We start from the raw sequence: 54481 nt of genomic DNA, 5'->3' as shown, positions 1-54481 counted from the left end.
GATCCCCAGTACGGGGACCAGATCCTGTCGAAGTTCATGAACAACCTCATGCTCGACGGGAAGAAGGCCGTTGCCGAGAAGATCGTCTACGGTGCGCTCGCCACGGTCGAGGCCAAGGCCAAGGCCGATCCGATCCAGCTGTTCCACGATGCGCTCAACAACGTGAAGCCGCAGGTCGAAGTGCGCAGCCGCCGCGTCGGCGGTGCGACCTACCAGGTGCCCGTCGAGGTGCGTCCCGAGCGCGCCCAGGCGCTCGCGATCCGCTGGCTGATCACCGCCGCGCGCGGTCGTCCGGAAACCACCATGGCCGCGCGCCTGTCGGGCGAGCTGCTCGATGCCGCGAACAACCGCGGCAACGCGGTGAAGAAGCGCGAGGACACGCACCGCATGGCGGACGCGAACCGCGCCTTCTCGCACTACCGCTGGTAATCTCGCGGATTGCGGGCAGCCGGGAGGAGGGTCTTCCGGCTGTCACAATCTTCCCTATATGGGGGCCTGACCGCGACCCGGCGGCCCCCCTCAATCCAAGGAACCTGATATGGCCCGCGAGTATCCGCTGGAGCGCTATCGCAATATCGGCATCATGGCGCACATCGATGCCGGCAAGACCACCACGACCGAGCGCATTCTCTATTACACCGGCAAGTCCTACAAGATCGGCGAAGTGCACGATGGTGCCGCGACGATGGACTGGATGGAGCAGGAGCAGGAGCGCGGGATCACCATCACCTCGGCCGCGACCACGACCTTCTGGACCGCGGAAGATTCGTCGATGGACCCGATGAGCGATCCCGACGCGCTGCGCGAAAATCAGCCGAAGCACCGCATCAACATCATCGACACCCCCGGCCACGTCGACTTCACCATCGAAGTCGAGCGCTCGCTGCGCGTGTTGGACGGTGCGGTTGCAGTATTCGACGGCGTTGCCGGGGTTGAACCGCAGTCCGAGACTGTGTGGCGTCAGGCCGACAAGTACGGCGTGCCGCGCATGTGCTTCATCAATAAATTGGACCGCACCGGCGCCGATTTCTATTACTGCGTCCAGTCGATCATTGATCGTCTCGGTGCCAAGCCGCTCGTGCTCTATCTCCCCATCGGGGCCGAGAGCCAACTCCAGGGCGTCGTCGACCTCGTCAACAACCGCGGCATCGTCTGGAAGGACGAGAGCCTCGGCGCGAAGTACGAGTTCATCGAAATCCCCGCTGATCTCGCCGACAAGGCTGCCGAATACCGCGAGCGCCTGATCGAGCTCGTCGTCGAGCAGGACGACGAGATCATGGAAGCCTATCTCGAAGGCAACGAGCCCGATGTCCCGACGATCAAGAAGCTGATCCGTCAGGGCACCATCGCGCGCGCCTTCGTGCCGGTGACCTGCGGCTCGGCGTTCAAGAACAAGGGCGTCCAGCCCCTGCTCGACGCCGTCGTCGACTACATGCCTTCGCCGCTCGACATTCCGCCGATCAAGGGCGTGCTGCCCGACAGCGACCAGGAAGACGAGCGTCCCTCGAGCGACGATGCGCCCTTCGCCGCGCTCGCGTTCAAGATCATGAACGACCCCTTCGTCGGCTCGCTCACCTTCACCCGCATCTATTCGGGCAAGCTCACCAAGGGCCAGGTCCTGAACTCGGTGAAGGACAAGAAGGAAAAGATCGGCCGCATGCTGCTGATGCACTCGAACAACCGCGAGGACATCGATGAGGCGTTTGCGGGCGACATCGTTGCGCTGGCCGGCATGAAGGACACCACCACCGGAGACACCCTGTGCGACGCGTCCAAGCCGATCATCCTCGAGCGCATGGAATTCCCCGAGCCGGTCATCGAGCTCTCGGTGGAACCCAAGACCAAGGCCGACCAGGAGAAGATGGGCATCGCGCTCAATCGTCTGGCGCAGGAAGACCCCTCGTTCCGAGTGTCGACCGACCACGAAAGCGGTCAGACGATCATCAAGGGCATGGGCGAACTGCACCTCGACATCATCGTCGACCGCATGCGCCGCGAGTTCAAGGTCGAGGCCAACGTCGGCGCGCCGCAGGTGGCCTACCGCGAATATCTCGCCCGCGAGGTCGAGGTCGATTACACCCACAAGAAGCAGTCGGGCGGCTCGGGCCAGTTCGGCCGCGTGAAGGTCGTCGTCACCCCGGGTGAGCGTGGCCAGGGCGTGATCTTCGAAGACCAGATCAAGGGCGGGAACATTCCGCGCGAATACATCCCGGCGATCGAGAAGGGCTTCCGCGAGCAGGCCGAGAGCGGCCACCTCGTTGGCTTCCCGATCATCGACTTCTCGATCAAGCTCGTGGACGGTGCCTACCACGACGTCGACTCGAGCGCGATCGCGTTCGAAATCGCCGCCCGCGGTGCCATGCGCGAAGTGGCGAGCAAGTCGGGCATCAAGCTGCTCGAGCCGATCATGAAGGTTGAAGTCGTCACCCCCGATGACTACCTCGGCGACGTCATCGGCGACCTCAACAGCCGCCGCGGCCAGATCCAGGGCACCGACACGCGCGGCAATGCCCAGGCGGTCGAGGCCTTCGTCCCGCTCGCCAACATGTTCGGCTACGTCAACGAGCTGCGTTCGTTCACCCAGGGGCGTGCGCAGTACACCATGCAGTTCTCGCACTACGACGAGGTTCCGGCGAACGTCGCAGCCGAGGTCAAGGAGAAACTTGCCTAAGCTGCCCCGGCAGTCTAGGGGCGGCGCCTGATTCTGCGGGCGCAGCCTTTCTCCCGCGAACACACCATCACATCCAAGAAGGTAACTCAGAGAAATGGCCAAGGAAAAGTTCCAGCGGAATAAGCCGCACTGCAACATCGGCACCATCGGTCACGTCGACCATGGCAAGACCACCCTGACCGCGGCGATCACCAAGGTGATGGCTGAAACCTACGGCGGCAACGCCGTCGACTTCGCCAACATCGACAAGGCCCCCGAAGAGCGCGAGCGCGGCATCACCATCTCGACCGCGCACGTCGAGTACGAGTCGGCTGCCCGTCACTACGCGCACGTCGACTGCCCGGGTCACGCCGACTACGTGAAGAACATGATCACCGGTGCCGCCCAGATGGACGGCGCGATCCTGGTCGTGAACGCCGCCGACGGCCCGATGCCGCAGACCCGCGAGCACATCCTGCTCGCCCGTCAGGTCGGCGTGCCGGCGCTGGTCGTGTACATGAACAAGGTCGACCAGGTCGACGACGAGGAAATCCTCGAGCTCGTCGAGCTGGAAGTTCGCGAGCTGCTCTCCTCGTACGACTTCGACGGCGACAACATTCCGATCGTCAAGGGTTCGGCTCTGGCCGCTCTCGAAGGCCGTGACGACAACATCGGCAAGGACTCGGTCATCGCGCTCATCGAAGCCGTCGACCAGTACATCCCGCAGCCCGATCGTCCGATCGACAAGAACTTCCTCATGCCGATCGAAGACGTGTTCTCGATCTCGGGTCGCGGCACCGTGGTGACCGGCCGTATCGAGACCGGCATCGTCAACGTGGGCGACGAAGTCGAGATCGTCGGCATCAAGGACACCCGCAAGACCACCGTCACCGGCGTGGAAATGTTCCGCAAGCTGCTCGATCGCGGTGAAGCCGGCGACAACATCGGCGCCCTGATCCGCGGCGTCGCCCGTGAAGAGGTCGAGCGCGGCCAGGTTCTCGCCAAGCCGGGTTCGGTCACTCCGCACACCGAGTTCAGCGCCGAAGTCTACGTGCTGTCGAAGGACGAAGGCGGCCGTCACACGCCGTTCTTCGCCAACTACCGCCCGCAGTTCTACTTCCGCACCACCGACGTGACCGGCGAAGTGATCCTTCCCGAGGGCACCGAAATGGTGATGCCGGGCGACAACGTGACCATCGGCGTCAAGCTGATCGCTCCGATCGCCATGGACGAAGGCCTGCGCTTCGCGATCCGCGAAGGTGGCCGCACCGTGGGTTCGGGCGTCGTCGCCAAGATCACCAAGTAAGGTGTTGCTCCGCTAAGGGGCGAAACCGAACGAAACGAGGCCCGGAGCTCATACGAGCTGCCGGGCCTCTTTTTTGTCGGACAGGGCGCTTTTTCGCCAAGAAAGATGGTCGTTTCACGGTCATGTAATTTTCGGTCCGAGGGCCCTTGCCAGAATCCAACTCGGCCCGTATAGGCGCGCATCCCCGACGGAGATTCGTCTCCCGACGGCACGAGTTTTGAGGAAGGCCGCCCGCTCACGGGAAACCGAAGCAAGCGGGGCGGTCTTTGTTTTTGGGAACTGCCGGGGCTCCCCGGTTGCTCCTTGGCTCTTTCGCATCGGTAGTAGGACATGGAAGCTCAGAATATCCGTATTCGCCTCAAGGCGTTCGACCACCGCGTTCTCGACCAGGCCACTGGCGAGATCGCAGATACGGCCCGCCGCACCGGCGCTCTTATTCGTGGCCCCATTCCCCTGCCGACGCGTATCGAGAAGTTCACCGTGAACCGCGGCCCGCACGTCGACAAGAAGTCGCGCGAGCAGTTCGAGGTGCGCACCTACAAGCGGCTGCTCGATATCGTGCAGCCCAACGCCCAGACCGTCGATGCGCTGATGAAGCTCGACCTGGCTGCCGGCGTGAACGTCGAGATCAAGCTGGCGTAAGCCGGCCGAAATGCCCCCGCTTCGGTGGGGGCCTCTATCGTTGAGGCCTTGAGCGCCTCGCCTGACGATAGGGTGGATACCGCCGGAGCCATTCTCCGGGCTGCGTCCCCCGTCTCGCTTCCAGCGGCCCTCGGGCGAGCGGAAGCACTCAGCCCGGACGGGGCGATGCATCAAATCATGGGCTGAACGGGGCCGCGACGCTGTTTTGGCGTCGCGGTCTCACACGCACCTGGCGGATGGTCCGTCAGGTGCCTCTGTCGAGGAGTGAACTGACGATGCGCACCGGCGTTATCGCAAAGAAAGTCGGGATGACCCGCCTCTTCCAGGAGGACGGTCGGCACGTGCCCGTGACCGTTCTGTCGCTGGAAGAATGCCAGGTGGTCTCGCACCGCACCGAAGACCGCGATGGCTACTACGCCGTCCAGCTCGGCGCGGGCGAAGCCAAGCACAAGAACGTTGCCAAGCCGCAGCGTGAACAATTCGCCAAGGCCGATGTCGGCCTGAAGAAGCAGGTCGCCGAATTCCGTGTCGACAGCGCCGATGCGCTCGTCCCGGTTGGCGCGACCATTTCGGCCGAGCACTTCGTCGCCGGCCAGATGGTCGACATCACCGGCCACACGCAGGGCAAGGGCTTCGCGGGCGCCATGAAGCGCTGGGGCTTCGGCGGTATGCGTGCCACCCACGGCGTCTCGATCTCGCACCGTGCCCACGGTTCGACCGGTAACCGCCAGGATCCGGGCCGCGTGTTCAAGGGCAAGAAGATGGCCGGCCACATGGGCGACCGTCAGCGCACCCAGCAGAACCTCGAGATCGTCCGCACCGACGCCGAGCGCGGCCTGCTCTTCGTCAAGGGTTCGGTCCCGGGCGCGAAGAACGGCTGGCTGCTCGTGCGCGACGCGGTGAAGCTGAAGGCCCCCGCGGACCTTCCGTTCCCGGGCGCCGTGCTCGACAAGAACAAGGCTCCCGTCGCCGACGAGACCCCCGTGGCTGTCGAGGCTGTCGAGATCGACACCGCGGCCACCGAAGAAAACAAGGAAGGCTGAGCCATGAAGATCAAGGTTCAGAACATCGAGGGCGCCGCCGCTGGCGATATCGAGCTGTCGGATGACGTGTTCGGCATCGAGCCGCGCGCCGACATTCTCCACCGCGTGGTGACCTGGCAGCTCGAGAACCGCCGCGGCACCGCTCGCCCGACGCGCGAGCGTTCGGACGTGGCCCGCACCGGCAAGAAGTTCGGCCGCCAGAAGGGTGGTGGTACCGCCCGTCACGGCGACCGCAAGGCGCCCGTCTTCATCGGCGGCGGCAAGGCTCACGGTGCGCGCAAGCGTGACTTCGAGCAGTCGCTCAACAAGAAGATCCGCGCGCTCGGCCTCAAGATGGCGCTCTCGACCAAGGCCAAGAGCGGCCTTGTCGTGGTCGACAGCCTCGAGCTCGCCGATGCCAAGACCAAGGCGCTCAAGGGCCACCTCACCAAGGCCGGCCTGACCGGCAAGGTGCTGGTGATCGACGGCGAGCAGGTCGACGCGGGCTTCAAGAAGGCCGCCGGCAACCTCCCGGGCATCAACGTGCTCCCGGCGATCGGTGCCAATGTCTACGACATCCTCAACCACGACACGCTGGTCCTCACCAAGGCCGCCGTCGAAAAGCTGGAGGCGCGCTTCAATGGCTAAGAAGCAGACCGTCGATGCGCGTCACTACGATGTGATCATCGCGCCGCACATCACCGAAAAGTCGACCCTCGCGTCCGAGCAGAACGCCGTGGTCTTCAAGGTCGCCGGCAATGCGACCAAGCCGCAGATCAAGGAAGCGATCGAGGCGATCTACGACAAGAAGGTCGTCGCCGTGAACACCCTGATCCAGAAGGGCAAGACCAAGCGCTGGAAGGGCAAGACCTATCAGCGCAGCGACGTGAAGAAGGCGATCGTCACCCTCGCCGAGGGTGAAATGATCGACATCACGAGCGGTATCTGAGGCCAAGGGACAGGACACGAACAATGGCACTCAAGAACTACAAGCCGACCAGTCCGGCCCGCCGCGGCCTGATCCTGGTCGACAAGTCGGCGCTCTATAAGGGCAAGCCGGTCAAGGCGCTCACCGAAGGCAAGCGCAAGACCGGTGGCCGCAACAACAAGGGCCATGTCACCTCGCGTGGCATCGCCGGTGGTCACAAGCAGAAGTACCGCTTCATCGACTTCAAGCGTCGCAAGTGGGACATGCCGGCGACCGTCGAGCGGCTCGAGTACGACCCGAACCGCACCGCCTTCATCGCGCTGGTGAAGTACGAAGACGGCGAGCAGGCCTACATCCTCGCCCCGCAGCGTCTCGCTGTCGGTGACCAGGTCGTGGCCGGCGAGAAGGTCGACACCAAGCCGGGCAACGCGATGCTGCTGGGTCAGATGCCGGTCGGCACGATCTGCCACAACGTCGAGATGAAGCCGGGCAAGGGCGGGCAGATCGCCCGTTCGGCCGGCACCTATGTGCAGGTCGTCGGTCGTGACCGCGCCTTCGTGATCGTCCGCCTGAACTCGGGCGAGCAGCGTTACCTGCGCGCCGATTGCATGGGCACGGTGGGTGCCGTGTCGAACCCCGACAACGCCAACCAGAACTTTGCCAAGGCCGGCCGCTCGCGCTGGATGGGCAAGCGTCCGCTGACCCGCGGCGTCGCCAAGAACCCGGTCGACCACCCGCACGGCGGTGGTGAAGGCCGCACCTCGGGTGGCCGTCATCCGGTGACCCCGTGGGGCAAGCCGACCAAGGGTGCCCGCACGCGCCACAACAAGCAGACGGACAAGATGATCATCCGTTCGCGTCACGCGAAGAAGAAGAGGTAAGAGACGATGGCACGTTCCGTCTGGAAAGGTCCGTTTGTCGAGCTGAGCCTGCTGAAGAAGGCTGAGAGCGCGCAGGAAGCGAGCAACGCCAAGCCGATCAAGACCTGGTCGCGGCGTTCGACGATCCTGCCGCAGTTCGTCGGGCTCACCTTCAACGTCTACAACGGGCACAAGTTCATCCCCGTTTCGGTTTCGGAAGAAATGGTCGGCCACAAGCTCGGCGAATTCGCGCCCACGCGCACGTTCCCCGGCCACGCTGCCGACAAGAAGGGCAAGCGCTAATGGGCAAGGCAAAGGCACCCCGCCGCGTGGGCGACAACGAGGCGCTGGCCGTCGGCACCACGATCCGTGGTTCGGCGCAGAAGCTCAACCTCGTCGCGGCCCTGATCCGTGGCAAGAAGGCCGAAGAGGCGATGAACATCCTCGCCTTTTCGAAGCGGGCGATGGCGCGCGACGCGAGCAAGGTGCTCGCGAGCGCGATCGCCAATGCCGAGAACAACCACAACCTCGACGTCGACGCGCTGATCGTGGCCGAAGCCTCGGTCGGCAAGTCGGTGACGATGAAGCGGTTCCACACCCGCGGTCGCGGCAAGTCGACGCGCATCCTCAAGCCGTTCTCGCGGCTCCGGATCGTGGTTCGCGAAGCAGAAGAGGCGTAAGATGGGCCAGAAGAGCAATCCGATCGGTCTGCGCCTGCAGATCAACCGCACCTGGGACAGCCGCTGGTACGCCGAAGGGCGCGACTATGCGGGCCTGCTCAAGGAAGACATCGCGATCCGCAAGTACATCATGAAGAACCTGCCGCAGGCGGCGGTTTCGAAGGTGGTGATCGAGCGTCCGGCCAAGCTGTGCCGCGTCTCGATCTACGCGGCGCGTCCCGGCGTCATCATCGGCAAGAAGGGCGCGGACATCGAGAAGCTGCGCTCGAAGCTCGCCACCATGACCGCGAGCGACGTGAAGCTGAACATCGTCGAGATCCGCAAGCCGGAGATCGATGCCAAGCTCGTCGCGCAGGGCATCGCCGATCAGCTGGTGCGCCGCGTGGCGTTCCGCCGGGCGATGAAGCGCGCGGTGCAGTCGGCGCTGCGTCTGGGTGCCGAGGGCATCAAGATCGTGTGCGGCGGCCGTCTCGGCGGGGCGGAAATCGCCCGCGTCGAATGGTACCGCGAAGGCCGCGTTCCGCTCCACACGCTGCGTGCGAATATCGATTACGCCGAGACCGAGGCGCTCACCGCCTACGGGATCATCGGGATCAAGGTGTGGATCTTCAAGGGCGAGATCCTCGCCCATGATCCGACCGCGCAGGACCGCCTGATGATGGAAGCCCAGACTTCCGGCGTCCGCCCGGCTCGTTGAGGTAACAGACCATGTTGCAACCGAAAAAGACCAAGTTCCGCAAGGCCTTCAAGGGCCGGATCAAGGGCGACGCCAAGGGTGGCACCACCCTCAACTTCGGCTCCTACGGCCTCAAGGCCCTCGAGCCGGAGCGGGTCACCGCCCGCCAGATCGAAGCGGCGCGTCGTGCCATCACCCGTCACATCAAGCGCCAGGGGCGTCTGTGGATCCGCGTGTTCCCCGATGTGCCCGTGTCGAAGAAGCCTGCCGAAGTCCGTCAGGGTAAGGGCAAGGGTTCGGTCGAATACTGGGCGGCGCGCGTGAAGCCGGGCCGCATCCTGTTCGAACTCGACGGCGTCGCCGGCCCGCTCGCGGCCGAAGCCTTCGAGCGCGCGGCGATGAAGCTGCCGATCAAGACCAAGGTCGTCGCCCGTCTCGGCGACACCAGCCACCTGGGAGGCGAATAATGGCCGATATCGCGGACCTTCGCACCAAGACCGATGACCAGCTGACCGCCGAGCTCACCGAGCTCAAGCGCGAGCAGTACAACCTGCGGTTCCAGGCTGCGACCAACCAGCTCGAGGCCCCCTCGCGCATCCGCCAGGTGCGCCGGACCATCGCGCAGATCAAGACGCTGCAGAGCGAGCGCGCGGCCAAGGCCGCGGCTGCGAAGGCGTAAGGAGTAAGCACAATGCCCAAGCGCATCCTCGTCGGGACTGTGACCTCCGACAAGACCGACAAGACCGTGACCGTGAAGGTCGAACGCAAGGTGCGTCACCCGCTTTACGGGAAGATCATCCGTCGTTCGAAGAAGTATCACGCGCACGACGAGAACAATGAATACACCGTGGGCGACGTGGTGCGGATCGAGGAGACCCGCCCGATGTCGAAGACCAAGACCTGGATCGTCAAGGACCGGGTCGTGGCGGGCGGCGTGCAGGCGGTGGAAGCCGACCTCGACGTCGCGGCTGCGGGCAACTGAAACTGAGACGGAACTCCCGGGCCCCGGTCGGATCGGGCGTCCCGGAAAGCCAATGAGAAGGAAGACGGATCGATGATCCAGATGCAATCCAATCTCGACGTCGCGGACAACAGCGGCGCCAAGCGCGTCCAGTGCATCAAGGTGCTGGGCGGGTCGAAGCGTCGGACCGCGGGCGTCGGCGACGTGATCGTCGTCTCCATCAAGGAGGCGCAGCCGCGCGCGAAGGTCAAGAAGGGCGACGTTCACCGCGCCGTGATCGTGCGCACCCGCAAGGACGTGCGTCGTCCGGATGGCACCGTCATCCGCTTCGACACCAACGCCGCGGTGCTCGTCAACAAGAACGAGGAGCCGATCGGCACCCGTATCTTCGGCCCCGTGGTGCGCGAACTGCGTGGCAAGGGCTTCATGAAGATCATCTCGCTCGCTCCGGAGGTTCTGTGATGGCTGCCGCGAAGATCAAGAAGGGTGACAGCGTCGTCGTGCTGTCGGGCAAGGACAAGGGCCGCACCGGTACGGTCGCCCAGGTTCTGCCGAAGGACGGCAAGGTCGTTGTCGAGGGCGTGAACATCGTCGCCCGTCACCGCAAGCCCAGCCAGCAGAACCCGCAGGGTGGCATCGACCGTTACGCGGCCCCGATGCACGTCTCGAAGGTCGCGCTCGCTGATCCCAAGACCGGCAAGCCCACCCGCGTCCGCTTCGAAGTGAAGGACGGCAGGAAGGTGCGCGTCGCCGTCAAGAGTGGGGAGACCATCGATGGCTGATTACACCGCTCGCCTGAAGGCCAAGTACGACAACGAGATCGTCAAGGCGATGACCGAGAAGTTCGGTTACAAGAACCGGATGGAAGTGCCCAAGCTCGAGAAGATCACGCTCAACATGGGCGTTGGCGAGGCGAGCCAGGACAAGAAGAAGGTCCAGACCGCCGCCGAGGAAATGGCGCTGATCGCCGGCCAGAAGCCGGTTATCACCATCGCCAAGAAGTCGATCGCGCAGTTCAAGCTGCGTGAGGGCATGCCGATCGGCTGCAAGGTCACCCTGCGCCGCGAACGCATGTACGAATTCCTCGACCGTCTCGTCACCGTGGCGATGCCGCGCATCCGCGACTTCCGCGGGCTCAACGCCAAGTCGTTCGACGGCCGTGGCAACTACGCCATGGGGCTGAAGGAACAGATCGTGTTCCCGGAAATCAGCTACGACAAGATCGAGAAGGTGCGGGGGATGGACATTATCGTCACCACCACCGCCAAGACCGACGAAGAGGCGCGCGAGCTGCTGCGCCTGTTCGGCTTCCCCTTCGCGGGCGAGGCCAAGACCGAACAGAAGGAGGCGGCGTGAGCCGCCTCCCGTTAGAGACACGAAAGCAGAGAGCTTAAGTCCATGGCGAAACTGAGTTCCATCAACAAGAATGAGCGTCGCAAGAAGCTCGTGAAGCAGTACGCTGCGAAGTACGAGAAGCTGAAGGCGATCGCCGACGATGAATCGCTTGACGAGACCGAGCGCCTGGTGGCGCGTCTCAAGATGGCGGAGCTTCCGCGCAACGCGAACCCGACCCGGGTGCGCAACCGTTGCGCCACCACCGGCCGCCCCCGCGGCTATTACCGCAAGTTCGGCATCAACCGCATCGAGCTGCGCGACCTCGGCAACAAGGGCCTGATTCCGGGCCTGACCAAGTCGAGCTGGTGAGGACTGAACAATGGCTATGACCGATCCTCTGGGTGACATGCTCACCCGCATCCGCAACGGCCAGCGCGCGAAGAAGGACTCTGTCCTGACGCCCGCCAGCAACCTGCGTGCCAGCGTGCTCGAGGTTCTCCAGCGCGAGGGCTACATCCGTGGCTACTCCGAGGACAACTCGGGCAAGCACAAGGCGCTGCGGATCGAACTGAAGTATTTCGAAGGCGAGCCCGCGATCAAGCACGTGGCCCGCGTCTCGAAGCCCGGCCGCCGCGTCTACTCGGGTTCCAAGGAACTCCCGACGATCCGCAACGGCCTCGGCATCACCATCGTCTCGACCCCGCGCGGCGTGCTCTCGGATGCCGAAGCCCGCGCGAACAACGTCGGCGGCGAAGTGTTGGCGGAGGTGTTCTGATGAGCCGCATCGGCAAGAAGCCCGTGGCGATCCCCGGTGGGGTGACGGCCACGATCGAGAATGGCACGCTCAGTGTGAAGGGCCCCAAGGGGACCCTCACCATGGGCCTGTCGGACCTCATCAGCTACACGCTCGACGAGGGCGCGATCCTGGTGAAGCCCGCCAATGACAGCAAGCAGGCGCGGGCCTTCTGGGGCATGCAGCGCACGCTGGTGTCGAACCTGGTGGAAGGCGTCAGCGCCGGCTTCACCAAGGTGCTGGTGATCAAGGGCGTCGGCTACCGTGCCAACGCCCAGGGGACCACCCTGAAGCTGCAGCTTGGTTACAGCCATGATGTCGACCTTCCGGTCCCTGCTGGCCTCGAAGTGAAGACCCCGGACCAGACCACGATCGAGATTTCCGGCACCGACAAGCAGGCCGTCGGCCAGTTTGCCGCCGAGATCCGCCGCTGGCGCAAGCCCGAGCCCTACAAGGGTAAGGGGATCGCCTATCGCGGCGAGTTCATCTTCCGCAAGGAAGGGAAGAAGAGGTAACATGGCAAAGCTTTCCCTGTTCGAACGGCGCCGTCGCCGGGTCCGCACCGCGCTGCGCGCGCGTGCCGGTGGCAAGCCCCGTCTCTCGGTGCACCGCACCGGTCGTCACATCTACGCGCAGATCATCGATGACGCGGCCGGCCGCACGGTCGCCGCGGCCTCGACCCTCGGCGCGAAGACCAGCGGCGCGAATGTCGATGCCGCTGCCGAAGTCGGCAAGGCGATCGCCGAGGCCGCCAAGAAGGCGGGCGTGACCACTGTCGTGTTCGACCGCGGCGGGTTTCTGTTCCATGGCCGCGTCAAGGCGCTGGCCGATGCCGCCCGCGAAGGCGGGCTGGAGTTCTGATTATGGCTGACGAGAACACCATCGAAACCCCGGACGTGGCCGGCGATATCGGCGGCGACGCCGGTGAGACGCAGGGCCGTCGTGGGCGCGGCCGTGGCGGCAACCGCGAGGGCGGCGAAGGCCGTGGTCGCGGTCGCGGCAACCGTGACGATCGTCGCGGCGGCAAGCAGGAAGAAGACGACGGCATCATCGAGAAGCTGGTGCACATCAACCGCGTTTCGAAGACCGTGAAGGGCGGCAAGCGCTTCGGCTTTGCGGCGCTCGTCGTGGTCGGCGACGGCCAGGGCCGCGTCGGCTTCGGCCACGGCAAGGCCCGCGAAGTGCCCGAGGCGATCACCAAGGCGACCGCCTCGGCGCGCAAGAAGATGATCCGCGTTCCGCTCAAGGAAGGCCGCACCCTGCACCATGACGGCAACGGCCGTTTCGGCGCCGGCAAGGTCACCCTGCGCACCGCGCCGGCCGGGACCGGGATCATCGCGGGCGGCCCGATGCGTGCCGTCTTCGAGAGCCTCGGCGTCGCCGACGTGGTGACCAAGTCGGTCGGCACCTCGAACCCCTACAACATGATCCGCGCCACCTTCGACGCGCTCGCCGACCAGACTTCGCCGAAGTCGGTCGCGCAGCGTCGTGGCAAGAAGGTTGCCGACCTCCTCGGTCGCGGCGGGGCCAGTGCAGCCGAGGCGGAAGCCGACGCTGCCGCGATTGTGGAGTAACACCCGATGGCTACCATCAAGATCAAGCAGATCGGCTCGCCGATCCGTCGCCCCGCCAGCCAGCGCCAGATCCTCATCGGTCTGGGGCTGAACAAGATGCACAAGGTCGTCGAGCGCCAGGACACCCCCGAGGTGCGCGGCGCGATCGCCAAGATCCCGCATCTGGTGCAGGTGATCGACTAATCATCCGGCAAGCCCCGCTCCGGCGGGGCTTTCCATCTCTCAGCGCGACAAAAGCGAAAGCGAGTGCACACACATGAAACTGAATGACATCCGCGACAATGCCGGTGCCCGCAAGGGCCGCGTCCGCGTCGGCCGTGGTATCGGCTCGGGCAAGGGCAAGACCTCGGCGCGCGGCCAGAAGGGCCAGAAGGCCCGTTCGGGCGTCGCCATCAAGGGCTTCGAGGGCGGCCAGATGCCGCTCCACATGCGCCTGCCGAAGCGCGGCTTCAACAACCCCTTCGCCAAGGACTACGCCGAGGTGAACATCGGCATGGTCCAGAAGTTCATCGACGCGGGCAAGCTCGACACCGGTGCCACCATCACCGAGGAAGCCCTGCGCAACGCGGGCCTGGTGCGCGGCGGCAAGGACGGCGTGCGCCTGCTCGGCAAGGGTGAGCTCACCGCCAAGGCGACCTTCGCCGTGACCGGCGCCACCAAGGGCGCGATCGCCGCGGTCGAGAAGGCCGGCGGCAGCGTCGAAGTCGCACCGCCCGCGACCCCCGAGCACGAGAAGAAGCTCGCCCGCCGCGACGCCAACAAGGCGGCCAAGGCCAAGTAATCGACAAAAGGAGGCGCGCGGGGGTTCGACAAGAGCCCCCGCGCTCCCTATTTACGCTCTCGCGCGGCGCAGGGCCCTCGTCATCGGGGGCCGTTCCGTCTCCGGCGGGGCCGCGCGAGGGATGGTTCGAAGGGGGCCGCAAGCGGTCTCCGCCGCCGGATCAAGAGCTAGGATCGACTGAACGACATGGCATCACGCGCCGACAATATCGCGAGCAACCTCAACCTCGGCAATTTCGCCAAGGCGACCGAGCTCAAGCAGCGCATCTGGTTCACGATCGGCGCGCTGATTGTCTTCCGCTTCCTGAGCTTCGTGCCGCTGCCGGGCGTCAACCCGCTGATCCTGAGCGAACTCTACGACCAGACCCGCGGCGGGATCCTCGATCTGTTCAACGCCTTCTCGGGCGGCAGCCTCGAGCGCATGAGCCTCATCGCATTGGGCGTCATGCCCTACATCACCGCCTCGATCGTGGTGCAGATGGCCTCGGCGCTGCACCCGGCACTCGCCGCGCTGAAGAAGGAAGGTGCGAGCGGGCGGCAGAAGCTGAACCAGTACACCCGCTACGGGGCGGTGCTGCTCTGCGCGATCCAGGGTTACTTCCTCGCCGTCGGGCTCGAGACCTTCTCGGCGCAGAACGGCCTTCAGGCGGTGGTCGACCCGGGCATCATGTTCCGCATCGTCGCGGTCATCAATCTCGTCGGCGGCACGATGTTCCTGCTGTGGCTCGGCGAGCAGATCACCAGCCGCGGCATCGGCAACGGCATCTCGCTGATCATCATGGCGGGCATCGTCGCGCAGTTTCCGAAATTCGCGAGCAACCTCTTCGAGGGCGGCCGGACGGGCTCGATCGCGCCGTGGATCATCGTCTTCTTCCTCGTCATGGTGGTCGGCCTGATCCTGCTGATCTCCTTCATGGAGCGCGCCCAGCGCCGCCTGACGATCCAGTATCCCAAGCGCGCGACGCAGCGCGGCATGATGCAGGCCGAGCGGTCCTACCTGCCGCTCAAGATCAACACCGCGGGCGTGATCCCGCCGATCTTCGCCAGTTCGCTGCTGCTGCTGCCGCTGACGATCACCCAGTTTGCGGGCAACTCGGTCGATACCGACAGCCAGTTCTACACCGTGCTCCAGGCGCTGAACCAGTACCTCGCCCACGGGCAGCCGCTGTATATGACGCTCTATGCGCTCGGCATCGTGTTCTTCTGCTTCTTCTACACCGCGGTGGTCTTCAACCCCGAGGAGACCGCGGACAACCTCAAGAAGAACGGCGGCTCGATCCCCGGCATCCGCCCCGGCAAGCGCACCGCGGACTATCTCGAATACGTCCTCACCCGCATCACCGTCATCGGCGCCGCGTATCTCGCGGTGGTCTGCGTGCTGCCCGAATACATGATCGCGCAGACCGGCATCCCGCTGTTCCTCGGCGGCACCAGCCTGCTGATCGTCGTCAACGTGACGGTCGACACGATCAGCCAGATCCAGTCGCACCTGCTCGCGCTGCAATATGGCGACCTCATCAAGAAGGCCAAGCTCAAGGGCCGGATGCGCTGACGTCCGACATTAGTCGGCTTGACGCGCTTGCCCGCTTGGTTGAACCCGTAAGTCTGAAAGAACGCACCGGGCAGTGACCCGCGGCGATATTGGGGGACGGTTCGTGAACATCATTCTTCTTGGCCCTCCCGGCGCCGGCAAGGGGACCCAGAGCGCGGGCCTCGTCGAGCGTCACGGGATGCGCCAGCTCTCGACCGGCGACATGCTGCGCGCCGCGGTCAAGGCCGGCACCCCCGTCGGCCTGCGCGCCAAGGAAGTGATGGAGCGCGGCGAGCTCGTCTCGGACGAAATCGTCTCCGATCTCATCGACGCCGAGCTCGCCGCGATGGCGCCCGAGACCGGTGCGATCTTCGACGGCTATCCGCGCACCGCCGCCCAGGCCGACGCGCTCGACGCGATCCTCGCCCGGAACGGCCGCGTGCTCGACCACGTGATCGAGCTCGAGGTCGACGAGGACGCCTTGGTAGAGCGGATCACCGGCCGCTTCTCCTGCGGCAATTGCGGCGCGCTCTACCACGACACCGCGAACCCGCCCAAGGTCGCGGGCGTGTGCGACAACTGCGGCAGCACCGAGTTCAAGCGCCGTCCCGACGACAACGAGGAAACGGTGCGGATGCGCATGCAGGAATACCGCGCCAAGACCGCGCCGATCCTGCCGGGTTACGAGGCGCGCGGGATCGTCACGCGGGTCGACGGCATGGCCGCAATCGACACGGTCGCGGACCAGATCGACGCGATTCTCGGCGGGTAAGCCTTCCGCCGGGGCTTGCGGGTCTCGCGCTTTTGTCGCAGCTTCGCCGCGACGGAACGGGAGGGGTGTGCGGTGATGGCGAGGCTCAGGGCAGGGTTGGCCGCGATCGGCCTCGCGGCGCTGGTTTGCGGCGCCCCGGCGGCGGCCGAGGTCGTCCGCCAGACCGAGAACAGCTTCGTCTCCCGCCACGAGGTGGTGGTGAAGGCGAGCCCCAAGGAGGTGTGGCTGGCGCTCATCTCGCCTTCGGGCTGGTGGCAATCCGCGCACACCTGGTCTGGCGATGCCAAGAACCTGCGGCTGACCCCCCAGGCCGGCGGCTGCTTCTGCGAGACCATTCCCGAGGTCGACGAGCCTGGCCGCTTCACGCTCGAGGGCAGCGTCGAGCACATGCGGGTCGTCCAGGCCTATCCCGAACAGGCCTTGCGCATGGTCGGCAGCCTCGGCCCGCTCCAGAGCGAGCCGGTGACGGGGGTGCTCACCATCGCGATCAGCAAGGTCGAGAAGGGCACCCGGATCGTCTGGGAATACAATGTCGGCGGGCCGATGCGCTACGAGGTCCCGGTGATTTCCAAGGCGGTCGACGGGGTGATGGGCGCGCAGCTCGCCTCGCTCGGCAAGCTGCTGGGGGTGGTGCCGATGCCGCCGCCGCCCGCGCCGACGCCCACGCCCGCGCCCGCTCCGGCGCAGCCGTCGGCTCCGGCGACCGCGCCGGCCGCCAAGCCTGCCGCGGCCCCGGCGCCCGCGGCTGCGAAGCCCGCAGCGGCCACTTCCGCGCCTTCGGCTGCGAAGCCCGCTGCGCCCAAGCCTGCGGCAACGCCGGCACCGAAACCGGCTCCCGCTCCGGCATCGACCAAGCCTGCCGCGGCTCCTTCGCCTGCGCCGACCAAGGCTGCCGCCGCTCCGAGCCCGGCGCCGATCGCCAAGCCTTCGCCCAAGCCGGCGGCGAAGGCGCTCTCGGTGGAGGATGCTTTCGGCGATCTCAAGGACAAGCCGAAGCCCTAGCGCCTCGGCCTATCGTCCTGACGGTGCGCCCGAATCCGGTGCGGGCGCGGGTTCCATCGCGGGCGGTTGACGGCCCGTCCGAATCGGCCTATGCGCGCGGCTCATTCGACATGTTCGAAGTCAGTTCGGCAGGCATCGCCCTTGCGCGTGCCGACCGGACTTTTTGCCGTTTGTGGTCCGGCCCGGCGCCCAGGATCATCCCCGGCAGGCGGACACGAGGATGAATGAGCGTTGAGATAGGGGTGGCCCGAAAGGCCGCAGAGCCCCTGTGGAGCATGGAGAAATAAGTGGCTCGTATTGCCGGGGTCAATATCCCCACCAACAAGCGCGTGATCATCGCGCTCACCTACATTCACGGGATCGGTCGCACGACCGCCGTCCAGATCGCTGACAAGCTCGGCATCGCGCACACCGCGCGCGTGCAGGACCTCTCGGACGAGGAAATCCTCCGCATCCGCGAGACGATCGACGCCGACTTCACCGTGGAAGGCGACCTGCGTCGCCAGACCGCGATGAACATCAAGCGCCTGATGGACCTGCGCGCCTATCGCGGCCTGCGTCACCGTTCGGGTCTCCCCGTCCGCGGCCAGCGCACCCACACCAACGCCCGGACCCGCAAGGGCAAGGCCAAGCCCATCGCGGGCAAGAAGAAGTAAGCCGGCGGCCTTCGGGCACCTGCTTTTTCCTTCTGACGAGCTAGAGGAATTCAGACAATGGCACGCGAACCAGGCCGTATCCGGCGCCGTGACAAGAAGAACATCACCAGCGGCGTTGCGCACATCAACGCCAGCTTCAACAACACCATGATCACCATCACCGATGCGCAGGGCAATGCGATCAGCTGGTCCAGCGCGGGCATGATGGGCTTCAAGGGCAGCCGCAAGTCGACCCCCTACGCCGCGCAGGTCGCCGCCGACGATGCCGGCAAGAAGGCCGCCGAGCACGGCGTGCGCACCCTCGAAGTCGAGGTCAAGGGCCCGGGTTCCGGCCGCGAGAGCGCGCTGCGCGGTCTTGCAGCTGTCGGTTTCAACATTACCTCCATCCGCGACGTGACCCCGATCCCGCACAATGGGGTCCGTCCCTCCAAGCGTCGCCGCGTCTGATCCGCCGGGATGGCGGAGGCGCGTGTCGTCTCCGCCACCCGATCGGGTCTGATGCCGCGCCGCCGCGCCCCCGCATCCGGCCCGCCCAAGTTTGAACCGCCCGAAACGGCGAATTAGGGGAAATCCATGTCCGTCAACACCAAGAACTGGCAGGAACTCAAGAAACCCAACTCCCTCGAAATCAAGGATGGCGGCGATCGTCAGCGCAAGGCGACCTTCGTGGCCGAACCGCTCGAGCGGGGCTTCGGCCTGACGCTCGGCAACGCGCTGCGCCGGGTGCTGCTCTCGAGCCTTCAGGGCGCCGCGATCACCTCGATCAAGATCGAGAACGTGCTCCACGAATTCTCGTCGCTCGCGGGCGTTCGCGAGGATGTCACCGACATCGTGCTCAACGTGAAGCAGATCGCGCTCAAGATGGAAGGCGAGGGCCCCAAGCGGCTCCAGCTTTCGGCGACCGGCCCGGGCGAAGTCCGCGCCGGCGACATCGCGGTGACCGGCGACATCGAGGTGATGAACAAGGATCTCGTGATCTGCCACCTCGACGAAGGCGCGACGCTCAACATGGAGCTCACCGCCGACACCGGCAAGGGGTACTCGCCCGCTGTCGCCAACCGTCCGGCCGACGCGCCGATCGGGCTGATCCCGGTCGACTCGCTCTACTCGCCGGTGCGCCAGGTGAGCTACAAGGTCGAGAACGCCCGCGTCGGGCAGGAGCTTGACTACGACAAGCTCTCGCTGACCGTCGAGACCGACGGCACCGTCACCCCGGAAGACGCCGTGGCCTATGCCGCGCGCATCCTCCAGGACCAGCTGACGCTGTTCGTCCACTTCGAGGACGGCATCCCGCAGCCGGTCGGCCAGATGATCGGCCACGCGGTGCAGCCGGAAGAGAGCGACGCCAACCAGCTCAACCGCTACCTTCTCAAGAAGGTCGATGAGCTCGAGCTGTCGGTGCGTTCGGCCAACTGCCTCAAGAACGACAACATCATCTACATCGGCGACCTCGTCCAGAAGACCGAAGCCGAGATGCTGCGCACGCCGAACTTCGGCCGCAAGTCGCTCAATGAGATCAAGGAAGTGCTCTCGAGCATGGGCCTGCGCCTCGGGATGGACATCCCGGGCTGGCCGCCCGAGAACATCGAGGAAATGGCCAAGAAGCTCGAGCAGGAGCTGCTGGGCTAAACCGACAAGGCTTGGCACACGAGCACGGGGCCGTCCGCAAGGGCGGCCCCGTTTGCATTGGCGGGCGCCCGCGTTATGACGGCCACCGCGAATTCATGGGGCGGGGGACGAGACGTGCGCAAGGGTCGGATGGCAAGGCTTGCAGCGCTGCTCATGGCCGCGATCGCGCTGTCGCCTCTGCTCGGGTGTGCGAATGAGCTGCCAAACGCCCCGGCACCACCGCCACCGCCGCCTCCGCCGCCTCCGCCACCGCCGCCTCCTCCGCCACCGCCGCCCCCTCCGCCCCTGCCTCCACCGCCGCCACCGCCTTCTCCGACGGACAGCGGCGGGTATTCCCGACCCGCGGCAACGGGCGCCTCAGGCGCTGCCTCGACGCCGCGTTCCGGCACCGCAGCGGCGACAGGCGGCGCCGCTGAAGCCGTGCCCCCTCAGCCGCTGGCCCCTCAGGACGAGCAGATTGCGCGCGAAGTGCAGGCTTTCCGTCCCTTCGACGTCATGTTCAACCAGCCCGCGGTCCTGCCGTACAACAAGCAGACGCTGATCCGCTTCGTGATCGCCTCCAAGGATCTGGAGGAGGCCAAGGCGGAGTTTGCCGATACCGAGGGGACGGTCGTCACCGGCCGGGCGGCACTCGGGCGGCAGGTGCGCGCTCAGCTCAGCGGCCCGGAGGGCGAGGTGCAGATCCAGTTGGTCGGCACGGATCAGCGCGATGTCAGCAGCGCCGCGAACACCACCTTCGAGTGGTACGTGACCCCGAAAACCACGGAGCCGTTCAAGCTCACCCTGCGGCTCTACAACCGGGTCTACGACGGAACCCGCTGGGTCGAGTTGCAGCAGCCGCCCTACGTGCGTGAGTTCGTGGTGCGCGTCTCGATCGCTCAGAGGCTCAAACTGCTGATTGCCGAGATCAACGGGTGGCTCGCGCTGGCCGGGAGTTCGTTGGTTGCCCTCGTGGGCCTCGGGTACAAGAAGTTGCGGGCGCGGATGGTTGCCGACAACCTCGGCAAGACCCAGACAACCTCCTGATCGGCACGCGCCTTTGCAATCCTCGCTTGACATCGGCGCCGCGTTCGGCTTTGCGCGCGGCTCGGCAGCGGGCAACCGCCGCTGCCTGGTATGGGCTACCTGACACGGGCCCCTGACGAACGAAGGAAATTACAATGCGTCATGGTATTTCGGGCCGCAAGCTGGGCCGCCGCACGGGTCACCGCAACGCCCTGTTCCGCAACATGGCCGCCGCGCTGATCAAGCACGAGCAGATCACGACCACGCTGCCCAAGGCCAAGGAACTGCGCCCCTATGTCGAGAAGCTGATCACGCTCGCCAAGCGTGGCGGCCTCTCCAACCGTCGTCTGGCGATGAGCCGTCTGGGTGACGAAGCGCAGCTCAAGAAGCTCTTCGAGGTGCTCGCCGAGCGCTATGCCGACCGTGACGGCGGCTACACCCGCGTGCTGCGCGCCGGGGTGCGTGCGGGCGACGCGGTGCAGATGGCGATCATCGAGCTCGTCGACCGCGACGAGGCTGCCAAGGGCCAGGACTCGGGCCCGGTGCTCTCGGAAGACGAATACGAGGACGCCTAAGCCGCGTCCCGACAGGACATGAGGAGGGCCGGGGGCAGAGGCTTTCCGGCCCTTTTCTTTTGTCCGCCGCGCGATAGGGTGCGGCCCATGATCCGCACCGCCTTTGCCGCCGCCACGCTGCTGCTCGCCGCCGCTCCCGCCATCGCCCAGACCGAGCAGGAGGCGCTCGAGACGCGCCACGACCGCGCCCTCGCGGCGGGCTACAAGGCGCTGATGCTGTGCGGCGCGATCGCCAATGCCGAGGCGAACGGCGCGACCCGCACCCCCGAGAGCGTCGCGCAGTGGGAACTGACCGGCATCCAGGCGCCGATGAGCGCCCACATCGCCGACCTTCCCTATACGATCGTGCGCCGCCCGACCGGTCAGATCGCCCATGTTGCGGTGCGCTGGGCCGAGGACATGCCGGCGCGGATCGCCGCCTACTACGGCCCGCAGACCGGGTGCGCGATCCTCCCCATCGGCGCGCCCGAGGATGCGAGCGATCCGGAGCAGGCCGTCGCTGTGGCACCGCCGGCCGTCGCTGCAACGCCGGCGCGCCCCGCCGCGGCCACGACCCGCCGCGGCAAGGCGCTCGATGCCGTGCTCGCTGCCGCGCTCGGCGAGACCTATGGCAAGGGACGCACGACCGCGGTCCTCGTCGACCGCTACGACACCAAGGGAGCGCCCGGCGAACGGCGGGAGCGCTATGCCCCCGGCTTCGACGGCAGGACCCCGCAGCGCACCTTCTCGGTCGCCAAGAGCATCGCCGCGACGCTGGTCGGCGCCGCGGTGCTCTCGGGCGAGTTCAGCGTCGAGGATCCCGTTGCGCTCGGCTACTGGGCGCGCAGCGGGTCGGTCGACATGAGGAACGCGATCACCATCGACCATGCCCTGCGGATGGCCACCGGGCGCTACTCCGACACCCCGGGCAACCGCACCGATGCGCTCTACTACGGCGGCTCGAGCGTCGACGAGACCGCGACCGCCTGGCCGGTGCTCCACAAGCCGGGCACCGTGTTCCGCTATGCCAACAACGACACGCTGCTGGCGGTGAAGGCGATCCAGAAGTGGATCGATTTCTACCCGCCGCACGAATTCTTCGCCAAGCTCGGCATGACGGGCACGGTGGCCGAGACCGACTACAAGGGCACCTACGTCCTCTCCTCGCAGGTGTGGAGCACTGCGCCCGACCTCGCGAAGCTCGGCCAGCTCTACCTCAACGACGGCGTGCTCCCCTCGGGCGAGCGGGTGCTGCCGGAGGAGTGGGTCAAATATGTCACCACCCCCAGCGGCCCGCAGCCCCCGACCGGGACCTTCGGCTACGGCGCGGGGTTCTGGCTGCTCAACAAGGAGGGGGGCGTGCCCTCGGACACCTTCGCGGCGGTCGGCAACCGCGGGCAATACGTGGTGATCGTGCCCTCGCGGAAGGTCGTGATCGTCCGGCGGGGCGAGGACCCGGTCGGAACCGGCTTCGACGTCGCCGCCTTCACCCGCGACGTGCTGGCGGCGCTGGCGGCGGAGTAAGTTGACGATAGGCATCCGGGAATCGCGCGCGAGCGGCTTCAACTTGCGACGAACCGTTCATAAAACGCTCCCTTAAAATTAACAACACCTGTCACTCCGATTCAGCGAGGCCTCACCGCGAATCGGCCACAAGGTTCCTCGACACCGCCGGCACTCCCGCCCGCGGTATTTGACGAGGAATGCTTCGATGACGACCAAGACCATCTCGGCCCGGCTTGTCCTCGGCGCTGTCGCCGCGACCGCGCTGACCGCTGCCTCGGTCAGCCCCGCAATGGCCCGCGATGACCGCGACCGCGACGGCATCAGTGCAGGCGAGGTCATCGCCGGCGCGGTGGTGATCGGCGGCATAGCGGCGCTCGCCGGCGCCTTCGACGATGATCGCGGCGACCGCTGGGACCGCGGCGACCGTTGGGACCGCGGCGGGCGCTGGGCCATCTCCCCGCGCTATGCCATCGACCGCTGCGTGCGCGCCGCGGAGAACCAGGCCCGGCGCGGCGGCTATCGCTATGCCGACGTGATCGACGTGCGCGATGTCGACCGGACCCGCGACGGCTACCGGGTGCGCGGCCGCATCGACGTCGGCGGCGGCTGGGGCCGGCGCGCGAACGACCGCGGCAGCTTCTCCTGCCGGATCGAGGGGCGCGGCGCGCCCTGGGTGAACTACGACAACATTCGCGGCCTCGGCTGACGCCCGGATCGACGGGACCTCTCTCGCGCACCGCTTTGCCTTTTCGCGGCGCGCGTCCTTGCCGCCTCGCGCTTTCTCCACCGGAGCGCGGGGCGGTTTTGTGTCCGGCGTGGTTCAGCCGCGCGCAAGCTCGGCGCGCTTAGGCTATGCGCCATCAGCCCGAGTGGTGGACGGGCCCGACAGCAACAGGAGAGAGCCATGGCTCAGATGTTCCGCGCGGGCGCGCTTGCCGTCGCGCTGGCCGCCACCACCACCGTGTCCGCCCCCGTCCAGGCCTCGGCGCCTGCCGGATCCGTGCCCTCGGCTTTCGCGCTGAGCCGCTACCAGCCCCAAGGCGACGTTGCCGAGCGCCACCGCTGCCGCTGGCGCGGCTGCGGCTGGGGCGGCGGCTGGGACCGCGGCTGGCGGCGCGACCGGGTCGATGCGGGCGACGTGATCCTCGGCGCGGCGATCATCGGCGGGATCATCGCCATCGCCAATTCGGCCGAGCGCCGCGAGCGCGACCGCGACGTCATCGTCTATGACCGCGTGCCCCGTCCGCGCGACGGGGAATGGGTGCGCCGCGACGACCGCCGGGCGCGGCCGACTGGCACCTCGTCCGGCTCGGGCCTCGACAATGCCGCGAGCCTGTGCGCCGACGCCGCCGAGCGGCGGGGCAGGGTCGAGAGCGTCGACAGCGTCGCGCGCAATGCCTCGGGCTGGGACGTGACCGGCACGCTTGCGAGCGGCGAGGGCTTCCGCTGCCACATCGGCAATGACGGGCTGATCCGTTCGGTGGACTTTGGCGACGGCTTCGCGGGCGCCGGGAACGGCCAGTGGAGCGACGATGCCTATGCCGCCGCGCGCAGCGGCCTCGGCGGATCGGTGCGCCCCGATCTCGCGGTGCAGGAGGCGAGCGTCGAGGGCGGGGCGGTGCAGGTCGCCCGCGCGCCCGCCGCTGCCGCCGCGAGCCGGATGCCCGCCTATCCCGGCGGACCGATCCCGGGCGAGGAGATCCCCGAGACCGCGCCCGAGCCGGTGCGAGCGCCCTGACGGCTCAACCGCGCGCGTCGTCGTAGCTCGGCAGGCCCCATTCCCAGCGGATCGCCGCGCTTCGCAGCGCGAAGCCGCAGGCGAAGGCGAGGCTCCACGCCGCCACATCGCCGAGGCCCAGCCACGGCGCGGCGAGCATTCCCGCGACCGTCAGCGCCGAGGTGAGCGCCGCGGGGGTGACATAGAGCTCGGGGCTCATGATGATCGAGGGGCGGCCCGCTACCACGTCGCGGATGATCCCGCCGACGCAGCCGGTGATCACCCCCATCAGCGCCGCCGGCACGGGCGGGATGCCGTAGGCGAGCGCCTTGGCGCTGCCGAGCACGGCATAAGCCGCGAGCCCCGCGCCGTCGGCATAGGCGAAGCCCTTGCCCTCCCACCACCGGACCGGCGTGAACCACGCGATCAGCGCCGTGCCGAGGCACACCGCGGCGACCCAGGGGTCGTCGATCCAGAACACCGGCGCGCGGATCAGGAGGTCGCGCACCGTGCCCCCGCCGACCCCGGTGACGAGCGCGAAGAAGGCCATCGTCACGAAGGTCTGCTTGAGCCGCGCCGCGAGCACCGCGCCCGACAGCGCGAAGAGCGCGATGCCGGCGAGGTCGAGCCAGTCGAGGATCGGGGTGAGGACGGTCGGCGTCACGGGGCGGCTCGCGGGCGGGGCCTGCGGCGGCGGAACATCAGCACGCAGCCGATCACCGCCCCGGTCAGCGACAGCGCGGCGAAGAGGATCAGCACCGGGTGGCTGGTGTCCTCGCGCCCTGAGAGGTCCATGATGTGGAGCCCCCACGCGAAGTCGAAGGCGCGCCACCAGCGGGTGCGCACCGCCTCGATCTCGCCGGTGTCGCGCCCGACATAGACATTGGTGCCGTCGGCGAGCGCGACCCGCCACACGGCGAGGTCGCGGCGGAAATCGGGCGGGGTGCGGTCGGCGGGGAAGAGGGTGACGTCCTCGGCCCGATTGCCGCCCGCGATGCGCTCGGCGACCAGCGTGAGCGCCTCGTCGGCGCCCAGCGGAGGAAGCGGCGCGCCGCTCGCGAAATCGACCCGTCGGACCGCCCCGTCCTGCCCGGTGAGGATCGCCACTGCGCGGCCCTGCTGCATGACCACGCGCATCTCCTTGAGCTGCGCCTCGGGCGCGGCGAGGCTGCTGCCGGGGAGCACCAGCGGCGCGGCGGGCAGGGCGCGGCGCAGGTGCTCGCCGCGCACCGCCTCGATCGGGCGCAGGGTCATGAACAGCCCGGTCGCGAGCCACATGACGATCGGCACCCCGACCAGCCAGCCGAGCCAGATGTGCCATCGAGCGAGTTTGCGCATGGTGAGCCTCATGTCGCCCGCCTTGGCGGCAAGCGCTCAGCCGTGCAACACATCGCCGATCGCGGCGGCGGCGGCGATGCAGTCGAGGTCGGCCCAGCGCGGGCCGATGACCTGCATCCCGCAGGGTAGGGTGCTGCCGAGATAGGTCCCGGCGCCGATGGGGAGGACGGTCGCTGGCAGCCCCGGGAAGGTCGCGAGGCCCGCCCAGACGAGACCCTTGCCGCCCGGCTCCTCCACCCCGTCGATGGGAATCGTGCCGCGAAACACCGCCTTCTCGTCATGCGGCACGGCGAGCACCGGGGCGGGCGGGGCGAGCACGAAGTCGTAGGTTTCGAACAGCGCCTCCCACTGCACGGCGCAGGTCGCTTGCGCGTTCATCAGCGAAAACCAGTCCGAAGCGGTGGCGCGCGTCCCGTCGGGGCCGGGCGCGCCGCCCGACATGGTGATGTTCATCATCCTGAGATAGCTGCGGTGGTGCGCGGCGATGTCGGGGAGGAGCGCGCTCGTCCGGTCGATCGCCACCCCCGCGCGCGCGAGCGCCTCAAGCGCCGCCTCGGTGGGCCCGCGCACGCTCGCATCCACCGGCGCGCCGGGGAGGTCGGTGAGCGCGAGCAGGCGGCACGCTTTGAGCGGCTTCGGGCGGCGGCGCAGCGGCACCTCGGCGCCGACTTCGGTGAGCACCGCGAGGTCCTCGGCATTGCGCGCGAGCGGGCCGGCGATGCTCAGCGGGCCGTCGGCGGCGGCGATGAAGCCCTCGCGCCGCGACTGGCCGGGGAATTCATGGCCGTGCTTGGGGACGAGGCCCCAGGTGGTCTTGTGCCCCCACACCCCGCAGAAATGCGCCGGCACCCGCACCGATCCGCCGATGTCGGTCCCGTAGTCGCAGGGCACCATGCCGCTCGCCACCGCCGCCGCGCTCCCGCCCGAGGAGCCGCCGGGCGAGCGGGCGGGGTCGTGGGGGTTGGCGGTGCGCCCGTAGACCGGGTTGAAGCTCTGCCAGTCGGTGAGGTCGACCGGCACGTTGGTTTTGCCGAGGATCACCGCGCCCGCCGCCTTCAGCCGCCTGACGAGCAGCGCGTCGCGCGGGGCGACCTGGTCCTTGAAGCGCGGGTGGCCCCAGGTGGTCGGCAGGCCGGCGACGTCGAAGCTCTCCTTGATCGTCATCGGCACGCCGAACAGCGGCTGGTCCCCGCGCGGGCCCGCGGCGTCGAGCGCCCTTGCGGCGGCGACGGCGCGCTCGAAATCGGGCACCGCGACCGCGTCGATCTCCGCGTCGCGCTCGGCGATGCGCGAGATCGCCGCTTCGACCGCGGCGACGGCGCTCAACGTGCCCGCCCGGATCGCGGCGGCGGTGGCGAGCGCGCCGGGCTCGCGGGTCAATTGCGGATAGGCCATGCGTGAATTCTCCCCTCGGGCGAGGGGTCTAGCGGCTCGCGGGGCCGGGCGGAAGCCTCCCCAGCGCGCCGAGCGCGAGGCCGAAGCCGAGGATCGGGGCGGCGCCGTGGCCGATCAGCGGGAAGGGGAAGGGGCCGAGCATCGCCATCGCGCCGAAGCCGGCGAGCAGCGCGGCGAGCGCGGCGCTTTCCGCCCGGGGCGAGCGAGCGGCGAGGATCAGCAGCGGCGCGGCGAACAGCAGCAGGCCGAGCGCGACCGCGGCGGGGAGCGACGTCTGCGCCACATGCGCCAGCACGCCTTCGGTATAGAGCTGCGGCGCGAGCTTCCCCTCGTCGAAGGTCGACACCGCGTGCACGGATGCCAGTGCCGCGAGCGATGCAAGAACGGGGTCGCGCCGCAGGACCGCCAAGACGGCGCAGGCCGCCACGTAGGCTCCCAGCGATGCCGCGTCGGGCTGGATCGCCAGACCCGCCCCGGCGGCAGCGAGGAGAAGCGGGCCGAATTGCGGTGCACTCGCGGCAATGACGACGATCAGCGGCAGCAGCAGCGCGCCCGAATGCAGCGACACGGGGCCGAGCGGCAGCCAGCGGGAGACCCCTCCCAGCTCCGGCCCAGTCAGCAGCGGCACGAACAGCATGACGGCCGCCCCGGCCGCAATGCGCTCGCGCAGCTCGGGCCGCGAGGGCAGCCGTCCCCACAGCACCAATGCCATCGCCAGCACCAGCGCTCCCGCGTTGACGGCGATCAGCCGTGCAGGGGCGCCGAAGGCGGCGAGGTAGGCGAGGCCTCCGAGCGCCGGCACAGCGAGGGGCAGGGCGAGCCGCCAGCGGTCGACGTGCGGCGCGCCCACCCGTGCCGACTTACATGTGGATCGGCTTGCCGGTCACCGCCATCGCCGCTTCCTTGAAGGCCTCGGCGTGGGTGGGGTGGGCGTGGCAGGTGTAGGCGATGTCCTCGGAGGTCGCGCCGAACTCCATCGCCTGCGCGGCCTGGGCGATCATCGTGCCCGCGAGCGAGTTGATCATCCACACGCCGAGGACCCGGTCGGTTTCGGCGTCGGCGATCACCTTGACGAAGCCCTCGGTGTCGCGGTTGGCCTTGGCGCGGCTGTTGGCCATCATCGGGAACTTGCCGACCTTGACCGCGATGCCCTTTTCCTTGGCCTGCTCCTCGGAGATGCCGACACCCGCGATCTCGGGCGCGGTGTAGACGACGCTCGGGATCACGTCGTGGTTCACGATGCCGGTCAGCCCGGCGATGTTCTCGGCGACCGCGATCCCTTCGTCCTCGGCCTTGTGGGCGAGCATCGGGCCGGGGACGACGTCGCCGATTGCCCAGATGTTGGGGACGGCGGTGGCGAAATCGTGGTCGATCTCGATCTGGCCGCGGTTGTTGGTCGAGAGCCCCGCCTTCTCGAGCGCGAGCCCCTCGGTGTTGGCGCGGCGGCCGATCGCGACGAGGACGTGGCTCGCGGCGATGGTCTGCGCCTCGCCGCCGGCGGCAGGCTCGACCGTGAGGGTGACGGTGCTGCCGTCAACCTCGGCGCCGGTGACCTTCTGGCCGAGCATCAGGCTCATGCCCTGCTTCTTGAAGATCTTGCCCGCTTCCTTGCGCACCTCGCCGTCCATGCCGGGGAGCAGCTGGTCGAGATATTCAATGACGGTGACCTTGGCGCCGAGGCGCCGCCACACCGAGCCCAGTTCGAGGCCGATCACGCCGCCGCCGATCACCACGAGATGCTCGGGCACTTCGTCGAGGTCGAGCGCGCCGGTACTGTCGACGATGCGCTTGCCCGCATTGTCGACGGTCACGCCGGGGAGGGGGGTGACGCTCGAGCCGGTCGCGATCACGATGTCCTTGGCGGTGACCTTCTGGCCCGCCACGTCGACGGTATGCGCATCCTCGAACGCCGCATGGCCCTTGAGCCAGGTCACCTTGTTCTTCTTGAACAGGAACTCGATCCCGCCCGTCAGCTCGCCCACGGCCTTGGTCTTCTCGGCCATCATCTTGCCGAGGTCCAGGGTCGGGGTCGCGGTGATGCCCCAGGTGGCGAAATGGCCGCCCGCGGCTTCCTCGAACAGCTCCGAGCCGTGGAGCAGCGCCTTCGAGGGAATGCACCCGACATTGAGACAGGTGCCGCCCAATGTCTCGCGCGATTCCACACAGGCGGTCTTCAGCCCGAGCTGCGCCGCACGGATCGCCGCGACATATCCGCCAGGGCCGGCACCGATGACAAGGACGTCGTAATCAAAGTCCGACATTCTCAACTCCGTTCGCCCTGAGCTTGTCGAAGGGCTGCACTTCACTTGGGGTCCGTCGCTCCGAAAGAAAGAGCAGGGCTTCGACAGGCTCAGCCCGAACGGGATTAGGGCAGGATCACAAGTCGATCAGCATCCGCGTCGGATCCTCGATCGCCTCCTTGATGATCTTCAATGCGGTCACCGCCTCGCGGCCGTCGATCAACCGGTGATCGTAGCTCAAGGCGAGATACATCATCGGGCGGATCACGATCTGGCCGTTGCGGACCACCGGGCGCTCCTCGATGCGGTGGAGGCCGAGCACCGCGCTCTGCGGCGGGTTGATGATCGGGGTGCTCATCAGCGAGCCGAACACGCCGCCGTTGCTGATCGTGAAGGTGCCGCCGGTCATGTCTTCCATGGTCAGCGTGCCCGCCTTCGCGCGCGCGCCGAAATCGGCGATGTCCTGCTCGATGCGCGCGAAGCCCTTCTTGTCGGCGTCGCGGATCACGGGGACGACGAGGCCATTGGGCGCCGAGACCGCGACCGAGATGTCGACATAGTCGTGATAGACGATCTCATCGCCCTCGATATAGGCGTTGACCGCCGGGACATCCTTCAGCGCAAGGCAGGCGGCCTTGGCGAAGAAGCCCATGAAGCCGAGGCGGATGTCGTGCTTCTTGGCGAAGAGGTCCTTGTACTTGTCGCGCGCTGCGATGACGGCGGTCATGTCGACGTCGTTGAAGGTGGTGAGCAGCGCCGCATTGTCCTGCGCGGCCTTGAGGCGCTTGGCGATGGTCTGGCGCATGCGGGTCATCTTGACCCGCTCGGTGCCGCGCGCGCCGCCGGTCTGGGCCGGAGCGGCGGGAGCCAGAGCGGGCGCTGCCGGCGCCGGGGCGGGGGTCGCCGGGCCCTTGGCCTTCGCCTGCGCCGCCGCGAGGACGTCCTCCTTGGTCAGGCGCCCGTCCTTGCCGGTGCCCTTGATCGTCGAGGGATCGACCCCGTGCTCGAGCACTGCGCGGCGCACCGCGGGGGACATGGTCTGCGCCGGGGTGAGCAGCTCTTCCGTGGCGGCGGGGGCGGGGGTCTCCGCCTTCGCCGCGGCGGGAGCAGCCGCCGCAGTGGGGGCGGGTGCGGGCGCGCTCGCGCCATCCTCGATCACCGCGATCGCGGCGCCGACCTCGACCGTGTCGCCGACCGCGACGAGGTGCTGCGACATGATCCCCGCCACCGGCGAGGGCACGTCGACCGCGACCTTGTCGGTCTCGAGGCTGGCGATCGGCTCGTCGACCGCGACCGCCTCGCCCGGCTGCTTGAGCCATTCGGCGATGGTGCCTTCGGTGACGGATTCGCCGAGGACGGGGACTTTGATTTCGGTGGCCATCAGAACTCGTTCCTAAAATTCAATCGTTTCCGTTCGCCTCGAGCGAAGTCGAGAGGCTGGGCCGGCGTGTCTCGACTTCGCTCGACACGAACGGCGGTATGGTCTGTGCTCGCTAAAGCCCCAGCGCCTGGGCGACGAGCGCCTCCTGCTGGGCCTTGTGGCGGCTGGCGAGCCCGGTCGCGGGCGAGGCGGCGGCATCGCGCCCGGCATAGACGGGGCGCATCCCCGCGTGCCCGGCGGCGGCGAGCGATTCCTCGATCTTCTCGCCCACGAAGAACCACGCGCCGTTGTTGCGCGGCTCCTCCTGGCACCACACGACCTCCTTGAGGTTGGTCATGCGCTGGAGCCGCACGGCGAGCGGATCGCCCGGGAAGGGGAAGAGCTGCTCGATGCGAACGATCGAGACGTCCTCCTGCCCCGCCGCGTCGCGCGCCTCGATAAGGTCGTAGGAGACCTTGCCCGAACACAGCACCAGCCGGCGGATCTTCTCGTCGGCGATCTTGCGCGGGTCGGAGACGATGCGCCGGAACTGCCGGTCCTTGAAGAAGGATTCCTTGCGGCTCCTCGCGAGCGGGTGCCGCAGCAGCGACTTGGGGCTCATGATGACGAGCGGCTTCCTGAAGCTGCGCAGCATCTGGCGGCGCAGCACGTGGAAGTAGTTCGCCGGCGTGGTGATGTTGCACACGCAGATATTGTCGTCGGCGCACAGCTGGAGGAAGCGCTCGAGCCGCGCGGAGGAGTGCTCCGGCCCCTGTCCCTCGTAGCCGTGCGGCAGCAGCATCACGAGGCCATTGGCGCGCAACCACTTGCTCTCGCCGCTCGCCACGAACTGGTCGATCATGATCTGCGCGCCATTGGCGAAGTCGCCGAACTGGCCTTCCCACAGCACGAGGCTCTTGGGATCGGCCATCGCGAAGCCGTATTCGAAGCCGAGCACGCCGTATTCGGACAGGGTGCTGTCATAGACCTCGAACTTGCCGTGGGGCAGGGTCGAGAGCGGCACGTACTTGCGCTCGGTCTTCTGGTCGACCCAGACGGCATGGCGCTGCGAGAAGGTGCCGCGCCCCGAGTCCTGGCCCGACAGGCGCACTCCGTAGCCCTCCATGACGAGGCTGCCGAAGGCGAGCGCCTCGGCGGTGGCCCAGTCGAAACCCTCGCCGGTCGCGAACATCTCGCGCTTGGCGGCGAGCACGCGGTCGAGGGTCTTGTGGATCTCGAGGTCGGCGGGGACCTCGGTCAGCACGCGGCCCAGCGAATCCAGCATCTTGGGCTCGATCCCCGTCTCGACCGAGCGACGCGCGGTCTCCGGATCGGCGGGCTTGTTGAGCCCCGCCCAGCGCCCGCCGAACCAGTCGGCCTCGTTGGGCTTGTAGCTCTTGCCGGCCTCGAACTCCTCCTCGAGGAGCGCGGTGAACTCGGCGGCGATGCGGTCGCGGGTGCCCGGCTCGACCACGCCCTCGCGGATCAGGCGCGCCTCGTAGGACACGCTGACCTTGGGGTGGGCGCGGATCGCCTCGTACATCACCGGCTGGGTGAACTTGGGCTCGTCGCCCTCGTTGTGGCCGAAGCGGCGGTAGCACCACATGTCGATGACGACGTCGCGGTGGAAGGTCTGGCGGTATTCGACCGCGAGCTTGCAGGCAAAGGTCACCGCTTCGGGATCGTCGCCATTGACGTGGAGGATCGGCGCCATCACGCCCTTCGCGACGTCGCTCGGATAGGGCGAGGAGCGCGCGAACTTCGGCGACGTCGTGAAACCGATCTGGTTGTTGATGATGAAGTGGATGCACCCGCCGGTGTCGTAGCCCGGCACGCCCGAGAGCGAGAGGCTCTCCCACACCACGCCCTGCCCGGCGAAGGCCGCGTCTCCGTGGATCAGCACGGGGAGCACCTGGTCCTTCTTCTTGAGGTCGTCGCGGATCGCCTGCTGCGCGCGGGTCTTGCCGAGCACCACCGGGTTCACCGCCTCGAGGTGCGAGGGGTTGGGGACGAGGCTCATGTGCACCGAGATCCCGTCGAACTCGCGGTCGGTCGAGGTGCCGAGGTGATACTTCACGTCGCCCGAGCCGCCGACGTCGTCGGGGTTGGCCGAGCCGCCCGAGAATTCGTGGAAGATCACGCGGTAGGGCTTGGCCATGACGTTGGCGAGCACGTTGAGTCGCCCGCGGTGGGCCATGCCGTAGATGATCTCGCGCACGCCCGCGCTGCCGCCGTGCTTGATCACGGCTTCCAATGCCGGGATCATGGATTCGCCGCCGTCAAGTCCGAAGCGCTTGGTGCCGACATATTTCTTGGCGAGGAACTCCTCGTAGCCCTCCCCGCGCAGCACCGCGGCGAGGATCGCCTTCTTGCCCTCGGGCGTGAACTGGATCGTCTCGCCGGGCTTCTCGAACTTGTCCTGGAGGAAGCGGCGCTCCTCGGTGTCGGCAATGTGCATGTATTCGAGGCCGACCTTGCCGCAATAGACCGCGCGCAGGCGCTGGTGGAGCTTGCCCACCGTGGTCCACTCCATGCCGAGCACGCCGCCGACATAGACCTCCTCGTTCTCCTTGCCCGCGAGGCCGTGCCATTCGAGCGTCAGGTCGGCAGGCCCCTCGCGGTTGGACAGGCCGAGCGGGTCGAGGTCGGCGGCCATGTGCCCGCGCACGCGGTAGAGGCGAACGAGCGTCATCGCCGCGATCGACAGCTTCGCGGCCTTCTCGATCGCCGCGGGGTCGGCGGCCTTTCCGGCGTCCTTCGCCGCCTTGGCGAGGGCGAGCTTCATCTCGGTCGGGTCCATCGCCGCGACGAGGTCCGCACCGCTGTCCGCAAGCGTGTCGAGCCAGCCGCGCTTCGCCCACGAGGGGCCGGGCTGCGGGCCTTCCTGGTCGGTGAAGGCGGGGATGAAGTTCTGCTGTTCGTTGCCCATGATCGGGACTCCCGGGGAGGAGGAATGGTGGCCCCCCGTTAGAACGCGGGGGGCCGGTAGTCGTTAACTCAGGCGTTTTCTTTGAGCATCGCTGCCAGCGTTTCGCCGAGCAGGCTGGGCGAGGGGCTGACGCGGATGCCCGCATCCTCCATCGCCGCGATCTTGTCCTCGGCGCCGCCCTGGCCGCCGCTGACGATGGCGCCTGCGTGGCCCATGCGGCGGCCCGGAGGGGCGGTGCGCCCGGCGATGAAGCCGACCATCGGCTTCTTGCGGCCCTTGGCGGCCTCGCGCTTGATGAACGCGGCGGCTTCTTCTTCGGCGCTGCCGCCGATTTCGCCGATCATGATGATGCTCTCGGTCTCGGGATCGTCGAGGAACAGGTCGAGCACGTCGATGAAGTTGGTGCCGTTGACCGGATCGCCGCCGATGCCGACCGCGGTGGTCTGGCCGAGGCCCGCCATCGTGGTCTGGTGCACGGCCTCATAGGTAAGCGTGCCCGAGCGCGAGACAATCCCCACCGAGCCCTTCTTGAAGATGTTGGCGGGCATGATGCCGATCTTGCACTCGTTCGGCGTCAGCACGCCGGGGCAGTTGGGGCCGATCAGGCGCGACTTCGAGCCCGCCAGCGCACGCTTGGCGCGGACCATGTCGAGCACCGGGATGCCTTCGGTGATGCAGATGATGAGCTCGATCTCGGCATCGATGGCTTCGCAGATCGCGTCGGCGGCGAACGGCGGCGGGACGTAGATGCACGAGGCCGTCGCACCGGTCGCGGCCTTGGCTTCGCGCACGGTGTCATACTGCGGCAGGCCGATATGGGTGGTGCCGCCCTTGCCCGGGGTCACGCCCGCGACCATCTGCGTCCCGTAATCGAGCGCGGCCTGGGTGTGGAAGGTGCCGGTGTTGCCGGTCATGCCTTGCGTGATGACCTTGGTGTCTTTGTTTACGAGGATGGACATTACATCACTTCTCCAGTGCTCTGCGCGTGCCTTGCGCGAAATCTTTCAAACGCGATCCGCACCAGCAGACCAATCAGTGTTGCGACCAGCAGAGCGCCGCCGAGCATGAGGAAGAAGACGGGAGCAAATTTGGCTCCCCACTCTTCGAATGCCGGACCAACACCCTGCTTCATCAAATAAAACAAACCGAAAGCCGTAGAGATGGCTGCCAAGGCCAAGCCAACTCTTGCGCTGCGGAATAGCCCGAGCAACAAGGCAGGTGCCGCTAGGGCAACCAAGACTGTCAGTCCCATCACGCCAGCGAGCTATCCAGCGCCTTGCATGCCTCGAGCAGTTCCTTGACCGCATCGACGCTGACCTGAAGGTTAGCCTTCTCCTCGTCCGAGAGGCTGATCTCGATCACCTCTTCCGCGCCGCCCGCGCCGATCACCACCGGCACGCCGACATAGAGCCCGTCGAGGCCGTACTTGCCCTCGACGTTCACCGCGCAGGGGAGGATGCGCTTCTGGTCGTAGAGGTAGGCTTCGGCCATCGCGATCGCGCTGGTGGCCGGCGCGTAGTAGGCCGAGCCGGTGCCGAGCAGCGCGACGATCTCGCCGCCGCCCGAACGGGTGCGCTTGACGATCTCACCCAAGCGGTCTTCCGAGACGCCCTTGATCTTCGCCATGTCGGCGACGGGGATGCCGTTGATGGTCGAGTAGGAGAGCACCGGCACCATCGTGTCGCCGTGGCCGCCGAGCACGAAGGCGTTGACGTCCTTGACGCTGACGCCGAATTCCCAGGCGAGGAAGGTCGCGAAGCGCGCCGAGTCCAGGACCCCCGCCATGCCGACGACCTTGTTCTTCGGCAGCCCCGAGAATTCGCGCAGCGCCCAGACCATCGCGTCGAGCGGATTGGTGATGCAGATCACGAAGGCATCGGGCGCGTTGTCGCGGATGCCTTCGCCAACCGCCTTCATCACCTTGAGGTTGATGCCGAGGAGGTCATCGCGGCTCATGCCGGGCTTGCGCGCGACGCCCGCGGTGACGATCACCACGTCGGCGCCGGCGATGTCGGCGTAGTCGTTCGAGCCCTTGATCGAAGCGTCGAAGCCCTCGACCGGGCCGCACTGGCTGAGGTCCAGCGCCTTGCCTTGCGGCACGCCCTCGACCACGTCGAACAGCACGATGTCGCCAAGGCCCTTCAGGGCCGCGAGGTGCGCGAGGGTGCCGCCGATATTGCCTGCGCCGACGAGGGCGATCTTCTTGCGGGCCATTGTGAGGACTTCCTTCCCTGATCTCTCGGGACGAAGCGATGACGCGCACGATCCAAGGTCTGGCGCCGGTGCCAACCCCCGTCCCAAGCGGCTGGGCACCCGTTACACGAGGCGCGGTAGGCCGGAGAAAAGGGGAATGCAACCAGCAATAGCGCCTAAGCGGCAACTATCTTTGCAAACAGTTCGCAATCGCATTAGAGCGCCCGGCCGACGCGCCGCACGCACGTCGCAACGCAGCCGCCGTAGCGGCAGGCACGATCACGGCAGCGGGAGAGGCCGGTCAGCCGGGGAGAAGATCGCAGTCGAAGCGGGCGGCCATGCGGCGGTCGAACATCCGCACCACCGCCAGCCAGTGATCGCGCGCATCGGCATCGTCGCGCGAGCGCGCCTCGGCGGCCAGCTCGACCGCCGCCTCGGCCGCGGCGAGGCCGTGCACCGCGAAATGGCGCAGCGCATCGCTGAGCAGGGGATCGAAAAGCACACCCTGGGTTGCCGCCACAACCCCTGCGCGCAGGTTGTCGTTCGCCGCCCGCGCCAGCGCCGGGGCGATCAGCCCGCGCCCCGCGGCGCGCCAGCCGAGACGACGGACGGGGTGGTTGGCGGAAGCGAAGCGGACAGACATGAAGCGCGCGATACCCCATTGTTTTCGTGGGCCGCAGGAACGTCCCGGCGAGCCCCGCCGGTCTAGCCGGGCGGCGCTAAGGCTTGGTGTGACAACAGGGTTTCGGGCGGCTTAACCCTCTTCCGAGGGCTTGTCCCAGGGCGCCGCTCAGTCCTCCACGGCGCCCGCGGGCGCGGTGCCGGGCGGGGTCTTCCACTGCCCGGCGCGCGCATATTCGGGCTTCACCGCCCCCGCCCCGGCATAGGCCTCGGCGGGAACCTCGGCGGCGATCGTCGGCGCGGGCTTGCCGCCGCCCGTGCGCGGGCCCTGCTTCCTCGCCGGCACCGGAGCGAGATCATAGGCGATCACCGGGCGCGCCGGGGCCGGGGCGAGGGCCGCCGGAGCCGCCGCCGCTGCGGGAGCCGTCCGCCCGCTCACCGCCGGCTCGAACCCGGCATAGGCACTGGTGAAGGCGCTCGCCTGTCCGACCGCCCCGCGCGAGCGGTAGAAGCGGTGCGCGCCGATCGTGCCGATGTGGTCGAGCGTCCCCGCCCAATAGGGGTTGACCCAGAGCGTGTGGTAATGGGTCGCGAGGCCGACGGGGGCGTAGACCTTGCCCGCGAGCGCCTCGGCGGCGATCCGCTGCGCCTGCGCCCAGCTCGCCCCGCCCGGACGCCGCGCGAGGCTGCCGTCGCAGGTGAAGGTGAACTGGCACCCGGTCGAGCGTTCCGAGCCCTGGTAGACGACCCCGCACACGCTCGAGGGCCAGGCGGGGTTGGCGACGCGGTTGAGGACAACCTGCGCGACGGCGCGCTGCCCGGCCTCGCTCTCGCTCGCCGCCTCGTACCACACGGCCTGCGCGAGGCAGTCCTGCGCGCGGCCGAGCGCGAGGCCTCCCGAGGGGCCGAAGAAGGGCTTGGCCGCCGCGCCGACGTCGATCAGCGCGCCGAGCTCGCGGCCGTTCTCGGCGCCGGTCGCGAGCGGGTCGTCGGTTGGGAGCGCCACCAGCGCGGCGCCAGCGGGGTCGGCCATGTAGTAATAGGCCGAGCCGGGAAAGCTCATGCCCGGGCGCTCGAAGGGCAGGGCGGCCTCGGCAGCCTGGCGCGTCGCGAGCGCGGCGGTGCTCGGGGCGGCATCGCCGGGGAGCCGGCCGACGCTCGCGCCCCCGGTCGCGGCCATCGCCGGCACCGCCAGCGCGGCGAGCAGCACCGCGAGCCGCTTGCGCCCGCTGCTCCCGCTCCGAACGGCGGCGAGCCAGCTCGCAAGGCGGCTCCGGCGGGGAGCCCGGTAGGGGAAGGAGGGGCGCGAGGCAGCCATGATCGGCCCCGCCTTACGCGCGCGCGCCGACCCCCGCGAGCGCGGCGCAGGCCCGCGTCCCATCGGGGGACAGCCGCCGGCGAAGCCTTAATCCGTTGCGCGCGGCAGACCGCCGCCCTATCGCGCCTCGGGAGTTCTATGGCGCGGGATCGCATCTTCAAAAGGCCGGGGCGCAGGGGAGGCGCGGCGCTGATTGCGCTCGCCTGCGGCCTCGCGGCCTGCGCCCCCGCTGCCCCCGCGCGCCATCCCGATCCCGCCCACCCGACCATCGTCAGCCTCAATCCCTGTCTCGACGCGATCCTCGTCGAGGTCGCGCCGCCCGCACAGGTGCTGGCGCTCTCGCACTACTCGCGCGATCCGTCCTCGAGCTCGGTCCCGGCGAGCGTAGCGGCGCGCTACGGCGTCACCGGCGGCACCGCCGAGGAGGTGATCGCCGCGCGGCCCGAGCTCGTGCTCGCCTCGATCTACCTGCCCCAGCCGACCAGGGCGGCGCTCGAGCGCGCGGGGCTGAGGGTCGCGACCTTCGGCAGCCCGACCACGGTCGCCGAGAGCCTCGCCCAGGTGCGCGCGGTGGCGCGGCTGGCGGGTCGCGGCGCGGAGGGCGAGGCGCTCGCCCGCCGGATCGCCGCCCCGGCGACGCGCGGCGGCGAGAGGATCGACACGCTGCTCTGGCAACCCGGCGAGATCGTCGCGGGCGAGAACACGCTGATCGCCGAGCTGCTGCGCGCGGAGGGCTTCGCGAGCCACGCCGCCGCGCGCGGGATGCGGCAGGCGGACGGGGTAAGCCTCGAAAGCGTGCTTGCCGATCCGCCGCGCCTGCTGCTCGTCGCGGGCGACGCGCCGGGGCAGCGCCATCCGCTGCTCGAGGGCCGGACCGGGGCGATGCAGATCGCACGGCTCGACCCCTCGCTGATCTATTGCGGCGGGCCGACGATCCCCAGGGCGCGCGCCCGGCTCCGGCAGATCCGCGCAGCGGTGGAGCGCGCATCGTGAACCGCGCTGCCATCGTCTTCGCGCTGCTGCTGGCGGTGCTTTTCCCGCTCTCGCTGCTCGCCGGCCGGGTGTGGATCGCGCCCGCCGATTTCGGCCCGGGCAACCCGCTCCTGATCGTCGCCGAGCTGCGCCTGCCGCGCGCGGTGCTCGCGGTCGCGATCGGCGCGGGGCTGGGGGCGGCGGGCGCGGCGATGCAGGGCTACCTCAGGAACCCGCTCGCCGACCCCGGGCTGTTCGGCATCGCCCCCATGGCGGCGCTCGGCGCGGTCGCGAGCTTCTGGCTGGCCCCGCTGCTCCCGCCCGCCGCCGCCGCATGGAGCCTGCCGCTGATGGCGCTCGCCGGGGCGGGGCTCGGGATGGGGGCGCTGGCACTGATTGCGGGGCGGACCGCGCATGATGCGGCGGGAGGCGCGGGGGGAGGCATCGCGCTCTTCACCCTTGCGGGCCTCATGCTGGCGAGCCTCGCCGGAGCGCTCACCGCGCTCGCCATCACCCTCGCGCCCAACCCCTTCGCGCTCTCCGAGATCGTCCTGTGGCTCAACGGCGCGCTCACCGACCGCTCGTGGCGCGAGGTCACGATCGCCGCGCCGCTGATCGCCGCCGGGATCGGCGTGCTGGCGCTCGCCGCGCGGAGCCTCGACGCGCTGACCCTCGGCGAGGAGGCGGCGCGCTCGCTGGGGCTCGATCCGAAGCGGCTGCTGCTGCTGCTGGTCGCGGGCGTGGGCCTCACCGTCGGGGCGGGGGTGGCGGTCGCCGGGATCATCGGCTTCGTCGGCCTCGTCGTCCCCCACCTCGTGCGCCCGCTGACCGACCGCCTGCCTTCAAGTTTGATCCTCCCGAGCGCGCTCGCGGGCGGCTGCCTCGTGCTCGCCGCCGACAGCCTCGTGCGCGTGCTGCCGCTGGTCACCGAGCTGCGGCTCGGCATCGCGCTGTCGCTGATCGGCGCCCCGTTCTTCGGCTGGCTGCTGCTGCGGATGCGGCGGGGGCGGCTGTGATGCTGGAGGCGCGGGGCCTTACCCTGACGCGCGGCGGCGTGGCGGTGGTGGAGCGCCTCTCCGCCGTCTTCAGCCCCGGCGAGATCACCGCGATCGTCGGCCCCAACGGCGCGGGCAAGTCCTCGCTGCTGCTCGGCCTTGCCGGGCTGCTTCCACCGGCCGAGGGCGAGGTGACGCTGGGCGGCGCGCGCCTCGACAGCCTCCACCCCCGCGCCCGCGCGCAGGCGATCGGCTACCTGCCGCAGAGCCCCGACATCGCCTGGGACGTCAGCGCCGAAAGCCTCGTCGCACTGGGCCGCCTGCCGTGGCGCGACCGGGGCACGGCGGCCATCGAGGCCGCGCTCCGGGCGCTCGACTGCAAAAGCCTGCGCGACCGCCCGGTCAGCCGCCTCTCGGGCGGCGAGCGCGCGCGGGTGCTGCTGGCGAGGGTGCTCGCCGGAGAGCCCCGCTGGATCCTCGCCGACGAGCCCCTTGCCGCACTCGACCTCGCGCATCAGCTCGGCCTCGCCCGCCACCTGAGGGCCTGCGCCGCGGCGGGGCAGGGAGTGGTGGTGGTGCTCCACGACCTCGCCCTCGCGATGAACCACGCCGACCGCGTGCTGGTGCTGAAGGACGCCCGCCTGATCGCCGACGGCCCCCCGGGCGAGGCGCTCGCCCCCGAGGTGATCGCGCGGGGGTGGGGCGTGGCAGCGCGGTGGCTGGGCGAGGGGGGCGCGCGGGCGCTCGTAACAGGTCCGGGGCCGGCCCGGGACGCGCAGGGTTTCGGGCAACCCTGACGCCCCGTTCCGGCCCCGGTCGGATCTCCGAAGAGAAGCCAGGTTGCGACCCTGAGGGCCCCGGCCAGAGAACCGTAGAGAGGCCGCAGCTATGGAGTTCACCGTAGGGCTTGGCGACTTCAGATTTTCTGTAGGGGCAGCGGTTGCGCCGGCTTTACAAAGGCTTGCGTGTCCCGCCGGCGGTTCGGCGGGACGCCCTCACCAGATCCGCACGCGCTTTTCGGGCGGGATGTACATTGCCGAATCCGGCCCCACGTCGAAGGCCTTGTACCAGGCGTCGAGATTGCGCAGCGGGCCGAGCACCCGCCAGCGCGACGGGCTGTGCTCGTCGGTCGCGACCTGCTGGATGGTCGCCTCTTCGCGCGACTTGTCCTGCCATGCCTGCGCGAAGGCGAGGAAGAACCGCTGCTCGCCGGTCAGCCCGTCGATCACCGGCGCGCTCTTCCCCCCGAGCGAGGCGCGGTAGGCATCGAGCGCGACTTCGAGCCCGGCCATGTCGGCGATGTTCTCGCCCATGGTGAGCTTGCCGTTGATGAAATGCCCGGGGGCGACCTCGAAGGCGTCATACTGCTTGCCGAGGTCGGCGGTCTTGGCCTCGAAGCGCTCGGCGTCCCCCTTCGTCCACCAGTCGGCGAGCCGGCCGCTGGCGTCGATCTTGCGGCCCTGGTCGTCGAAGCCGTGGGTGATCTCGTGGCCGATCACCGCGCCGATCGCGCCGTAATTGACCGCATCGTCGGCGGCCATGCTGAAATAGGGCGGCTGGAGGATGCCGGCGGGGAAGACGATCTTGTTCTCGAAGGCGCCGTTGTAGGCATTGAGCGTCTGCGGGGTCATCCCCCACAGGCGCTTGTCGACCGGCTTGTCGAGCTTCGCCCGCTCGTAGCGCCATTCGTTGGCATTGACCCGCATGACGTTGCCGAGGAGGTCGTCCGCCTTCAGTTCGAGCGACGCGTAATCGCGGAAGCGGTCGGGATAGCCGACCATCACGTCCATCCGCTCGAGCTTGGCGAGCGCCGCCGCCTTGGTCTCGGGCGCCATCCAGTCGTTGCCGCGGATGCGCCCGGCCATCGCGGTCTTGAGGTTGGCGACCAGCGTCTCCATCCGTGCCTTGGCGGCGGGGGTGAAATGCCGCGCCACGTAGGCCTCGCCGAGCAGTTCGCCCACCGACCCGTCGATCAGCTGCACCCCGCGGGTCCAGCGCGGGCGCAGTTCGGAGGCGCCGGAGAGCACCTTGGTATAGGCGAAGCGGCTCTGGACGAAGCGGTCGGCAAGGTAGGGCGAGGCCTGGTGGAGCGCTTGGGCCTTGCTCCACAGCCGGAGCGTCTCGAGCGGGGTCTCGCCATACAGCGCCGCGATCGCCTTGATCGCGGTGTTGTCGGTGACGATGATCGGCCGGTCGGTGGCGACCCCGGCCCCGGCCATCAGCGCGCGCCAGTCGAGCCCGGGCGCATAGGCCGCGAGCTCGGCGAGCGGCATGGGGTTGTTGATCCTGCCGAGATCGCGGCGGTCGGCGATGTCCCAGAACCGTTCGGCGAGCTTGCTCTCGAAGGCGAACACCTGCTCGGCCGCGGCGCCCGGGTCCTTCTCGCCGAGCGCGGTGAAGCTCCGCACGAGGTAGGCGCGGTAGGCCTCGCGCTCCTTGGCGAAGCGCGCGTCGAAGTAGTAGTCCTTCTCGGGCAGCCCGAGGCCCGCGGCGCCGATGAACAGGCTGGTGACGTCGGGCTGGTTGGGATCGGCGAAGGGGAACATCGCAACGAGGCTCGCACCGAAGGCTTCGCCCGCCATCCCCATGTCGCGCGCGAAGGCGCTCCGGTCGGCGGCGGCGGCGTCGATCTGGGCGAGGCGCGCCTCAAGCGGCGCGAGCCCCAGCGCATCGACCCGCGGCTGGTCCATGAAGCTCGCGAACAGCGCGCCGATCTGGCTGCCCGGCGAGGCCTCGAGGATGATCGAGCGCAGCTGCCCCTCGGTGACCTTGTAGAGGTCCCAGTCGACCCCGGCGCTCGACTGGTCGGCGGGGATCTCGGTGCGCGCCTTCCACGCGCCGCTCGCATAGCGGTCGAAATCGTCGCCGGGCCGGACCGCGGGGTCCATCGCGGTCTTGTCGAAGCCCCAGCGGCCGAAATCGCGGGGCGTCTGGACCGGTGGCAGGGTGGCGCGCCAGTCGCTCGCTGCCGGGGCTGCGGGGGCAGGCGCGGGGGCGGGTGCGGGTGCGGGATCGGGTGCCGGCCGATCCTCGGCCAGCGCAGACACGGCGGCAAGCGTCGAAAGGCTGGCGGTGGCGGCCAGCGCCGCGTGGCGAATCCGGAACTTCATGACTATCCTCCCTCGAGTCATCCCGCCGCCCTGTAGCACAGCCGCACCCGCGCGGCACGGTCTTCGCCGGGGCCCTGCGCCAGGCGGCGGGAAACCCGGTCCCGCCTCGCGCATTGCAATACCGCCGCCCGCGCGCCATCTGGGGACGAACGGCGCGCCCACCTCTCCGCCCGCCTTGACCAAAGCGAACATTTCCGGAACACGTCACGCCCATGAGCCTCACCACCATTTCCGTGCCCAAGATCCGAGTAAGGGGGGCGCGCGAGCACAATCTCAAGGGCATCGACATCGATCTGCCGCGCGACGCGCTGATCGTCGTCACCGGGCTTTCGGGGAGCGGGAAGTCCTCGCTGGCCTTCGACACCATCTATGCCGAGGGGCAGCGGCGCTATGTCGAGAGCCTCTCGGCCTATGCGCGCCAGTTCCTCGAGATGATGCAGAAGCCCGATGTCGAGCATATCGACGGGCTGTCTCCGGCGATCTCGATCGAGCAGAAGACGACGAGTCGCAACCCGCGCTCGACCGTGGCGACGGTGACCGAGATTTACGACTACATGCGCCTGCTGTGGGCGAGGGTGGGCGTGCCCTATTCGCCTGCGACCGGCGAGCCGATCAGCGCGCAGACCGTCAGCCAGATGGTCGACCGGGTGATGGCCCTGCCCGAGGGCACGCGCGCCTACCTGCTCGCGCCCGTGGTGCGCGGGCGCAAGGGCGAATACCGCAAGGAAATCGCCGAGTGGCAGCGGCAGGGCTTCACCCGCGTGCGGATCGACGGCGAGATCTACCCGATCGAGGAGGCCCCGGCGCTCGACAAGAAGTTCAAGCACGACATCGAGGTGGTGGTCGACCGCATCGCGGTGCGCGAGGGGATCGAGACGCGCCTCGCGGACTCCTTCGAGACCGCGCTGAAGCTCGCCGAGGGGCTCGCCTATGTCGACCTGGCGGACGGCGTGGTGCCGGGGCGCGAAGATGAAGGAAAGGGCGGCGCGATGAAGGGCGCAGGCCTGCCGCCCAACCGCATCGTCTTCTCCGAGAAATTCGCCTGTCCGGTGAGCGGCTTCACGATTGAAGAGATCGAGCCGCGGCTGTTCTCCTTCAACGCCCCGCAGGGGGCCTGCCCGGCGTGCGACGGGATCGGCGAGAAGATGCTCTTCGACCCGCAGCTGGTGGTGCCCAACGAGGCGCTGACGCTGAAGCAGGGCGCGGTGGTGCCCTGGGCGAAGTCGAACCCGCCTTCGCCCTATTATATGCAGGTGCTCGCGAGCCTCGCGAAGGCCTATGGCTTCGACCTGACGACGCCGTGGAAGGACCTCGCCCCCGAGCAGAAGCTCATCGTCCTCCACGGCACGGGCGGGATGCCGGTCCCGCTGACCTTCAAGGACGGGCGCCGCGAATACACCGTGCACAAGCCGTTCGAGGGCGTGATCGGCAACCTCAACCGCCGCATGATGCAGACCGAGAGCGCGTGGATGCAGGAGGAGCTCTCCAAGTACCAGACCGCGCAGGCCTGCGAGACCTGCGGGGGCAAGCGGCTGAACGAAAAGGCTTTGAGCGTCAAGGTCCCCGGCGCCCACGGGCCGACCGACATCGCCACCCCGGTGCAGATGAGCGTGGCGGACGCCAAGGCGTGGTTCCTCGACCTCGACCAGTATCTGACGGCGCAGCAAAGCCAGATTGCCCGCGCGATCCTCAAGGAGATCAACGAGCGCCTCGGCTTCCTCGACAACGTGGGCCTCGACTACCTCAACCTCGACCGAACCAGCGGCACCCTGTCAGGCGGCGAGAGCCAGCGCATCCGCTTGGCCTCGCAGATCGGCAGCGGGCTTTCGGGCGTGCTCTATGTGCTCGACGAGCCCAGCATCGGCCTCCACCAGCGCGACAATGACCGCCTGCTCGAAACCCTCAAGCGCCTGCGCGATCTCGGCAACACCGTGATCGTCGTCGAGCACGACGAGGACGCGATCCGCGCCGCCGACCACATCGTCGACCTCGGCCCCGGCGCCGGGGTGCACGGCGGCGAGGTGGTCGCGGAAGGCACCCTCAAGCAGATCCTCAAGGCCAAGGGCTCGCTCACCGCGGACTACCTCACCGGCAAGCGCAAGATCGACGTGCCCGCCAAGCGCCGCAAGGGCAACGGGCACCACATCGTTGTCAAGAACGCCCGCGCCAACAACCTCAAGGGCGTGACCGCGACGATCCCGCTCGGCACCTTCACCTGCATCACCGGGGTCTCGGGCTCGGGCAAGTCGAGCCTCACCATCGACACCCTCCAGGCCGGCGCCGCCCGCGTCCTCAACGGCGCGCGGGTCATCGCGGGCGCGCATGACGCCATCACCGGCCTCGAATATTGCGACAAGGTCATCGAGATCGACCAGTCCCCGATCGGCCGCACCCCGCGCTCCAACCCCGCCACCTACACCGGCGCCTTCACCCAGATCCGCGACTGGTTCGCCGGCCTCCCCGAAAGCCTCGCGCGCGGCTACAAGCCCGGGCGCTTCTCCTTCAACGTCAAGGGCGGCCGCTGCGAGAAGTGCCAGGGCGACGGGCTCATCAAGATCGAGATGCACTTCCTCCCCGACGTCTACGTCACCTGCGAGGAATGCCACGGCAAGCGCTACAACCGCGAGACGCTCGAGGTGAAGTTCAAGGGCCTCTCGATCGCCGACGTGCTCGACATGACGATCGAGGACGCCGAGGAGTTCTTCAAGGCCGTGCCTGCGATCCGCGAGAAGATGCGGATGCTGAACGAGGTCGGCCTCGGCTACGTGAAAGTCGGCCAGCAGGCGACGACTTTATCCGGCGGCGAGGCCCAGCGCGTGAAGCTGGCGAAGGAACTGGCGCGCCGGAGCACCGGGCAGACGCTCTACATCCTCGACGAGCCGACCACCGGCCTCCACTTCGAGGACGTCCGCAAATTGCTGGAGGTACTGCACCGGCTGGTGGAGCAGGGCAATTCGGTGGTGGTGATCGAGCACAACCTCGACGTCATCAAGACCGCCGACTGGATCATCGACCTCGGGCCGGAGGGCGGCGTGAGGGGCGGGGAGATCGTGGCGGTGGGGACACCTGAGGATGTGGTGAAGGTGGCGCGGTCGTTTACGGGGCAGTATCTGGCGCCTCTGTTGGGGCGGTGAGCCGGGAACGAGCCTGCCCCGGCGGAGGCTGGGGCCAGGAAGATCATACTAACGTTTTCATGAGACCGCTTTCCGCCAAAAACGAAGATGGGACAGCGCCAGCCGAACCGATCTTCCTGCTCAACGTGAAAACAAGCCGCTTCTTTGCTCTCGTCATTGCAACGTAAAAGACTCGCCTCTCTCCTTCTATTTGCTGACGCGTTTCGGCCTGCTTGCTGGGCCATATACCTTCATTAGCATCTAAGATGACTACCGTGTGGAATTCCTTACCCTTCGCCCTCAGTGCAGTCATGAGATGAACAGGACGTTCCCAAATTGGGTCTTTGGCGTCCTCCTCCGATGGAGTGTTCGCGAGCGTATCAGCAGCGTTCTCGATATCCTCTAAGAAACTCTCGAAGTCATCGTCGTACCTGTCTGCGTAGCGTGCTAGATAATGGAAAGGCGGATCTGAGTAAAAAATGTCTTCCTCAGCTTTACCATAATCTTTCTGTAAACCCGAAAAACACTCGCTGATTGCTTCAACCGCGGCAGAAACAGTATCGCTTTCGCAGTATTTTCTCAATGAGTGAGCAAAATACAAGCTCATCTGCCGTTGTGCATTCGGCCCCTTTAGCTGGCCATCATAACTTTCAAGTGCGTCGATCGCTTCGATGATCGTTCGGGCTCTAGTTCCGCTCAGAAACGCTCTGAGCGCAGCCTGATCAGCTTTGCTCAACGGGTACCGCTTTACCTGATTGCAGAGGCTCAGAACGTCCTCGACGACCTTTCGCGTCATCCGGCGCTCGTGCGCTTCCATTCTGATCGTCAAGAGGTTGATTAGAGAATCAAATGCGTCGCTGAGGAAAACCTGAAGATCTTCCGCCGCACAAAAAGAGATCTGCTTCTGTGCCAATATGATTTGATACGGAATTAACTGAGCTCTTTTTCTAGATACTAGAGCAATCCGTTCTCTTCCGATATCTTTACGTACCACGAATTCATTGACAACATCGACAACGGCATCGATGCTATCTGTAAAGTTGTCGTTCTCGAAAACTTCGATGCTGGCATCGAATGACGAAACGGGAATGACGTTCTTGCCTTGTCGCTGTGTGTTGTTTCGAATTAGACGGTCGGCCGCGCGGACGATATTCTGCGGGCATCTATAGTTCTTTTCGAGAATGAAAGTTTCGAATTTATGTCCAAAGAATATATGCGGTTTCAAAATGTAGTTTGGGCTTGCGCCCCTCCATTCGAAGATAGCTTGGTCGTCGTCGCCGACGATAACAATCCGCGCTCGGTGTAATTGGGCTATAGCCCTTATGAGTTGGAGATCGAGCGGACCAATATCCTGGAACTCGTCAATCAAGATATCAGAGAATTTCGATCCGCCGCTTGGAAACCGTTGCTCTTTTAATTGATCTTCGATGTTCCTTAATGCGACATATTTTTGATCCTCAAGAGTGAAGATCGATTGCTCGATAAGCGATTTGACGGCCTTCTTCCAGAATGGGAAGAAGATATTGAAGCCTTCGTTGACTTTCGCATGCTCGATAGCGCCGATCTCAACGAGTTCTTCATTTGTTTGAGATATGAAGGCTCCTAAACCGACGTCTCGCAATGCCGCGATGTGGCGTTCAGCGTGGGTGAGGTCCGTCATCGATCTGTGGTCGAAGCCAAGATTCTTTAGGCGATCGATGAGGTTGAGAACGACCTTGCCCGCAACGAACGGCTGCTTCTTGAAAGCGGCTTCGAGGCGCTTGTTGGCGGACCAGATCGGTTGCAGCGAGTTTTGAACGGCGAAGCTTCGCTCCGGTGTTTTAGTGACGAGCCTAGGACTGTGGTGGCGGTCTCGAACACGCTTCCACCCCCAGCTATTTAGTGTCGTGACTTCTGTGCTGCTTGCAACTGAGGCGTACTCCGCTGACTGGAGCCTTCCTTGCAGTTCATCTCGCGCTGCGCGAGTGAAGGTCACAATGAGAAACCGCGACTTACCCCCAGTGCGCTTGTGCTGACTCACACAACGATAGAGGAGGGAGTGAGTTTTCCCGCTGCCCGCGGGCGCAAGCAGCCTTATGTTCTCTGCGTCCGCTTCGCAGAATGCCTTTTGGAACTCGTCGAGCATAGCCTCCCCCTTGCTCTGACAACATGTCCGAATTGCGCCGGAATTCAAGAAGATTACGTCCTTAGCGTAGTCTAGATGGCAAGCTTATCGCGTAGCGTAACCCCTTTCCTACACCCCCGCACCCCCGCTACCCTCCCGCGCTGGCGTCGGCTCTGCGACACCTCTCCCGCGCCTCTCGGTGCCTGACGCGATGAAGCTCCCCACCTCACCCCGGAGTTTTCGCCGCACAAGGCTCCGGAGGCTCCGCCCGGGAGGGGGAGGGCCGGCGCCGGTGCGCGGAGCCGTCGGCTCTCTCGCCTGGTCCTGCAAGGAGCGCGTTCATGTTCACCCCGCCGCCGGCTGATCCGCACAAGCGTCCCGACCTCGGGCCTGCGCCGGCGCGTGATCCCGAGGAGCGTGCGTTCCTCGCCGCGTGGCTCGCGCATGTCGAGGCGGGGCGGATCGGGACAAAGCTCGAGACCCCCGAGCACATCCGCGCCGCCACGCTCGCCAATAAGCGGCTGGTCCGGGGGCAGCGGCCGCTTTCCGAGCGGTGAGCGGAGCGGGTTGCGGCGGGGAATTCGCTGCGAACATCGTCTAAATCTCTGAGAACACGGCAAAAGGGTCGGAATCCGGCCCGTGCCAGGCCCTGTCTAGGCCCCCTCCAGCCGCGCCTTGATTCCCCCTAGACCCCCTCCAGACCCCCTCCAGACCCCCGTTACACCCCCTCCAGACCCCCGTTACACCCCCTCCAGACCCCCTCGGCTCACGCCTCTTCGGCACCGAGCGGGGGTGCGGGGGCGGGTCTCGGGCGGTCCAGCCAGCCGACGAGTGCGAAGCTCGCGAGGCCCGCGCTCACCACCCACAGGAAGGCGCCCGGCACCCCGAGCCAGCGGTCGAGCACCACCGTCGCGGCGAGCTGGACGCAGATCGCCGCGCTCGCCGCCCGCCCGCTCGCCCGGATGCCGACCAGCGCGGCGACCAGCGGCACCGCGAGCACCGCGGAGATCGCCTCGGCGTCGAGCACCAGCGACCTGAGGCTCTCGCCTCCGGCAGCGAGCAGCGCGGCGACAAGGCTCGCAAGCACCGTCGCCCCCCGCGCCGCGCGCAGCAGCTCGGGGCCCTCGGCGGCGGGGCGCCAGCGGCGGTAGCCGCTCTCGGTCGCCACCGCCGAGGCCGCCATCAGCGCGGAGTTCACCGAGGAGAGGATCGCCGAGATCAGCGCCCCGGTGAAGACGATCGTCAGCCACGGGGGGAGGAGCCCCTGCGCGAGGGTCGGCAGGAAGGCCTCGCCCATCGCGGCGGCGTCGGGGCCGACGAGGTGGACGAGCTGCGGGCCGACGAGGCCGAAGCTCACCGGGATCAGCCCCGCCGCAAGGTAGACGCCCGCGCCGAGGAAGGCCCCGCGCCGCGCCACCTCGGGGGAGCGCGCGGCGAGGGTGCGGGCGAGCGCCTCCTGGCTCACCAGCGTACCGACCACCGGGATCAGCCACAGCTCGAGCCGCTCGCTCCAGTGCTCGCCGGGGACCGTGAGGCGCAGCGCCTCGGGGGGGATCGCCTGCCACGCGGCGAGGGGGCCGCCGCTCGCCTCGAGCATCAGCCAGAAGATCAGCAGCATCGCGGCGACCAGCATCGCGCCCTGCACCATGTCGGTCACCACGTCGCCGGCGAGCCCGCCGAGCATGGTGTAGACCGTCACGAGCAGCGCGGCGGCGACCAGCGAGGGCCCGAAGCCGAGCCCGGAGGCGGTGTCGATCAGCGCGGCGAAGGCGTAGAGCTGCGCCCCCGACCAGGTCACCGCGGCGAGCGCGATCACCACCGCCGAGAGGACCTCGGTGCGTGGGTCGTAGCGGGTCCGCAGGAAGTCGGCGATGGTGAAGAAGCCCCCGCGCCGCAGCCGGGCCGCGACGAACAGGGCGATGCACAGGATCCCGGCGGCATAGGCGAAGGGCTCGGCGCGCGCGCCCGCAAGGCCGTTCGCGGCGACCTCGGAGGAGGTGGCGAGCAGCGTCTCGGAGGCGAACCAGGTCGCGAACAGGCTCATGCCGACCGCGACGCTCCCGAGGCGGCGCCCGGCGAGCAGGTAGTCGGCATCGGACGTCGCGCCGCGATTGGCCCACACCGCGAGCGCGATCTGGGCGGCGACATAGGCGAGGATCAGGGTGAGCGTGATGGCGAAGGTCCCCCCGCAGCTTGCCGGAAGCCCCCTTGCGGCCATGCTACGGGGTGCGCGTCTAACGGGAAGCCGCGGTCCGGTGCAAGGGGCGGCGAAAGGGCTCTGCATCCGCTGCCTGCGCCGCGGCGTAGCTGGAAGCGACGGGGCAAGCGCAAAGGAGCGCCTCACGATGCTGTTCTCGACCAATCCCTCCGCCCGGCTGCTGGCCGCCGCGATGGCTGTGGCGGTGCTCGCCGTCCCGGCCGCGGCGGACGTGCTCAACTCGAACCTCCAGATCGACCCGGGCCAGACCTTCGAGCTCGGCGGCGGGCAGAAGGGCGGCTTCACCGTCACCGGCCGCAATGTCGGGCCGGTCGCGGTGGTGGTCTATGGCCTTGCCGAGGGTGCAACGGCGCCGGTGATCCGCGGCACCGTGGCGCCCGGCGGCGCGGTCGATGCGACCTTCGGGCCGGGCGAGCAGGCGCTGCTGCGCAACACCTCCACGATGGAAATGGCACGGCTGAAGCTGAAGGTTTCAGGAGACATTTCCGCGCTCGGGATGACCTATTCGGCCAACCCCTGAGCGGGCGATCAGTCCTCGAGGAGGGCGATCTCGACGGTGCCGTGACCGCGCGCGATAAGGCCGAGCTCCTGCGCGGCGGCGCGGCTCACGTCGATCATGCGGCCGCCGTGGAAGGGGCCGCGGTCGTTGATGCGCACGACGACGCTCCTGCCGGTCGCGACCGAGGTGACGCGCACGCGGGTGCCGAAGGGCAGGGTGCGGTGTGCGGCGGTCATTGCGTCGCTGTCGAAGCGCTCGCCGCTGGCGGTGCGACGGCCGTCGAACTTGCTGGCGTAATAGGAGGCGCTGCCGCGGCCGAGCACGCGCTCCTGCGGGGACGAGGGGGCTTCCTCGATCGCCGGAAGGGAGGCAGTGACGTCGGTGGTCGGCTGGAGCGGGACGAGCTCGACGATCGCGGCGCTGGTCGCGGCCTGCTCGGCGCCGGTGGCGGGCGCGTCCGAGGCCTGCGCACTCGAGGCTGCGATCGGGCCGAGACACGCCAGCGCGACCAGGGTCAGCCCCTTGAGGCTCCGGGGCGCAAGGCCGTGGGTGGGGTGTCCCGTCCGCATGGTGAGGGTGCGGATAGGCGAGGGCCTCCCAGGAAGGCAAACCAGGTTAGCATTTCGTCGGCGCTGAGGTTCGGCTCAAGAACGAGACGAGCCGAAAATGCGACGAACCGTTGGAACGGTATGAGGCGAAAAGCGTGCAGCCGGGCGGGAGAGCTGTGGCGAATCGACCCGGCAGGGCTTGGCGACAGCGTAAGGGGGGTGGGCCGGCCCAATGCAAATGGGGCCGGCATTGCTGCCGACCCCACTCTCACCGGCGTGTGGATGTGCCGACCTTGCTGGACCTCCGGCGAACCTTCGCTCCCGCATCCGTCGGCGCATGCTTTCGCGCCCGATGTCTAGCCTTCCGCTGCCCTGTCTCGCGACCGGCCTTGCCGAAGATTTGTCACCGGCGCTCGCGCCGGCATCCGGCTTTCGCTCCTGCCGGGCGCTGCTTCCGCCGCCTGGACCGAAGTCCCGCGCACATCCGCCGCCCCGCACATTCGCCAGGCCGAGGCCGCGTCCCTTTACCGGCTTGCTCCTGCCGCGGCTGGGGGCTCTCGCCGTTTCCGCCGCATTCGCTTGGCCGGCCAGGTTCTTGGCCTGTCCGGTGACAATCGCGTCGCTCTCCGCCGTAGCGAGCCGACTTGCCTTTGGCCGAGGCCTCCTGCATGCCGTCTCCGATGGAGCGCGTGGACAGATGCCACCGCCATCCTTGGGATCGAAACCTCCGTAACTTCAGCGCCTTGCGGCGTGCCGTTCCGGTTGATCCGTGTCCCGAAGACAGGTTCAAACTGCGCCTGAATCGGGGTTCTGACAACATTTGATGGGGCGAGTTTTCCACTCGGGCCGATAAGGCCTGTGGACACGCGTGGATAAGTCAACGCTTCGTCGCATTTGTCGCGAAACGGGCAGGAAGCGGGAACGAAACCGCCTCCGGATTGTCACGTTACCGGTGACGAGCCGCCGCGACGAGCGCGCCGACTCGGCTTTTCCTCGCCTCAGGCGTCGCGGTTGCGGCGCGAGAGCAGGCGCAGGCGCAGGCCGTTCAGCTTGATGAAGCCCTCGGCGTCCTTCTGGTCATAGGCGCCCGCGTCGTCCTCGAAGGTCACGTGGGCTTCCGAGTAGAGCGAGTAGGGCGACCTGCGGCCGACGACGCTCGCGAGCCCCTTGTAGAGCTTGAGGCGCACCGTGCCGGTCACCTTGTCCTGCGAGTGGTCGATCGCCGCCTGGAGCATCTCGCGCTCGGGGCTGAACCAGAAGCCGTTGTAGATGAGCTCGGCATATCGCGGCATGAGCTCGTCCTTGAGGTGCGCCGCGCCGCGATCGAGCGTGATCTGCTCGATGCCGCGGTGCGCGCGGGCGTAGATCTCGCCGCCCGGGGTCTCGTACATCCCGCGGCTCTTCATGCCGACGAAGCGGTTCTCGACGAGGTCGAGCCGGCCGATGCCGTGCTTGCGGCCGAGGTCGTTGAGGGCAGCGAGCAGGGTGGCGGGGCTCATCGCCTCGCCGTTCAATGCCACGCCGTCACCCTTTGCGAAGTCGAGGGTGATGTATTCCGGCTGGTCGGGCGCGTCCTCGGGATCGACGGTGCGCGAGTAGACGTAGTCGGGGGTCTCCTCCCACGGATCTTCCAGAACCTTACCCTCCGAGGAGGTGTGGAGCAGGTTCGCATCGGTCGAGAAGGGGCTGTCGCCGCGCTTGTCGCGGGGCACGTCGATCTGATGTGCCTCGGCCCAGGCGATCAGCGCGGTGCGGCTGGTCAGGTCCCACTCACGCCACGGGGCGATCACCTTGATGTCCGGGTCGAGCGCATAGGCGGAAAGCTCGAAGCGCACCTGGTCGTTGCCCTTGCCGGTCGCACCGTGGGCGATGAAGTCGGCGCCGGTCTCGTGCGCGATTGCGACGAGGCGCTTGGAAATGAGCGGCCGCGCGATCGAGGTGCCGAGCAGGTAGTCGCCCTCGTAGCGGGCATTGGCGCGCATCATCGGGAAGACGAAATCACGCACGAATTCCTCGCGCAGGTCCTCGATGAAGATGTGCGCGTCGGGGATGCCCATCGCGCGGGCCTTGGCGCGTGCCGGCTCGATCTCCTCGCCCTGGCCGAGGTCGGCGGTGAAGGTCACCACCTCGAGGCCCCGCACCACGCTCAGCCACTTGGCGATGACGCTGGTATCGAGGCCGCCCGAATAGGCGAGGACGACTTTCTGGGGCATGGCGGGCTTCCTTGGGGAGAATGTTTGCGCGCGCCCCTAACAGCGCCCGGGGGCGGGGGCAATCGCGCTTTCGCGGCCCCGCGCCGCCGCCGCGGGATGGCGCGGCTCTAGGCGAGCACCCCGCGCGCGGCGAGCCGGCGGGCGAGCCACAGGAGGCCCGCGGCGACCGCGACGACGAAGCTGAGCACGGCGACCTGCGGCGTGCCGAAGAGGGCGAAGACCCCGTAGGCCGCGTCACCGGCCCACAGCGCGACATAGGCCGCGAGCGAGACCGCGAGCACCGGCACGCTCGCCCGGCGGCGCACGAGCAGCAGGGTGCTGCCGAGCGTGCCGCCGATGGTGCCGGCCGCGAAGGCCACCGCCATCCACACGGGGAGGCCCGCATAGAGCTGCGCCTGCGCCGCCGTCATGCCGTTCGCGACCAGCCCCGCTTCGTCGTTGAAGGTCTGGACCACGAACTGGAAGACCCCGAACAGGCTCCACACGAGGCCGAACCCGGCGGCCAGGCGGGCGGCGAGCGGATAGGGGGCGGCGAGCGGGGCGGCGGGGGTGGCGGTAGTGGTGGTCATGCAAGGGCGTCCTTCTGTCCGGCCCGGCGCGGGAGGTGCACCGGGCTTCGCAGAGGAAGACGCAGCAGGCGCGGCGGATTCGACAGGCGCCGAGAGATAAATTGCGCCCGCCCGGTCAGCCCTTCAGCAGGTAATCGCGCGTGATCGGTAGCGCGTGGCGGCTGCGC

General features: G+C 67.9%; 60 protein-coding genes (2 of these 60 only partly in view). 41 read left to right on the top strand and 19 right to left on the bottom strand.

Translation table 11 applies throughout. The features are described from left to right. The 35 genes from rpsG to ACLBKU_RS11055 form a co-directional block, all read left to right on the top strand. On the top strand, window positions 1–429 hold the 3' portion of the coding sequence (rpsG, locus tag ACLBKU_RS11225; protein WP_069310558.1) for a 30S ribosomal protein S7. The gene continues 42 nt to the left of window position 1, outside the view; only the last 429 of its 471 coding nucleotides appear in the window; its start codon lies beyond the left edge, outside the window; it ends in the stop codon at window positions 427–429. 109 nt (window positions 430–538) lie between these two features. After that, window positions 539–2671 (top strand): elongation factor G, encoded by a 2133-nt coding sequence (gene fusA, locus ACLBKU_RS11220; RefSeq protein WP_410179624.1) that lies wholly within the window; start codon window positions 539–541, stop codon window positions 2669–2671. Window positions 2672–2765: 94 nt separating this feature from the next. Further along, window positions 2766–3956, top strand: a complete 1191-nt coding sequence (gene tuf, locus ACLBKU_RS11215) for an elongation factor Tu (protein WP_410179623.1) — start codon at window positions 2766–2768, stop codon at window positions 3954–3956. 330 nt (window positions 3957–4286) lie between these two features. Then, window positions 4287–4598, top strand: coding sequence for a 30S ribosomal protein S10 (rpsJ, locus tag ACLBKU_RS11210; RefSeq protein WP_017665146.1), 312 nt, complete (start codon window positions 4287–4289; stop codon window positions 4596–4598). Between the two features lie 275 nt (window positions 4599–4873). Continuing rightward, window positions 4874–5641 carry a 50S ribosomal protein L3 gene (rplC, locus tag ACLBKU_RS11205; protein ID WP_410179622.1) on the top strand — a complete coding sequence of 256 codons (768 nt, stop codon included), beginning with the start codon at window positions 4874–4876 and terminating at the stop codon, window positions 5639–5641. 3 nt (window positions 5642–5644) lie between these two features. Continuing rightward, entirely contained in the window at window positions 5645–6268 is a 624-nt protein-coding gene (rplD, locus tag ACLBKU_RS11200; RefSeq protein ID WP_410179621.1) for a 50S ribosomal protein L4, read from the top strand. Further along, entirely contained in the window at window positions 6261–6569 is a 309-nt protein-coding gene (locus ACLBKU_RS11195; protein ID WP_410179620.1) for a 50S ribosomal protein L23, read from the top strand. Before rplD ends, ACLBKU_RS11195 begins: the two co-directional genes overlap by 8 nt. 23 nt (window positions 6570–6592) lie before the next feature. After that, window positions 6593–7429, top strand: a complete 837-nt coding sequence (gene rplB, locus ACLBKU_RS11190) for a 50S ribosomal protein L2 (protein ID WP_086739454.1) — start codon at window positions 6593–6595, stop codon at window positions 7427–7429. A gap of 6 nt (window positions 7430–7435) precedes the next feature. Continuing rightward, window positions 7436–7711 (top strand): 30S ribosomal protein S19, encoded by a 276-nt coding sequence (rpsS, locus tag ACLBKU_RS11185; protein ID WP_069310551.1) that lies wholly within the window; start codon window positions 7436–7438, stop codon window positions 7709–7711. Further along, complete coding sequence (gene rplV, locus ACLBKU_RS11180) at window positions 7711–8088, top strand: 50S ribosomal protein L22 (RefSeq protein WP_069310550.1); 378 nt, start codon at window positions 7711–7713, stop codon at window positions 8086–8088. The genes rpsS and rplV overlap by 1 nt, the downstream gene beginning before the upstream one ends. Before the next feature lies 1 nt (window position 8089). Continuing rightward, window positions 8090–8785: a 30S ribosomal protein S3 gene (gene rpsC, locus ACLBKU_RS11175; protein ID WP_017665139.1), complete on the top strand. Its 696-nt coding sequence runs from the start codon at window positions 8090–8092 to the stop codon at window positions 8783–8785. An 11-nt stretch (window positions 8786–8796) separates the two neighbouring features. Beyond that, complete coding sequence (gene rplP, locus ACLBKU_RS11170) at window positions 8797–9231, top strand: 50S ribosomal protein L16 (RefSeq protein ID WP_088914645.1); 435 nt, start codon at window positions 8797–8799, stop codon at window positions 9229–9231. After that, on the top strand, window positions 9231–9443 hold the full coding sequence (rpmC, locus tag ACLBKU_RS11165; protein WP_066529807.1) for a 50S ribosomal protein L29: 213 nt from the start codon (window positions 9231–9233) through the stop codon (window positions 9441–9443). The genes rplP and rpmC overlap by 1 nt, the downstream gene beginning before the upstream one ends. Before the next feature lie 12 nt (window positions 9444–9455). Further along, window positions 9456–9746 carry a 30S ribosomal protein S17 gene (gene rpsQ, locus ACLBKU_RS11160; RefSeq protein WP_069310546.1) on the top strand — a complete coding sequence of 97 codons (291 nt, stop codon included), beginning with the start codon at window positions 9456–9458 and terminating at the stop codon, window positions 9744–9746. Window positions 9747–9818: 72 nt separating this feature from the next. Then, window positions 9819–10187, top strand: a complete 369-nt coding sequence (gene rplN, locus ACLBKU_RS11155; RefSeq protein ID WP_410179619.1) for a 50S ribosomal protein L14 — start codon at window positions 9819–9821, stop codon at window positions 10185–10187. Further along, window positions 10187–10507 carry a 50S ribosomal protein L24 gene (gene rplX, locus ACLBKU_RS11150; protein WP_410179618.1) on the top strand — a complete coding sequence of 107 codons (321 nt, stop codon included), beginning with the start codon at window positions 10187–10189 and terminating at the stop codon, window positions 10505–10507. The genes rplN and rplX overlap by 1 nt, the downstream gene beginning before the upstream one ends. Further along, window positions 10500–11081 (top strand): 50S ribosomal protein L5, encoded by a 582-nt coding sequence (gene rplE / locus ACLBKU_RS11145; RefSeq protein WP_017665133.1) that lies wholly within the window; start codon window positions 10500–10502, stop codon window positions 11079–11081. Before rplX ends, rplE begins: the two co-directional genes overlap by 8 nt. A 42-nt stretch (window positions 11082–11123) precedes the next feature. Then, window positions 11124–11429, top strand: coding sequence for a 30S ribosomal protein S14 (gene rpsN, locus ACLBKU_RS11140; RefSeq protein ID WP_410179617.1), 306 nt, complete (start codon window positions 11124–11126; stop codon window positions 11427–11429). A 10-nt stretch (window positions 11430–11439) separates the two neighbouring features. Then, window positions 11440–11835: a 30S ribosomal protein S8 gene (gene rpsH, locus ACLBKU_RS11135; protein ID WP_410179616.1), complete on the top strand. Its 396-nt coding sequence runs from the start codon at window positions 11440–11442 to the stop codon at window positions 11833–11835. Beyond that, a complete protein-coding gene (gene rplF, locus ACLBKU_RS11130) occupies window positions 11835–12368 on the top strand; it encodes a 50S ribosomal protein L6 (RefSeq protein ID WP_410179615.1) in 534 nt (177 codons plus the stop codon). The genes rpsH and rplF overlap by 1 nt, the downstream gene beginning before the upstream one ends. A gap of 1 nt (window position 12369) precedes the next feature. Beyond that, entirely contained in the window at window positions 12370–12714 is a 345-nt protein-coding gene (gene rplR, locus ACLBKU_RS11125; protein WP_410179614.1) for a 50S ribosomal protein L18, read from the top strand. Between the two features lie 2 nt (window positions 12715–12716). After that, window positions 12717–13427 carry a 30S ribosomal protein S5 gene (rpsE, locus tag ACLBKU_RS11120; protein WP_410179613.1) on the top strand — a complete coding sequence of 237 codons (711 nt, stop codon included), beginning with the start codon at window positions 12717–12719 and terminating at the stop codon, window positions 13425–13427. A 6-nt stretch (window positions 13428–13433) separates the two neighbouring features. Next, window positions 13434–13610 carry a 50S ribosomal protein L30 gene (gene rpmD / locus ACLBKU_RS11115; protein WP_088914636.1) on the top strand — a complete coding sequence of 59 codons (177 nt, stop codon included), beginning with the start codon at window positions 13434–13436 and terminating at the stop codon, window positions 13608–13610. Between the two features lie 73 nt (window positions 13611–13683). Then, window positions 13684–14208, top strand: coding sequence for a 50S ribosomal protein L15 (gene rplO, locus ACLBKU_RS11110; RefSeq protein ID WP_410179612.1), 525 nt, complete (start codon window positions 13684–13686; stop codon window positions 14206–14208). A 186-nt stretch (window positions 14209–14394) separates the two neighbouring features. Beyond that, complete coding sequence (gene secY, locus ACLBKU_RS11105; RefSeq protein ID WP_410179611.1) at window positions 14395–15759, top strand: preprotein translocase subunit SecY; 1365 nt, start codon at window positions 14395–14397, stop codon at window positions 15757–15759. A 103-nt stretch (window positions 15760–15862) separates the two neighbouring features. Beyond that, window positions 15863–16510: an adenylate kinase gene (locus ACLBKU_RS11100; protein WP_410179610.1), complete on the top strand. Its 648-nt coding sequence runs from the start codon at window positions 15863–15865 to the stop codon at window positions 16508–16510. 75 nt (window positions 16511–16585) lie between these two features. Continuing rightward, window positions 16586–17512: an SRPBCC family protein gene (locus ACLBKU_RS11095; RefSeq protein WP_410179609.1), complete on the top strand. Its 927-nt coding sequence runs from the start codon at window positions 16586–16588 to the stop codon at window positions 17510–17512. 287 nt (window positions 17513–17799) lie between these two features. After that, a complete protein-coding gene (rpsM, locus tag ACLBKU_RS11090) occupies window positions 17800–18168 on the top strand; it encodes a 30S ribosomal protein S13 (protein WP_017666382.1) in 369 nt (122 codons plus the stop codon). Window positions 18169–18225: 57 nt separating this feature from the next. Then, complete coding sequence (gene rpsK, locus ACLBKU_RS11085) at window positions 18226–18615, top strand: 30S ribosomal protein S11 (RefSeq protein ID WP_017666383.1); 390 nt, start codon at window positions 18226–18228, stop codon at window positions 18613–18615. A 126-nt stretch (window positions 18616–18741) separates the two neighbouring features. Then, window positions 18742–19797, top strand: a complete 1056-nt coding sequence (locus ACLBKU_RS11080; RefSeq protein WP_285709048.1) for a DNA-directed RNA polymerase subunit alpha — start codon at window positions 18742–18744, stop codon at window positions 19795–19797. A 495-nt stretch (window positions 19798–20292) separates the two neighbouring features. Then, entirely contained in the window at window positions 20293–20823 is a 531-nt protein-coding gene (locus ACLBKU_RS11075) for a hypothetical protein (RefSeq protein ID WP_410179608.1), read from the top strand. Window positions 20824–20957: 134 nt separating this feature from the next. Next, the gene (gene rplQ, locus ACLBKU_RS11070) at window positions 20958–21377 is read left to right on the top strand and encodes a 50S ribosomal protein L17 (protein ID WP_410179607.1); all 420 of its coding nucleotides are present in this window, start codon (window positions 20958–20960) and stop codon (window positions 21375–21377) included. Between the two features lie 87 nt (window positions 21378–21464). Beyond that, window positions 21465–22880, top strand: a complete 1416-nt coding sequence (locus ACLBKU_RS11065; RefSeq protein WP_410179606.1) for a serine hydrolase domain-containing protein — start codon at window positions 21465–21467, stop codon at window positions 22878–22880. A gap of 187 nt (window positions 22881–23067) precedes the next feature. Further along, a complete protein-coding gene (locus ACLBKU_RS11060; protein WP_410179605.1) occupies window positions 23068–23568 on the top strand; it encodes a hypothetical protein in 501 nt (166 codons plus the stop codon). A 198-nt stretch (window positions 23569–23766) separates the two neighbouring features. Continuing rightward, entirely contained in the window at window positions 23767–24600 is an 834-nt protein-coding gene (locus tag ACLBKU_RS11055; RefSeq protein ID WP_410179604.1) for a hypothetical protein, read from the top strand. Between the two features lie 4 nt (window positions 24601–24604). Here the strand turns inward: ACLBKU_RS11055 and ACLBKU_RS11050 are convergent, their stop codons facing one another. The 12 genes from ACLBKU_RS11050 to ACLBKU_RS10995 all read right to left on the bottom strand — a co-directional run bounded on the left by ACLBKU_RS11050 (window position 24605) and on the right by ACLBKU_RS10995 (window position 37973). Further along, window positions 24605–25243 carry a trimeric intracellular cation channel family protein gene (locus ACLBKU_RS11050; RefSeq protein WP_410179603.1) on the bottom strand — a complete coding sequence of 213 codons (639 nt, stop codon included), beginning with the start codon at window positions 25241–25243 and terminating at the stop codon, window positions 24605–24607. Further along, window positions 25240–25929: a PepSY domain-containing protein gene (locus ACLBKU_RS11045; RefSeq protein ID WP_410179602.1), complete on the bottom strand. Its 690-nt coding sequence runs from the start codon at window positions 25927–25929 to the stop codon at window positions 25240–25242. The genes ACLBKU_RS11050 and ACLBKU_RS11045 overlap by 4 nt, the downstream gene beginning before the upstream one ends. Window positions 25930–25953: 24 nt before the next feature. Then, window positions 25954–27312, bottom strand: a complete 1359-nt coding sequence (locus tag ACLBKU_RS11040) for an amidase family protein (protein WP_410179601.1) — start codon at window positions 27310–27312, stop codon at window positions 25954–25956. A 28-nt stretch (window positions 27313–27340) separates the two neighbouring features. Next, the gene (locus ACLBKU_RS11035; protein ID WP_410179600.1) at window positions 27341–28162 is read right to left on the bottom strand and encodes a hypothetical protein; all 822 of its coding nucleotides are present in this window, start codon (window positions 28160–28162) and stop codon (window positions 27341–27343) included. A 10-nt stretch (window positions 28163–28172) separates the two neighbouring features. Further along, the gene (gene lpdA / locus ACLBKU_RS11030) at window positions 28173–29573 is read right to left on the bottom strand and encodes a dihydrolipoyl dehydrogenase (protein ID WP_410179599.1); all 1401 of its coding nucleotides are present in this window, start codon (window positions 29571–29573) and stop codon (window positions 28173–28175) included. Between the two features lie 115 nt (window positions 29574–29688). Then, the gene (gene odhB / locus ACLBKU_RS11025; protein ID WP_410179598.1) at window positions 29689–30933 is read right to left on the bottom strand and encodes a 2-oxoglutarate dehydrogenase complex dihydrolipoyllysine-residue succinyltransferase; all 1245 of its coding nucleotides are present in this window, start codon (window positions 30931–30933) and stop codon (window positions 29689–29691) included. Between the two features lie 112 nt (window positions 30934–31045). Beyond that, window positions 31046–33841, bottom strand: a complete 2796-nt coding sequence (locus tag ACLBKU_RS11020; protein WP_410179597.1) for a 2-oxoglutarate dehydrogenase E1 component — start codon at window positions 33839–33841, stop codon at window positions 31046–31048. 68 nt (window positions 33842–33909) lie between these two features. Next, a complete protein-coding gene (gene sucD / locus ACLBKU_RS11015; protein ID WP_410179596.1) occupies window positions 33910–34800 on the bottom strand; it encodes a succinate--CoA ligase subunit alpha in 891 nt (296 codons plus the stop codon). Beyond that, the gene (locus tag ACLBKU_RS11010; protein ID WP_410179595.1) at window positions 34800–35093 is read right to left on the bottom strand and encodes a hypothetical protein; all 294 of its coding nucleotides are present in this window, start codon (window positions 35091–35093) and stop codon (window positions 34800–34802) included. Before ACLBKU_RS11010 ends, sucD begins: the two co-directional genes overlap by 1 nt. Then, the gene (mdh, locus tag ACLBKU_RS11005) at window positions 35093–36055 is read right to left on the bottom strand and encodes a malate dehydrogenase (protein ID WP_410179594.1); all 963 of its coding nucleotides are present in this window, start codon (window positions 36053–36055) and stop codon (window positions 35093–35095) included. The genes ACLBKU_RS11010 and mdh overlap by 1 nt, the downstream gene beginning before the upstream one ends. A gap of 280 nt (window positions 36056–36335) precedes the next feature. Next, the gene (locus tag ACLBKU_RS11000) at window positions 36336–36677 is read right to left on the bottom strand and encodes a hypothetical protein (protein WP_410179593.1); all 342 of its coding nucleotides are present in this window, start codon (window positions 36675–36677) and stop codon (window positions 36336–36338) included. Window positions 36678–36824: 147 nt separating this feature from the next. Further along, a complete protein-coding gene (locus tag ACLBKU_RS10995) occupies window positions 36825–37973 on the bottom strand; it encodes a cell wall hydrolase (protein ID WP_410179592.1) in 1149 nt (382 codons plus the stop codon). Between the two features lie 138 nt (window positions 37974–38111). On the opposite strand from ACLBKU_RS10995, the gene ACLBKU_RS10990 reads away from it, so the two are divergent. The 3 genes from ACLBKU_RS10990 to ACLBKU_RS10980 are packed head-to-tail and all read left to right on the top strand — an operon-like array spanning window position 38112 to window position 40737. Next, window positions 38112–38966 (top strand): ABC transporter substrate-binding protein, encoded by an 855-nt coding sequence (locus ACLBKU_RS10990; RefSeq protein ID WP_410179591.1) that lies wholly within the window; start codon window positions 38112–38114, stop codon window positions 38964–38966. Then, entirely contained in the window at window positions 38963–39961 is a 999-nt protein-coding gene (locus tag ACLBKU_RS10985) for a FecCD family ABC transporter permease (protein WP_410179590.1), read from the top strand. Before ACLBKU_RS10990 ends, ACLBKU_RS10985 begins: the two co-directional genes overlap by 4 nt. Further along, on the top strand, window positions 39961–40737 hold the full coding sequence (locus tag ACLBKU_RS10980) for an ABC transporter ATP-binding protein (protein WP_410179589.1): 777 nt from the start codon (window positions 39961–39963) through the stop codon (window positions 40735–40737). The genes ACLBKU_RS10985 and ACLBKU_RS10980 overlap by 1 nt, the downstream gene beginning before the upstream one ends. A gap of 198 nt (window positions 40738–40935) precedes the next feature. Here ACLBKU_RS10980 and ACLBKU_RS10975 read toward each other — a convergent pair whose 3' ends face one another. Next, entirely contained in the window at window positions 40936–43050 is a 2115-nt protein-coding gene (locus ACLBKU_RS10975; protein WP_410179588.1) for a M13 family metallopeptidase, read from the bottom strand. Window positions 43051–43262: 212 nt separating this feature from the next. Here ACLBKU_RS10975 and uvrA point away from each other — a divergent pair, with 212 nt between their 5' ends. Continuing rightward, window positions 43263–46184 carry an excinuclease ABC subunit UvrA gene (uvrA, locus tag ACLBKU_RS10970; RefSeq protein WP_410179587.1) on the top strand — a complete coding sequence of 974 codons (2922 nt, stop codon included), beginning with the start codon at window positions 43263–43265 and terminating at the stop codon, window positions 46182–46184. A gap of 43 nt (window positions 46185–46227) precedes the next feature. Here uvrA and ACLBKU_RS10965 read toward each other — a convergent pair whose 3' ends face one another. Next, window positions 46228–48288, bottom strand: coding sequence for a 3'-5' exonuclease (locus ACLBKU_RS10965; protein WP_410179586.1), 2061 nt, complete (start codon window positions 48286–48288; stop codon window positions 46228–46230). Between the two features lie 320 nt (window positions 48289–48608). Here ACLBKU_RS10965 and ACLBKU_RS10960 point away from each other — a divergent pair, with 320 nt between their 5' ends. Next, complete coding sequence (locus tag ACLBKU_RS10960) at window positions 48609–48824, top strand: hypothetical protein (RefSeq protein ID WP_410179585.1); 216 nt, start codon at window positions 48609–48611, stop codon at window positions 48822–48824. 209 nt (window positions 48825–49033) lie between these two features. Here the strand turns inward: ACLBKU_RS10960 and ACLBKU_RS10955 are convergent, their stop codons facing one another. Next, a complete protein-coding gene (locus tag ACLBKU_RS10955; RefSeq protein ID WP_410179584.1) occupies window positions 49034–50485 on the bottom strand; it encodes a sodium:solute symporter family transporter in 1452 nt (483 codons plus the stop codon). 127 nt (window positions 50486–50612) lie between these two features. Here ACLBKU_RS10955 and ACLBKU_RS10950 point away from each other — a divergent pair, with 127 nt between their 5' ends. Further along, window positions 50613–51005, top strand: a complete 393-nt coding sequence (locus ACLBKU_RS10950) for a hypothetical protein (protein WP_410179583.1) — start codon at window positions 50613–50615, stop codon at window positions 51003–51005. Between the two features lie 8 nt (window positions 51006–51013). Here the strand turns inward: ACLBKU_RS10950 and ACLBKU_RS10945 are convergent, their stop codons facing one another. From ACLBKU_RS10945 to ACLBKU_RS10930, 4 genes are all read right to left on the bottom strand, one after another. After that, window positions 51014–51553 (bottom strand): septal ring lytic transglycosylase RlpA family protein, encoded by a 540-nt coding sequence (locus tag ACLBKU_RS10945; protein WP_410179582.1) that lies wholly within the window; start codon window positions 51551–51553, stop codon window positions 51014–51016. 977 nt (window positions 51554–52530) lie between these two features. Further along, window positions 52531–53745 carry an argininosuccinate synthase gene (locus ACLBKU_RS10940; protein WP_410179581.1) on the bottom strand — a complete coding sequence of 405 codons (1215 nt, stop codon included), beginning with the start codon at window positions 53743–53745 and terminating at the stop codon, window positions 52531–52533. Window positions 53746–53852: 107 nt separating this feature from the next. Beyond that, window positions 53853–54314, bottom strand: coding sequence for a hypothetical protein (locus tag ACLBKU_RS10935; RefSeq protein WP_410179580.1), 462 nt, complete (start codon window positions 54312–54314; stop codon window positions 53853–53855). Window positions 54315–54429: 115 nt separating this feature from the next. Beyond that, window positions 54430–54481 carry the 3' end of a class I SAM-dependent methyltransferase gene (locus ACLBKU_RS10930; protein WP_410179579.1) on the bottom strand. The gene runs 1175 nt beyond the window's last position, so 52 of the gene's 1227 nt are visible here — the last part of the coding sequence; the start codon falls outside the window, past its right edge — the gene reads right to left on this strand; it ends in the stop codon at window positions 54430–54432.

The sequence above is a fragment of the Erythrobacter sp. NE805 genome, from assembly GCF_046452355.1.
Classification (GTDB): Bacteria; Pseudomonadota; Alphaproteobacteria; order Sphingomonadales; family Sphingomonadaceae; genus Erythrobacter.
This window is presented reverse-complemented; position numbering and strand designations above follow the sequence as displayed.

Bases quoted from the DNA above. Each gene is read 5' to 3' on its own strand.
- rplO (WP_410179612.1), top strand. From the start codon at position 13,684: ATGAAACTGAATGACATCCGCGACAATGCCGGTGCCCGCAAGGGCCGC.
- ACLBKU_RS11080 (WP_285709048.1), top strand. From the start codon at position 18,742: ATGTCCGTCAACACCAAGAACTGGCAGGAACTCAAGAAACCCAACTCC.
- secY (WP_410179611.1), top strand. From the start codon at position 14,395: ATGGCATCACGCGCCGACAATATCGCGAGCAACCTCAACCTCGGCAAT.
- rplP (WP_088914645.1), top strand. From the start codon at position 8,797: ATGTTGCAACCGAAAAAGACCAAGTTCCGCAAGGCCTTCAAGGGCCGG.
- rpmD (WP_088914636.1), top strand. From the start codon at position 13,434: ATGGCTACCATCAAGATCAAGCAGATCGGCTCGCCGATCCGTCGCCCC.
- ACLBKU_RS10940 (WP_410179581.1), bottom strand. From the start codon at position 53,745: ATGCCCCAGAAAGTCGTCCTCGCCTATTCGGGCGGCCTCGATACCAGC.
- rpsN (WP_410179617.1), top strand. From the start codon at position 11,124: ATGGCGAAACTGAGTTCCATCAACAAGAATGAGCGTCGCAAGAAGCTC.
- rplB (WP_086739454.1), top strand. From the start codon at position 6,593: ATGGCACTCAAGAACTACAAGCCGACCAGTCCGGCCCGCCGCGGCCTG.
- sucD (WP_410179596.1), bottom strand. From the start codon at position 34,800: ATGTCCATCCTCGTAAACAAAGACACCAAGGTCATCACGCAAGGCATG.
- ACLBKU_RS11040 (WP_410179601.1), bottom strand. From the start codon at position 27,312: ATGGCCTATCCGCAATTGACCCGCGAGCCCGGCGCGCTCGCCACCGCC.
- ACLBKU_RS11195 (WP_410179620.1), top strand. From the start codon at position 6,261: ATGGCTAAGAAGCAGACCGTCGATGCGCGTCACTACGATGTGATCATC.
- ACLBKU_RS10950 (WP_410179583.1), top strand. From the start codon at position 50,613: ATGCTGTTCTCGACCAATCCCTCCGCCCGGCTGCTGGCCGCCGCGATG.
- ACLBKU_RS11000 (WP_410179593.1), bottom strand. From the start codon at position 36,677: ATGTCTGTCCGCTTCGCTTCCGCCAACCACCCCGTCCGTCGTCTCGGC.
- ACLBKU_RS11055 (WP_410179604.1), top strand. From the start codon at position 23,767: ATGGCTCAGATGTTCCGCGCGGGCGCGCTTGCCGTCGCGCTGGCCGCC.
- rpmC (WP_066529807.1), top strand. From the start codon at position 9,231: ATGGCCGATATCGCGGACCTTCGCACCAAGACCGATGACCAGCTGACC.
- rpsK (WP_017666383.1), top strand. From the start codon at position 18,226: ATGGCACGCGAACCAGGCCGTATCCGGCGCCGTGACAAGAAGAACATC.
- rplN (WP_410179619.1), top strand. From the start codon at position 9,819: ATGATCCAGATGCAATCCAATCTCGACGTCGCGGACAACAGCGGCGCC.
- ACLBKU_RS11060 (WP_410179605.1), top strand. From the start codon at position 23,068: ATGACGACCAAGACCATCTCGGCCCGGCTTGTCCTCGGCGCTGTCGCC.
- ACLBKU_RS10945 (WP_410179582.1), bottom strand. From the start codon at position 51,553: ATGCGGACGGGACACCCCACCCACGGCCTTGCGCCCCGGAGCCTCAAG.
- ACLBKU_RS11010 (WP_410179595.1), bottom strand. From the start codon at position 35,093: ATGGGACTGACAGTCTTGGTTGCCCTAGCGGCACCTGCCTTGTTGCTC.
- ACLBKU_RS10995 (WP_410179592.1), bottom strand. From the start codon at position 37,973: ATGGCTGCCTCGCGCCCCTCCTTCCCCTACCGGGCTCCCCGCCGGAGC.
- lpdA (WP_410179599.1), bottom strand. From the start codon at position 29,573: ATGTCGGACTTTGATTACGACGTCCTTGTCATCGGTGCCGGCCCTGGC.
- ACLBKU_RS10960 (WP_410179585.1), top strand. From the start codon at position 48,609: ATGTTCACCCCGCCGCCGGCTGATCCGCACAAGCGTCCCGACCTCGGG.
- tuf (WP_410179623.1), top strand. From the start codon at position 2,766: ATGGCCAAGGAAAAGTTCCAGCGGAATAAGCCGCACTGCAACATCGGC.
- rplF (WP_410179615.1), top strand. From the start codon at position 11,835: ATGAGCCGCATCGGCAAGAAGCCCGTGGCGATCCCCGGTGGGGTGACG.
- rplC (WP_410179622.1), top strand. From the start codon at position 4,874: ATGCGCACCGGCGTTATCGCAAAGAAAGTCGGGATGACCCGCCTCTTC.
- ACLBKU_RS10980 (WP_410179589.1), top strand. From the start codon at position 39,961: ATGCTGGAGGCGCGGGGCCTTACCCTGACGCGCGGCGGCGTGGCGGTG.
- rplQ (WP_410179607.1), top strand. From the start codon at position 20,958: ATGCGTCATGGTATTTCGGGCCGCAAGCTGGGCCGCCGCACGGGTCAC.
- rplR (WP_410179614.1), top strand. From the start codon at position 12,370: ATGGCAAAGCTTTCCCTGTTCGAACGGCGCCGTCGCCGGGTCCGCACC.
- rplX (WP_410179618.1), top strand. From the start codon at position 10,187: ATGGCTGCCGCGAAGATCAAGAAGGGTGACAGCGTCGTCGTGCTGTCG.
- ACLBKU_RS10975 (WP_410179588.1), bottom strand. From the start codon at position 43,050: ATGAAGTTCCGGATTCGCCACGCGGCGCTGGCCGCCACCGCCAGCCTT.
- ACLBKU_RS11095 (WP_410179609.1), top strand. From the start codon at position 16,586: ATGGCGAGGCTCAGGGCAGGGTTGGCCGCGATCGGCCTCGCGGCGCTG.
- odhB (WP_410179598.1), bottom strand. From the start codon at position 30,933: ATGGCCACCGAAATCAAAGTCCCCGTCCTCGGCGAATCCGTCACCGAA.
- ACLBKU_RS10990 (WP_410179591.1), top strand. From the start codon at position 38,112: ATGGCGCGGGATCGCATCTTCAAAAGGCCGGGGCGCAGGGGAGGCGCG.
- rpsC (WP_017665139.1), top strand. From the start codon at position 8,090: ATGGGCCAGAAGAGCAATCCGATCGGTCTGCGCCTGCAGATCAACCGC.
- rpsQ (WP_069310546.1), top strand. From the start codon at position 9,456: ATGCCCAAGCGCATCCTCGTCGGGACTGTGACCTCCGACAAGACCGAC.
- rplE (WP_017665133.1), top strand. From the start codon at position 10,500: ATGGCTGATTACACCGCTCGCCTGAAGGCCAAGTACGACAACGAGATC.
- ACLBKU_RS11045 (WP_410179602.1), bottom strand. From the start codon at position 25,929: ATGAGGCTCACCATGCGCAAACTCGCTCGATGGCACATCTGGCTCGGC.
- rplV (WP_069310550.1), top strand. From the start codon at position 7,711: ATGGGCAAGGCAAAGGCACCCCGCCGCGTGGGCGACAACGAGGCGCTG.
- rpsJ (WP_017665146.1), top strand. From the start codon at position 4,287: ATGGAAGCTCAGAATATCCGTATTCGCCTCAAGGCGTTCGACCACCGC.
- fusA (WP_410179624.1), top strand. From the start codon at position 539: ATGGCCCGCGAGTATCCGCTGGAGCGCTATCGCAATATCGGCATCATG.
- rpsH (WP_410179616.1), top strand. From the start codon at position 11,440: ATGGCTATGACCGATCCTCTGGGTGACATGCTCACCCGCATCCGCAAC.
- ACLBKU_RS10935 (WP_410179580.1), bottom strand. From the start codon at position 54,314: ATGACCACCACTACCGCCACCCCCGCCGCCCCGCTCGCCGCCCCCTAT.
- mdh (WP_410179594.1), bottom strand. From the start codon at position 36,055: ATGGCCCGCAAGAAGATCGCCCTCGTCGGCGCAGGCAATATCGGCGGC.
- ACLBKU_RS11065 (WP_410179606.1), top strand. From the start codon at position 21,465: ATGATCCGCACCGCCTTTGCCGCCGCCACGCTGCTGCTCGCCGCCGCT.
- rplD (WP_410179621.1), top strand. From the start codon at position 5,645: ATGAAGATCAAGGTTCAGAACATCGAGGGCGCCGCCGCTGGCGATATC.
- ACLBKU_RS10965 (WP_410179586.1), bottom strand. From the start codon at position 48,288: ATGCTCGACGAGTTCCAAAAGGCATTCTGCGAAGCGGACGCAGAGAAC.
- rpsS (WP_069310551.1), top strand. From the start codon at position 7,436: ATGGCACGTTCCGTCTGGAAAGGTCCGTTTGTCGAGCTGAGCCTGCTG.
- uvrA (WP_410179587.1), top strand. From the start codon at position 43,263: ATGAGCCTCACCACCATTTCCGTGCCCAAGATCCGAGTAAGGGGGGCG.
- rpsE (WP_410179613.1), top strand. From the start codon at position 12,717: ATGGCTGACGAGAACACCATCGAAACCCCGGACGTGGCCGGCGATATC.
- ACLBKU_RS10955 (WP_410179584.1), bottom strand. From the start codon at position 50,485: ATGGCCGCAAGGGGGCTTCCGGCAAGCTGCGGGGGGACCTTCGCCATC.
- ACLBKU_RS11020 (WP_410179597.1), bottom strand. From the start codon at position 33,841: ATGGGCAACGAACAGCAGAACTTCATCCCCGCCTTCACCGACCAGGAA.
- ACLBKU_RS11075 (WP_410179608.1), top strand. From the start codon at position 20,293: ATGTTCAACCAGCCCGCGGTCCTGCCGTACAACAAGCAGACGCTGATC.